The organism is Paraburkholderia sp. RL18-101-BIB-B, from assembly GCF_046026985.1.
Classification (GTDB): domain Bacteria; phylum Pseudomonadota; class Gammaproteobacteria; order Burkholderiales; family Burkholderiaceae; genus Paraburkholderia.
In genome coordinates, this window is the sequence record NZ_JARESV010000005.1 from 57,672 (window position 1) to 115,342 (window position 57,671).

The 57,671-nt window shown below is 60.2% G+C and carries 52 protein-coding genes, 2 pseudogenes and 1 riboswitch (2 of these 55 cut by a window edge); of the genes and pseudogenes, 16 read left to right on the forward strand and 38 right to left on the reverse strand.

Translation table 11 applies throughout. The features are described from left to right. Positions 1–257: the final stretch of an efflux transporter outer membrane subunit gene (locus P0D73_RS10915; RefSeq protein ID WP_408178580.1), read on the forward strand. 1,270 nt of this gene lie to the left of the window's left edge; only the last 257 of its 1,527 coding nucleotides appear in the window; its start codon lies beyond the left edge, outside the window; the stop codon is at positions 255–257. A gap of 77 nt (positions 258–334) precedes the next feature. Here P0D73_RS10915 and speD read toward each other — a convergent pair whose 3' ends face one another. The 4 genes from speD to P0D73_RS10935 form a co-directional block, all read right to left on the reverse strand. Next, entirely contained in the window at positions 335–709 is a 375-nt protein-coding gene (gene speD, locus P0D73_RS10920; RefSeq protein ID WP_408178579.1) for an adenosylmethionine decarboxylase, read from the reverse strand. 157 nt (positions 710–866) lie between these two features. Further along, entirely contained in the window at positions 867–2,393 is a 1,527-nt protein-coding gene (locus tag P0D73_RS10925) for a DUF4178 domain-containing protein (protein ID WP_408178578.1), read from the reverse strand. A 9-nt stretch (positions 2,394–2,402) separates the two neighbouring features. Further along, positions 2,403–3,407, reverse strand: coding sequence for an SPFH domain-containing protein (locus P0D73_RS10930; RefSeq protein WP_408178577.1), 1,005 nt, complete (start codon positions 3,405–3,407; stop codon positions 2,403–2,405). Positions 3,408–3,471: 64 nt separating this feature from the next. Then, a complete protein-coding gene (locus tag P0D73_RS10935; protein ID WP_408178576.1) occupies positions 3,472–3,858 on the reverse strand; it encodes a DUF350 domain-containing protein in 387 nt (128 codons plus the stop codon). Between the two features lie 142 nt (positions 3,859–4,000). Here P0D73_RS10935 and P0D73_RS10940 point away from each other — a divergent pair, with 142 nt between their 5' ends. Further along, entirely contained in the window at positions 4,001–5,515 is a 1,515-nt protein-coding gene (locus tag P0D73_RS10940) for a polyamine aminopropyltransferase (RefSeq protein ID WP_408178622.1), read from the forward strand. Further along, positions 5,515–7,137, forward strand: a complete 1,623-nt coding sequence (locus P0D73_RS10945) for an NAD(P)-binding protein (protein WP_408178575.1) — start codon at positions 5,515–5,517, stop codon at positions 7,135–7,137. The genes P0D73_RS10940 and P0D73_RS10945 overlap by 1 nt, the downstream gene beginning before the upstream one ends. 234 nt (positions 7,138–7,371) lie before the next feature. Here P0D73_RS10945 and P0D73_RS10950 read toward each other — a convergent pair whose 3' ends face one another. The 6 genes from P0D73_RS10950 to xylA all read right to left on the reverse strand — a co-directional run bounded on the left by P0D73_RS10950 (position 7,372) and on the right by xylA (position 15,763). Continuing rightward, positions 7,372–7,833 carry a (2Fe-2S)-binding protein gene (locus P0D73_RS10950; RefSeq protein WP_132383888.1) on the reverse strand — a complete coding sequence of 154 codons (462 nt, stop codon included), beginning with the start codon at positions 7,831–7,833 and terminating at the stop codon, positions 7,372–7,374. A gap of 48 nt (positions 7,834–7,881) precedes the next feature. Further along, positions 7,882–10,152 (reverse strand): xanthine dehydrogenase family protein molybdopterin-binding subunit, encoded by a 2,271-nt coding sequence (locus P0D73_RS10955; protein ID WP_408178574.1) that lies wholly within the window; start codon positions 10,150–10,152, stop codon positions 7,882–7,884. Between the two features lie 253 nt (positions 10,153–10,405). Next, positions 10,406–11,605, reverse strand: coding sequence for a sugar ABC transporter permease (locus P0D73_RS10960; protein WP_132383886.1), 1,200 nt, complete (start codon positions 11,603–11,605; stop codon positions 10,406–10,408). Further along, positions 11,602–13,161 (reverse strand): D-xylose ABC transporter ATP-binding protein, encoded by a 1,560-nt coding sequence (gene xylG, locus P0D73_RS10965; RefSeq protein ID WP_408178573.1) that lies wholly within the window; start codon positions 13,159–13,161, stop codon positions 11,602–11,604. Before xylG ends, P0D73_RS10960 begins: the two co-directional genes overlap by 4 nt. Positions 13,162–13,240: 79 nt before the next feature. After that, on the reverse strand, positions 13,241–14,269 hold the full coding sequence (gene xylF, locus P0D73_RS10970) for a D-xylose ABC transporter substrate-binding protein (RefSeq protein ID WP_408178571.1): 1,029 nt from the start codon (positions 14,267–14,269) through the stop codon (positions 13,241–13,243). A gap of 171 nt (positions 14,270–14,440) precedes the next feature. Beyond that, a complete protein-coding gene (gene xylA / locus P0D73_RS10975) occupies positions 14,441–15,763 on the reverse strand; it encodes a xylose isomerase (protein WP_408178570.1) in 1,323 nt (440 codons plus the stop codon). A 271-nt stretch (positions 15,764–16,034) separates the two neighbouring features. Here xylA and P0D73_RS10980 point away from each other — a divergent pair, with 271 nt between their 5' ends. From P0D73_RS10980 to P0D73_RS10990, 3 genes are all read left to right on the forward strand, one after another. Then, positions 16,035–17,252: a XylR family transcriptional regulator gene (locus P0D73_RS10980; RefSeq protein ID WP_408178621.1), complete on the forward strand. Its 1,218-nt coding sequence runs from the start codon at positions 16,035–16,037 to the stop codon at positions 17,250–17,252. A gap of 33 nt (positions 17,253–17,285) precedes the next feature. Further along, positions 17,286–18,371, forward strand: a complete 1,086-nt coding sequence (locus P0D73_RS10985) for an aldose epimerase family protein (RefSeq protein WP_408178569.1) — start codon at positions 17,286–17,288, stop codon at positions 18,369–18,371. A gap of 170 nt (positions 18,372–18,541) precedes the next feature. Next, positions 18,542–18,844 (forward strand): DUF4148 domain-containing protein, encoded by a 303-nt coding sequence (locus P0D73_RS10990; protein ID WP_408178568.1) that lies wholly within the window; start codon positions 18,542–18,544, stop codon positions 18,842–18,844. A 563-nt stretch (positions 18,845–19,407) separates the two neighbouring features. Here the strand turns inward: P0D73_RS10990 and P0D73_RS10995 are convergent. Together P0D73_RS10995 and P0D73_RS11000 are read right to left on the reverse strand one after the other, a co-directional pair. Further along, complete coding sequence (locus P0D73_RS10995) at positions 19,408–20,187, reverse strand: bestrophin-like domain (protein WP_408178567.1); 780 nt, start codon at positions 20,185–20,187, stop codon at positions 19,408–19,410. A 362-nt stretch (positions 20,188–20,549) separates the two neighbouring features. Beyond that, positions 20,550–20,773, reverse strand: a pseudogene (locus tag P0D73_RS11000) (tyrosine-type recombinase/integrase); the annotation flags it as partial. Positions 20,774–20,974: 201 nt separating this feature from the next. Between P0D73_RS11000 and P0D73_RS11005 the strand changes: the two are divergent. Next, positions 20,975–22,654, forward strand: a complete 1,680-nt coding sequence (locus P0D73_RS11005; RefSeq protein ID WP_408178566.1) for an ABC-F family ATP-binding cassette domain-containing protein — start codon at positions 20,975–20,977, stop codon at positions 22,652–22,654. Between the two features lie 316 nt (positions 22,655–22,970). Here P0D73_RS11005 and P0D73_RS11010 read toward each other — a convergent pair whose 3' ends face one another. The 3 genes and pseudogenes from P0D73_RS11010 to P0D73_RS11020 form a co-directional block, all read right to left on the reverse strand. Next, positions 22,971–23,669, reverse strand: a complete 699-nt coding sequence (locus P0D73_RS11010; protein ID WP_408178565.1) for a hypothetical protein — start codon at positions 23,667–23,669, stop codon at positions 22,971–22,973. Between the two features lie 71 nt (positions 23,670–23,740). Then, the gene (locus tag P0D73_RS11015; RefSeq protein WP_408287109.1) at positions 23,741–24,043 is read right to left on the reverse strand and encodes a tetratricopeptide repeat protein; all 303 of its coding nucleotides are present in this window, start codon (positions 24,041–24,043) and stop codon (positions 23,741–23,743) included. Positions 24,044–24,140: 97 nt separating this feature from the next. Then, positions 24,141–24,419, reverse strand: a pseudogene (locus tag P0D73_RS11020) (transposase); the annotation flags it as partial. Between the two features lie 238 nt (positions 24,420–24,657). Between P0D73_RS11020 and P0D73_RS11025 the strand changes: the two are divergent. Further along, positions 24,658–25,761 carry an acyltransferase family protein gene (locus P0D73_RS11025; RefSeq protein WP_408178564.1) on the forward strand — a complete coding sequence of 368 codons (1,104 nt, stop codon included), beginning with the start codon at positions 24,658–24,660 and terminating at the stop codon, positions 25,759–25,761. Between the two features lie 130 nt (positions 25,762–25,891). On the opposite strand, the gene P0D73_RS11030 is transcribed toward P0D73_RS11025, so the two are convergent. The 9 genes from P0D73_RS11030 to P0D73_RS11070 form a co-directional block, all read right to left on the reverse strand. Beyond that, on the reverse strand, positions 25,892–27,466 hold the full coding sequence (locus tag P0D73_RS11030) for a glycosyltransferase family protein (RefSeq protein WP_408178563.1): 1,575 nt from the start codon (positions 27,464–27,466) through the stop codon (positions 25,892–25,894). Between the two features lie 4 nt (positions 27,467–27,470). Then, positions 27,471–27,908 carry a sugar 3,4-ketoisomerase gene (locus tag P0D73_RS11035; protein ID WP_408178562.1) on the reverse strand — a complete coding sequence of 146 codons (438 nt, stop codon included), beginning with the start codon at positions 27,906–27,908 and terminating at the stop codon, positions 27,471–27,473. A 4-nt stretch (positions 27,909–27,912) separates the two neighbouring features. Further along, the gene (locus P0D73_RS11040) at positions 27,913–28,266 is read right to left on the reverse strand and encodes a GtrA family protein (protein ID WP_132383866.1); all 354 of its coding nucleotides are present in this window, start codon (positions 28,264–28,266) and stop codon (positions 27,913–27,915) included. Between the two features lie 2 nt (positions 28,267–28,268). Beyond that, positions 28,269–29,177: a glycosyltransferase family 2 protein gene (locus tag P0D73_RS11045; RefSeq protein WP_408178561.1), complete on the reverse strand. Its 909-nt coding sequence runs from the start codon at positions 29,175–29,177 to the stop codon at positions 28,269–28,271. 25 nt (positions 29,178–29,202) lie between these two features. Then, positions 29,203–29,877: a GNAT family N-acetyltransferase gene (locus P0D73_RS11050; RefSeq protein ID WP_408178560.1), complete on the reverse strand. Its 675-nt coding sequence runs from the start codon at positions 29,875–29,877 to the stop codon at positions 29,203–29,205. Positions 29,878–30,149: 272 nt separating this feature from the next. Further along, positions 30,150–30,965, reverse strand: a complete 816-nt coding sequence (locus P0D73_RS11055) for a glycoside hydrolase family protein (RefSeq protein WP_408178559.1) — start codon at positions 30,963–30,965, stop codon at positions 30,150–30,152. A gap of 107 nt (positions 30,966–31,072) precedes the next feature. Beyond that, the gene (locus P0D73_RS11060) at positions 31,073–31,753 is read right to left on the reverse strand and encodes an acetyltransferase (protein ID WP_408178558.1); all 681 of its coding nucleotides are present in this window, start codon (positions 31,751–31,753) and stop codon (positions 31,073–31,075) included. A gap of 11 nt (positions 31,754–31,764) precedes the next feature. Beyond that, complete coding sequence (locus P0D73_RS11065; RefSeq protein WP_408178557.1) at positions 31,765–32,517, reverse strand: class I SAM-dependent methyltransferase; 753 nt, start codon at positions 32,515–32,517, stop codon at positions 31,765–31,767. Beyond that, positions 32,514–33,635 (reverse strand): DegT/DnrJ/EryC1/StrS family aminotransferase, encoded by a 1,122-nt coding sequence (locus P0D73_RS11070; protein WP_408178556.1) that lies wholly within the window; start codon positions 33,633–33,635, stop codon positions 32,514–32,516. The genes P0D73_RS11065 and P0D73_RS11070 overlap by 4 nt, the downstream gene beginning before the upstream one ends. Positions 33,636–33,916: 281 nt before the next feature. Here P0D73_RS11070 and P0D73_RS11075 point away from each other — a divergent pair, with 281 nt between their 5' ends. Next, the gene (locus P0D73_RS11075; RefSeq protein WP_408178555.1) at positions 33,917–34,063 is read left to right on the forward strand and encodes a hypothetical protein; all 147 of its coding nucleotides are present in this window, start codon (positions 33,917–33,919) and stop codon (positions 34,061–34,063) included. Here P0D73_RS11075 and P0D73_RS11080 read toward each other — a convergent pair. From P0D73_RS11080 to P0D73_RS11090, 3 genes are all read right to left on the reverse strand, one after another. Beyond that, positions 34,060–34,209, reverse strand: coding sequence for a hypothetical protein (locus P0D73_RS11080; RefSeq protein ID WP_181309363.1), 150 nt, complete (start codon positions 34,207–34,209; stop codon positions 34,060–34,062). The two genes, P0D73_RS11075 and P0D73_RS11080, sit on opposite strands and share 4 nt — an antisense overlap. A 163-nt stretch (positions 34,210–34,372) precedes the next feature. Continuing rightward, the gene (locus P0D73_RS11085) at positions 34,373–35,833 is read right to left on the reverse strand and encodes an amino acid permease (RefSeq protein ID WP_408178554.1); all 1,461 of its coding nucleotides are present in this window, start codon (positions 35,831–35,833) and stop codon (positions 34,373–34,375) included. A gap of 209 nt (positions 35,834–36,042) precedes the next feature. Continuing rightward, entirely contained in the window at positions 36,043–37,968 is a 1,926-nt protein-coding gene (locus tag P0D73_RS11090; protein ID WP_408178553.1) for a potassium transporter Kup, read from the reverse strand. Positions 37,969–38,364: 396 nt separating this feature from the next. Beyond that, positions 38,365–38,531: riboswitch (yybP-ykoY riboswitch) on the forward strand. Between the two features lie 9 nt (positions 38,532–38,540). Between P0D73_RS11090 and mntP the strand changes: the two genes are divergently transcribed. Together mntP and ppnP are read left to right on the forward strand one after the other, a co-directional pair. Further along, on the forward strand, positions 38,541–39,110 hold the full coding sequence (gene mntP / locus P0D73_RS11095) for a manganese efflux pump MntP (protein WP_408178552.1): 570 nt from the start codon (positions 38,541–38,543) through the stop codon (positions 39,108–39,110). A gap of 147 nt (positions 39,111–39,257) precedes the next feature. Beyond that, positions 39,258–39,578 carry a pyrimidine/purine nucleoside phosphorylase gene (ppnP, locus tag P0D73_RS11100; RefSeq protein ID WP_116122394.1) on the forward strand — a complete coding sequence of 107 codons (321 nt, stop codon included), beginning with the start codon at positions 39,258–39,260 and terminating at the stop codon, positions 39,576–39,578. A gap of 127 nt (positions 39,579–39,705) precedes the next feature. Here ppnP and P0D73_RS11105 read toward each other — a convergent pair whose 3' ends face one another. The 3 genes from P0D73_RS11105 to P0D73_RS11115 form a co-directional block, all read right to left on the reverse strand. Next, positions 39,706–40,077 (reverse strand): DUF6697 family protein, encoded by a 372-nt coding sequence (locus tag P0D73_RS11105; RefSeq protein ID WP_408178551.1) that lies wholly within the window; start codon positions 40,075–40,077, stop codon positions 39,706–39,708. Between the two features lie 436 nt (positions 40,078–40,513). Continuing rightward, the gene (locus tag P0D73_RS11110) at positions 40,514–43,621 is read right to left on the reverse strand and encodes a bifunctional diguanylate cyclase/phosphodiesterase (protein WP_408178550.1); all 3,108 of its coding nucleotides are present in this window, start codon (positions 43,619–43,621) and stop codon (positions 40,514–40,516) included. Beyond that, a complete protein-coding gene (locus P0D73_RS11115; protein ID WP_408178549.1) occupies positions 43,618–44,367 on the reverse strand; it encodes a substrate-binding periplasmic protein in 750 nt (249 codons plus the stop codon). Before P0D73_RS11115 ends, P0D73_RS11110 begins: the two co-directional genes overlap by 4 nt. A gap of 319 nt (positions 44,368–44,686) precedes the next feature. Here P0D73_RS11115 and P0D73_RS11120 point away from each other — a divergent pair, with 319 nt between their 5' ends. The 3 genes from P0D73_RS11120 to P0D73_RS11130 all read left to right on the forward strand — a co-directional run bounded on the left by P0D73_RS11120 (position 44,687) and on the right by P0D73_RS11130 (position 46,913). After that, positions 44,687–45,163 (forward strand): YybH family protein, encoded by a 477-nt coding sequence (locus P0D73_RS11120; protein ID WP_408431340.1) that lies wholly within the window; start codon positions 44,687–44,689, stop codon positions 45,161–45,163. A gap of 155 nt (positions 45,164–45,318) precedes the next feature. Then, complete coding sequence (locus tag P0D73_RS11125) at positions 45,319–46,377, forward strand: catalase family peroxidase (RefSeq protein ID WP_408178547.1); 1,059 nt, start codon at positions 45,319–45,321, stop codon at positions 46,375–46,377. Beyond that, the gene (locus tag P0D73_RS11130; RefSeq protein WP_408178546.1) at positions 46,374–46,913 is read left to right on the forward strand and encodes a cytochrome b; all 540 of its coding nucleotides are present in this window, start codon (positions 46,374–46,376) and stop codon (positions 46,911–46,913) included. Before P0D73_RS11125 ends, P0D73_RS11130 begins: the two co-directional genes overlap by 4 nt. Before the next feature lie 87 nt (positions 46,914–47,000). Here P0D73_RS11130 and P0D73_RS11135 read toward each other — a convergent pair whose 3' ends face one another. From P0D73_RS11135 to P0D73_RS11160, 6 genes are all read right to left on the reverse strand, one after another. Continuing rightward, on the reverse strand, positions 47,001–48,743 hold the full coding sequence (locus tag P0D73_RS11135; RefSeq protein ID WP_132383831.1) for an ABC transporter substrate-binding protein: 1,743 nt from the start codon (positions 48,741–48,743) through the stop codon (positions 47,001–47,003). A 108-nt stretch (positions 48,744–48,851) separates the two neighbouring features. After that, a complete protein-coding gene (locus P0D73_RS11140) occupies positions 48,852–49,133 on the reverse strand; it encodes a DUF2160 domain-containing protein (protein WP_132383829.1) in 282 nt (93 codons plus the stop codon). After that, complete coding sequence (locus tag P0D73_RS11145) at positions 49,133–49,942, reverse strand: carbohydrate ABC transporter permease (protein ID WP_132383827.1); 810 nt, start codon at positions 49,940–49,942, stop codon at positions 49,133–49,135. The genes P0D73_RS11140 and P0D73_RS11145 overlap by 1 nt, the downstream gene beginning before the upstream one ends. Then, on the reverse strand, positions 49,932–50,828 hold the full coding sequence (locus P0D73_RS11150) for a carbohydrate ABC transporter permease (protein ID WP_132383825.1): 897 nt from the start codon (positions 50,826–50,828) through the stop codon (positions 49,932–49,934). Before P0D73_RS11150 ends, P0D73_RS11145 begins: the two co-directional genes overlap by 11 nt. Continuing rightward, entirely contained in the window at positions 50,825–51,913 is a 1,089-nt protein-coding gene (locus tag P0D73_RS11155) for an ABC transporter ATP-binding protein (RefSeq protein ID WP_408431342.1), read from the reverse strand. The genes P0D73_RS11150 and P0D73_RS11155 overlap by 4 nt, the downstream gene beginning before the upstream one ends. Beyond that, entirely contained in the window at positions 51,900–53,006 is a 1,107-nt protein-coding gene (locus P0D73_RS11160; protein ID WP_408287088.1) for an ABC transporter ATP-binding protein, read from the reverse strand. The genes P0D73_RS11155 and P0D73_RS11160 overlap by 14 nt, the downstream gene beginning before the upstream one ends. Positions 53,007–53,366: 360 nt before the next feature. Between P0D73_RS11160 and P0D73_RS11165 the strand changes: the two genes are divergently transcribed. After that, the gene (locus P0D73_RS11165) at positions 53,367–55,265 is read left to right on the forward strand and encodes a S9 family peptidase (RefSeq protein ID WP_408287087.1); all 1,899 of its coding nucleotides are present in this window, start codon (positions 53,367–53,369) and stop codon (positions 55,263–55,265) included. 45 nt (positions 55,266–55,310) lie between these two features. Here the strand turns inward: P0D73_RS11165 and P0D73_RS11170 are convergent, their stop codons facing one another. Beyond that, positions 55,311–55,847, reverse strand: coding sequence for a MarR family winged helix-turn-helix transcriptional regulator (locus P0D73_RS11170; RefSeq protein ID WP_408287086.1), 537 nt, complete (start codon positions 55,845–55,847; stop codon positions 55,311–55,313). Between the two features lie 100 nt (positions 55,848–55,947). On the opposite strand from P0D73_RS11170, the gene P0D73_RS11175 reads away from it, so the two are divergent. Beyond that, positions 55,948–56,742, forward strand: coding sequence for an SDR family NAD(P)-dependent oxidoreductase (locus P0D73_RS11175; RefSeq protein ID WP_408287085.1), 795 nt, complete (start codon positions 55,948–55,950; stop codon positions 56,740–56,742). 98 nt (positions 56,743–56,840) lie between these two features. Here the strand turns inward: P0D73_RS11175 and P0D73_RS11180 are convergent, their stop codons facing one another. Continuing rightward, positions 56,841–57,671: the 3' portion of an alpha/beta fold hydrolase gene (locus P0D73_RS11180; protein ID WP_408431344.1), read on the reverse strand. It continues 129 nt past the right edge of the window; the window shows 831 of its 960 coding nt (coding positions 130–960); its start codon lies off the right edge, out of view; the stop codon is at positions 56,841–56,843.

Below are 57,671 nucleotides of genomic sequence, written 5' to 3' on the forward strand. Positions count from 1 at the left end.
ATGAAACGCACCGGCTGTATCGCGCGGGACGTGAGTCGTTTATTTCGGATCTGGATGCGACGCGCACGCTGACGTCGACGAAGTCACAGGCGGCGGCTGCGGATGGCCAGGTGGCGATCGATCAGGTCAATCTGTTCCTCGCGCTTGGCGGAGGGTGGGAAGTTGATCCGCAGAACGCGTCCGGCAGTTCGACGCCAGCGGCTGCGGTGCCGGTTAAGGCAACGCCGGTGCCGACGGCTGCAGCGAAAGCGCCTTAAAGCGGCTTTTCATTTGTGATTGTCTAACGCGGCCAGCCTATCAAGGTTCGCTTTAGACAATCCGCTTGCCGACCGATCTACCGCGGCGGCACCACTCCGCGCTCACACGTGCGCACATTCCGCGCTTCCGCCTTTAACTCCCGAGCGATCTGCGCGACCGCATCTTCAGCACGCGCCTTGCCGCACATAAAAATATCGAGCGCGGCGAAGCGATGCTCCGGCCACGTATGAATCGTGACGTGCGATTCCGCGAGCAGCACGACACCCGTCACACCATGCTCGCCGCCAAAGTGATGAAAGTGCGCGGAGAGTACCGTAGCGCCCGCAGCCTTAGCCGCGTTTAACAGAATCGCCTCGAGCGCTGCGGGATCCCGCAGCATGTCCGCCGCGATACCGCCGAGATCGGCCAACACATGCGTGCCATAGGCATCACGCGGCGCAGGCACGGACATGGCCGTCGCCGCCCTCACTTGTGCGACCCATACGACGAATAACCGCTGCGCGCGGACGTCCCGCCATAACCACCACCGCCGCTTCCGGTCATCGACGTGCAACTGAACATGACAATCACAACGAGCGCGTAAAGCACATATAAGATTTGCCTCACGCTCACCTCGACTCTTCGTGGAAGGCGCGCCAGATCCACTCCGGCGCCCACAAAGCCACCATGCCGACGATCGCCAGCACCGTCGAACCGTCGAATTCGAATAGCTTGCCGAAGTTGATGAAGACCATCGCGAAGGTAGCGATCCACGGCCAGGGACCGAAGCCGGCCGTCGTGATTCCTTCTCGCGCCGGTTTTGCTTCGCTGCTGGCGGATTTGGCCGCACGCCGGCGCGCTGTTTCCGCCGCCAGCGCCGGCACACCGAATCGTTCCGCAACCCTACTATTGCTCAACGGCTTGGCGCGCGACCAGACGATTTCATCGGCCGTCGTCTCGCGCGTCATCTTGAAGTCGCGCCACGTGAAATCGGTGATCGACGTCTTATCGCCCACTTGCACCCGCCAGTTGAATGCGCCGGCCACGTAAGCGACCACCGCGTCGTAGCGCTCGCGTTCGCGATAGGTCTTGCCGCCTTCGAGCACCTGGCCGTCTTTGCTAATCATCGGCCAGTTGTTCAGCACGTCCACACGTTCCCATCGGCCTTCGCCATGCACGAGCCACAGAAAGCCGCGTTCGAGGTTGTGCAGCAGATATTCTTCCCAACTCGATTCGCCGTCCGGCGTGCGGCAGCGCATGAGGCCGAGTGCCGTATATTTCGCGCCGTCGAAGGTCGCGCTCGCGCCGAGTTGCAGCGCCGTTTCGATCGACTCGACCTCACGCTTCTTCGAAAACAGCGTGACCTGTTCGGCGCTGCAATCGACGCCCGCATGACACGAGCCGCAGATCACATAGTTCGCCACACCGACCGGACATTCGAGCGACGCGCCGCAACTCGGGCACGTGAACACACCCAGTTCGCCACGATAACGGCCCTCCGACTCGCGAATCTCGGCTTCGTCACGCAAGCCCTGACAGGCGAGCGTGTCCAGTTCCACCGACGCACCCGCATAGACCACCGGCTTGCCCGACTGCTGTTCGGCGTCGGAGTAATCCAGTGTGATGAATTTGTCTTCGTAGCGGAAGTCGGCGACGCGCGCCTGCCAGCCGTCGCCCACGCGAAACGGCAACTCGCCCTCGCCGCCGACGCATTGCGCCGTGCGGATATCCGACGCGAGATAACGCCTGCCGCCGAAGTGAAAGCCGACGCCCGGGCGCAGCGAATCGAACTGCGGTGGCTCGTCGGCGCTGCCGTCGAGATTCTGTTGCGTGGTGACCGCGTATTGCCCTGAGGCATCGGAAAGCCAGCCGAACTTGCCGTCGTCGAAAGCGGCGTACCACTCGGTCCAGTAGCCCGCGTCGTAACGCAATTGAATGCGGCCGAGCAGCGTGAACACACGTGACTCATGGCGGCCCGTCACACCGAGTTGCAATGGCGAATAGTCCTCGAATACCGAGGCCATTTCGCCGATCCGTTCGACCGCCTCGCCGCGTTTGAGCAAGGTGCTGCGGCACGATCCGCACACGGCCATGACGGCCGCGGCGGAGCGGAATTCGAGCGGCGCGCCGCATTGAGGACACGAAGTACTGAACATCGAGTGCGTTTATTTTGTCAGCTTCGCGAGGATCTCGGCTTTCGCCTTCGCATAGTCGTCTTCGGTGACGAGGCCCTTGTCCAGCAGGGTCTTGAGTTGCTGCAGACGCTCGACGTAATCGTTCGAGGCCGGGGCTTGCGCAGGTGGCGTTTGAGCAGGTTGATTCAGCGCGCCCGTCATGGTTTGCGCGATCGCCGCGCCCGCTGCGATACCCGCGCCCACACCGGCCACGCCGCCGGGATTCTGCGCGGCGAGCGGGATCGATTGCGCGGCCTGGTACTGCGCGAACTTGTTCAGATCGCCGCTCACGCCCACGCTGATACGCGCGTCCAGTGCCTTTTGCAGCGCCTCCGGCAACGACACGCTCTGCACCGTGAACGAATCGAGCGCCACGCCGTAACGCGCGAACACCGGCGCGAGCGCCTGGCCGATCCGCTGCGAGAGCACTTCCTGATTTGCCGCCATATCCACGAACGCGACGTCCGCCGAACCGAACGCCACGCTCATAGCCGTGACGACGAGGTTGCGCAACTGCTGCTCGAGATCGTCGACGGTATAGACCGCGCGCGTTCCGCTGATCTCGCGATGAAGCGACGGCACATCCACCACGCGGTACGAATAGATCCCGAACGCCCGCACCTGCACGAGGCCGAATTCGCTATCGCGAATCGTGACCGGTTGCGGCGTACCCCAGCGCCGCCCGAGTTGCAGACGCGTGCTGAAGAAGTACACGTCGGACTTGAAGGGCGATTGGAACAGCTTGTCCCAATTGCGCAGACTGGTCAGCACCGGCAGCGTGCGCGTGGTCAACGTGTAGAGGCCGGGGCCGAACACATCGGCAATGCGCCCTTCGTTGACGAACAGCGCCATTTGCGATTCGCGCACCGTCAATTGCGCGCCGTACTGGATTTCCTGGTCTTCCATTGGATAACGCCAGGCCAATACGCCGTCGCTATCTTCCGTCCATTGCAGGACGTCGACAAATTGCTTGCGAATAAACGAACCGAAACTCATCATGTACTCCTCGCGCGAGGCGCCCGCTTATCAGGCATTAACGTGGAAATGTGTTAAACGCAAATCAGGTCAGACAGGCTGCGTTAATAATGCCGACCACCAGCGAAGCCGCGCCCATCAAACCGCCCATTGCCGTATTACGCGTTTCAATGCCGTCATTCATGCCGGGCAAAAGGCGTGTGAGCAATGCGTAAGTCGCGACCTGCACGACCATGGCGCCGATGGCCCAGATCAGCACCAACATCAGCGTGGAGTTATGCGCAATGCTCGAGGCGAGCGTCAGGCAGAAGCCGATCAGCGCGCCGGCAAAGGAAAGGAGCGCGGCAACGTTGCCTTCGCGGATCAGGGCCAGTTCGTCGAACGGTGTGACCTTGAGGTAAACTGCCGCGAATCCGAGGATCAGCACAAACGCCGACAGTAAATGAATCCCATAAGAAAAGGCATCACCCATTTATTCCCCCGGATTGTGTATGCCGAGCATGCCAACATGCATGCCGATTCTGCCGGCCATGATTATGCGGGCAGCGCCGTTCGAAGGCTCGCCGAAATCGCCGCCAGTATATCCACATCGGACCGGAGTGCCCAGCGCGATGATTAAACATAATCGCATGCTGATTCTCTCCGTACTGGTTCTGGCTTCATGCGGATTGGGTTATGAACTGATCAGCAGTACGCTGTCGAGCTATTTGCTCGGCGACTCGGTATTGCAATTCTCGTCGGTGATCGGCTGTTATCTGTTTGCGATGGGTGTCGGCTCGTGGCTCGCCAAGTTCATCGACGACGATGACGTGCTCGATCGCTTCGTCGATATCGAATTGCTGGTTGGGCTGATTGGCGGTTTGTCGGCGGCCATGCTGTTCGGCGTATTCGCGTGGCTGTCCACGCCGTTTCGCGCCGCGCTCTACGCGGTGGTGCTGGTGCTCGGCGCATTGATCGGCATGGAGATTCCGTTGGTGATGCGCGCCTTCCAGCAACGCCGCCAGGCGTTTCGCCATACCGTCAGCGACGTGTTGAGTTTCGACTATCTCGGTTCTCTCGCGGTCTCACTGTTGTTTCCGCTCGTACTCGCGCCGCGCCTCGGCCTGCTGCGTACCGGCTTTCTGTTCGGCATTCTCAATGCCTTGGTCGCGTTGTGGACCACGCACACGTTTCGCGCGGAAATCAGCAACGTGCCGGCCAAGCTGGCGCGCGCCGCGCTGGTGATCAGTCTGCTCGGCGCCGGTTTCGCGCTGTCCGAACGCCTCACGCATTGGGCCGAACACGGCCTCTACGGCGACGAGACGATCTTTTCCGAAACCACGCCTTATCAGCGCATCGTGCTCACGCAATGGCACGACGACATGCGTCTGTACCTGAACGGTAATCTGCAATTCTCTTCGCGCGACGAGCATCGTTATCACGAAGCGCTGATTCATCCCACGCTCGAAGCGTTGCCGTGGGCCAGGCACGTGCTGGTGCTCGGCGGCGGCGATGGCCTCGCGGTGCGTGAAATCCTCAAGCATCGCAACATCGAAACCGTCACGCTGGTCGATCTCGATCCGGCCATGACGCGGCTCTTTTCGAATTCCGCGCCGCTCGTCAAACTCAATCAAGGCTCGCTGAAAAACCCGCGCGTGCATGTGATCAACGACGACGCCGTGCGCTGGCTCGAATCCAACGCCGACGTGTTCGACGCGATCGTGGTGGACTTTCCCGATCCCACCAACTTCGGTTTGGGGCGCCTGTACTCGGTGCCGGTGTATCGCATGCTCGCACGGCATCTGTCGGAGAACGGCTATGCGGTGATTCAATCGACCTCGCCGTATTTCGCGCCGCACGCGTACTGGACCATTGTCGATACGCTGCGCGAAGCGGGCTTCAACACGTGGCCCTATCACTGCTATGTGCCCTCGTTTGGCGACTGGGGTTTCGTGATCGCCGGCAAACGCCGCGACTATACGATCCCGACGCATTACTCGGAGCCCATGCGCTGGCTCGACGCGCAAACCGCCGTCGAAATGTTTCACTTCCCCGCCGACATGCCCGCGTTACCGATGGCGCCGAACCAGTTGAACGACCAGCCGCTCGTCCGTCTTTTCGACGAGGACTGGAAGCACGTGCTCCGCTGATGGACCGCCGCACTTTTCTGCTGGCCGGCGCGGCGGCAACGCTCACCGGTTGCGGCCGCACCGGCTGGATCGAGACGACGCCGGTGGTGGACAGCCCCGGCATGCGCGAGGGCCACGCGTTGCGCGACCATCGCAGCTTGCCGCCGCCGTCCGGCACGATCGAAACCGGCATCGCGATTCTCGGCGCGGGCGCGGCGGGTTTGTCGTGCGCGTGGCAACTCGCGCGCGCGGGACACAAGAATTTCGTCCTACTTGCCGGGCCCGAATTCGGCGGCAATGCGGCGGGTGGTCAGTATGGCGATCTCGGTTATCCGAAGGGCGCGCACTATCTGCCCTTGCCGTCGATGGAATCGACGCACTTGCGCGACATGCTCGCCGACCTCGGCGTGATCGAGGCCGATCCGTTCACCGCGCGGCCCGTGTTCGATGAGCGCGTGCTGGTCCACGCGCCGGACGAACGCCTGCTGATCGACGGCCAATGGCAGGACGGACTCGTGCCGACGCTGGGCGTGAGTCACGCGGAACTCGCGCAGCAGCAGCGGTTTTTCGCCTATACCGATGCGTTGCGCACCGCCCTCGGCAATGACGGCCGCAAGGTGTTCTGCATTCCGCTGGCGCAGTCGTCGCAGGATCCGAATTGGCGTGCGCTGGACAAGCGCTCGTTCAAACAGTGGCTCGTCGACGAAGGCTACAGCGCGCCCTCGTTGCACTGGTATCTGAACTACGCCTGCCGCGACGATTTCGGCGCGGGCTATGAACGCGTCTCCGCGTGGGCCGGTTTGCATTACTTCTCGTCGCGTGGCGGCCATGCGCGCAATGCCGAAGATGGCGCGGTGCTGACTTGGCCCGACGGGCTGCACGGCATGGTGACCAAACTGAGCGCGTCGATCACAAGTCGCGTGGGCAAAGAACATACGTGGTCCCTGCCGGGCTTCGCCGCACGCGTCGATGAAAAAACCAGCGGCATTGAAGTGCTGTGCGTGCGCATCGACAAGCAGAACGTACCCAGCACGTTCGTACTGAAAGCGCGCCGCGTGGTGTGCGCGATGCCGCTTTTCGTCGCGCAACACGTGATACCGAATCTGGCCGCTAGCGGTTTCGAAGCGTCGCGCGATCTGCCACCGCGCGCGCCGTGGCTCGTCTCCAACTTCCTGATGGACGGCATGCCGCGCGAAGCGCAGGGTGTGCCGCTCGCGTGGGACAACGTCGTGTATCGCGGCGAAGGTCTCGGCTACGTGGTCTCGACGCATCAACTGATTCGTCTGTCGCCGCCGCAGCGCTCGGTGTTCTCGGCGTATCAGGCGCTCGACCTCAAGACGCCCGACGACACGCGCCGCTGGCTGGCCGCCGCGCATCCCGACGACCTGCGCACGCAGGCCGCGATCGAACTGGTGCCCGCCTACGGCCGCGATCTGTGGCGTCATGCCGCGGCCCTGGAAATCACCGTTCGCGGCCACGCCATGGCTACGCCGGATGTCGGCTTCCTGAGCCGTCCGGGGTTGCTCGCCTTGCGCGACCTGGACGGCCCGATCCTGTTCGCGCATGCCGATTTGTCCGGCATGTCGCTATTCGAGGAGGCGTCTTATTGGGGCGTGCTGGCGGCAAACCGTGTTTTGCGATGATGCCCACCGAGCTTACGAATTATTTTTATTAGCTTTCTTTTAGCTTTCATTTCGGGTTAAATACATATCACCAACTACTCAATACGGGGACATGTATGTCGCAATTCATGAAAAGCGCAGCCACGCTGGGCGGCTGCATCGGCATTTTTGCGGCGGTCGTCGCCGTGGTGGAATTGCTGGCAGGTTGAGCACGCGCGGCGGGCTCTTTCGATAACACGAAACACGTCGGCGGCATTACGCGGGGCGGCGCTTTGCCGCCGCCTGGTGGATTGCCGCACGTACCCGTGGATAGGTGCCGCAACGGCATACGATGTGCGACATCGCCGTGTCGATGTCGGCGTCGGTCGGTTTGGGATTGTGCTTGAGCAACGCGCAGGCCGCCATGAGTTGCGCGCTCTGGCAGTAGCCGCACTGCACCACGTCGAGATCGATCCACGCGGTCTTCAATGCCTGTGCTTCAGGACCCTGCAAGCCTTCGATGGTCGTGATCTTCTGCGTGTGCAGGCTCGACATGAGCGTTTGACAGGCAAAGCTCGGCTCGCCATCCACATGGATCGTGCACGCGCCGCAAATACCCAGGCCACAGCCGAACTTGGTGCCGGTCATACCGAGTTCGCAACGCAGCACCCACAGAAGCGGCATGTCGGGCTCGGCTTGTACCGCCACCGCCCGGCCGTTGATGTTCAGCGATCCCATCGGCTGTCTCCTTCGTCCTAGTCCCTAAGTTTTTGAATCCGGGGTGCTTCACGCGAGCTTCAACGGCAGCGAGCGCAAACGCTGGCCGGTTAGCTTGAACACCGCATTGGCCACCGCCGGCGCGACCGGCGGCACACCCGCTTCGCCCACGCCTTGCGGATGCATCTGGCTGGGCATGATGTCCGTGTCGATTACTGGGCAATCGTCGATCCGCACCACGGGAAAATCCGTAAAGTTTTTCTGCTGCACCTGGCCGTTGACGAGCGTGATCTCGTCCTGCAACGCGGTGGAGAGACCGAAGACGACCGCGCTCTCCATCTGCTGACGAATCAGATTCGGATTCACCGGCATGCCGCAATCGATCACGCAGACCACCCGATGCACGCGAATCTTATTACCAGGCCCGATCGACACTTCCGCGACCTGCGCGACCACGCTACCGAACGCCTCGTGCAACGCGACGCCACGCGCGCGCGGCGCGCCGTCGGCGGCACGCGTCAACGGACGTTCCCAGTCCGACAACGCCACGACGCGCTTTAACACCGCCAGATGCCGCGGATGCTGCTCGAGCAGCGCGGCGCGAAACGCAATCGGGTCTTTGCCGGTCGCTACGGCGAGTTCGTCGGTGAAGCCCTCGGTGAAGAACGCCTGATGCGAGTGGCCGACCGAGCGCCAGAACCCGACCGGCACCGGCAATTCGACGATCTTGTGCGCGACACGCGCGGCGGGCCATTCGTAGGGCTGATCGAACGCGCCTTCGCAGGTGGTCTTGTCGATGGGAAGGCGCGGGGCGCCGTAGTAGCGCGCGAGCGCTTCCGGCACGATCGCCTGACTCGCCGACGTGGCCTGCCACGCCACCAGCTTGCCGTCGTTGTCGAAACCGGCCTTCAGCCGCGACAGGCATGCCGGACGATAGAAGTCGTGCGTGAAATCCTGGGCCCGCGACCAGAGGGTCTGCACCGGACGGCCACCGCCCTCGCGCGCAATCGCCGCGGCCTGAGCGATGAAATCCAGCTCCAGACGACGTCCGAATGCGCCGCCGATCAGAAGCGTTTGCACGTCGACCTTGTCGACATCGAGGTCCAGCACTTTCGCCACATGATGCCGCGCGAGGCCGGGCATTTGCGTGGAGACCCAAACCGTGGCCGCGCCGTCCGCGACCTGCACGGTGCAGTTGAGCGGTTCGACCGCGCCATGCGCGAGATACGGCGCGCGATATTCGGCGCTGACGGTGCGCGCCGCCCGGCTCAACGCGGCATCGACGTCGCCCAGGTGGTAGTACGCGTGGCCGTCGCTGTCGTCGAGTGCTTGCGCAAGCCGGCGGTCCACGTCCGCGTTCGAGAGCTTCGCTGCCGGGCCGTCATGCCAGGTCACGTCGATGGCGGCAACCGCGTTTGTCGCGCGAAACGGGTTGTCGGCGATCACCGCGACACCGCCGGTACCGCCGCTGTACGGCGCGACGGCGAACGCCTTGATGAAGCCCGGCATTTTCCCGGCGGCCGTTGCGTCGAACTTTGCCACCGAACCGCCCAGTGTTGGACACATCTCGACGCTCGCGTAGAGCAGGCCGTCCGGCAGCACGTCAATGCCGAAACGCGCCGTGCCGTTGATCTTCGATGCCGCTTCGATACGGCGTAGCGGTTTGCCGATCAGCTTGAAGTCGGCGGGATCTTTCAGCGCCACCTTGCGCGGCAGCGCCTGCTGCGCGGCCATCGACGACAATTCGCCGAAGCTCGCCTTATGGCCCGACGGGTGCAGCACCTGACCGCCTTCAGCGCGGCATTCACCGGCCGGCACTTTCCATTGCGCGGCCGCTGCGCTGATCAGCATGGCGCGCGCCGAGGCGCCGGCTTCGCGCATCGGCGTCCATAGGTCGTTGATGCTCGATGAACCGCCCGTCATCATCGTGCCGGCTTCGCGCACCAGCTTGCGGGTCATCCAGACGGTGGTGCGCTTGACGGTGCTGTCGTCGTCGGGGCGAAACGGCAGGTCGTCGATGATGGCTTGGACGCTGTTGTAGATCTTGTCGATGGGCGAGTCTTCGACGCGCACCTGCGACCAGTCGGCGTCCAGTTCTTCGGCAAGCAGCATCGCAAGGCCGGTGTGGATGCCCTGCCCCATTTCCGCCTTGCACATCATGATCGTTACGCTGTTGTCGGCGGCGATCTTGACCCAGCCGTTCAGCGGCACCTGCGTGCCTTGCGCCGGCAGCGGCATGGAGGCGGTCAAACGCTGCCCCGGCGGCAGCACCGACCAGCCGACCAGCAACGCGCCGACAGCGCCGGCGCCGCCGAGCAGAAAGGTTCTGCGTTTCAACATGGCATGGTTCGATCAGCTTGCACGATGGCTGGGAAGCTGTGAAAGCGCGGGTCGGCGCCTGGCGTTGTTCCTCGGAATAGTAATAAGACGGGAGAGTGGATGTGGGACTTAAATGCGTGGGTTCAGGTCAAGAGGCGCGGGGCGGGGGGTGAGGAGGATGGCGGAGATTGAGGGAAGTCGTGGGGTGTTTCATTAAATGGGGTGGGGAATGGGATGCGCCGGCTCGCGCCGCCGCACCTCCCCTTCTTCAACCTCACCGCCGGTTCGACCCCGACACCACATCGATCCACACGGCCAGCACGAGAATGCTGCCCTTCACGATCATCTGCCAATAGGCGTCGACGTCGAGCATCGACATGCCGTTGTCGAGGCTGGCCATCACCAGTGCGCCGATCAGCGCGCCGTAGACCGTGCCGGAACCGCCGCGCATCGACGTCCCGCCGATGAAGCACGCGGCAATCGCATCGAGCTCGCCCATCGATCCCGCCGAAGGCGAACCCGCGGCCAGCCGCGCCGTATTGACGATGCCGCCGAACGCGCACATCAGCCCCATCAACGCGAAGATCGCCAGCTTCACTCGATTGGTGTTGACGCCCGAAAGCCGAGTCGCTTCGAGGTTCGAGCCGACCGCATAGATGCGTCGCCCGAACACGGTCTGCGTGGCGATCCACGTGAAAATACCCAGCAGCGCGAGCAGCAATAGGACCGGCACCGGAATGCCGCCGTAACGATCGAGCGTCGCAACGAAGCCGGCGAGAATCACACCCGCGCCGACCACCTTCACCACGTCCTGCCAGAACGGCACCACACGCAACTGATAGCGCTCGCGGTTGCGGCGCTGCCGTATCGTCAGAAACGCCAACAGCAGAAACAGCACCACCGCGAGCGTATCGCCCGCGAGCCGCGGCAAATAACCTTGGCCGACGAACACGAAACTGTCCGACACCGGCGCGATTGTCGAACCGCCTGTCACGCCGAGCAGAATGCCCCGATAGGCGAGCATGCCGCCGAGCCCGACAATGAACGAGGGCACGCGCCGATAGGTCGACCACCATCCGTTGAACATGCCGACCAGCACGCCGAGCAGCATGACGACCGGCAACGTGACGCCGATTGGCCAATGGCGGTTGACGTCGAGTATCGCCGCCACGCCGCCGAGCAAACCGAGCAACGACCCAACCGACAGGTCGATCTCGCCGGCGATGATCACGAACACCATGCCGCACGCGAGCATGCCGGTAATCGACATCTGCCGCAGCAGGTTCGACAGATTGCGCGGCGTGACGAACGCGCCGTGCGTGAGCACCGAAAAGAAAATCCAGATCGCGGCCACGGCGATCAGCAGCGCGAGAATCTTGTAGCGCGCGAACAGTTGCTGAATGCGCTGCGGACCGCCGAATGCGCCTCGCGGCACGGCTTCGTCGGCGCGTTGGGAAGTAACGTCGGGCGTCATGCGGCACTCGCTGCGGTTGGGTTCGGGGATCGCTGCACGGGACGGATCGCGGCGCTGAGAATGTCCTCCTGCGTGAGGCCGTCGTTGATGAAATCGCCTCGCAACTCGCCTTCACCGATCACCAGCACACGATCGCTGATGCCGAGCACTTCGGGTAATTCGGAGGACACCATCACGATCGACATGCCGCGCTGCGCCAGTTGAAAAATCAGCTTGTAGATTTCGTATTTCGCGCCGACGTCGACGCCGCGGGTGGGTTCGTCGAGAATCAGCACCTTCGGATTGGTCAGCAACATGCGGGTCAGCACGGCCTTTTGCTGATTGCCGCCGGACAGACTCGCGATCGACAACATGGGATGCGCGGCACGCACCGAAAGCCGCTTCATCTCCGTATGAATCGTATCGAGTTCGGCAGCGGAGTCGATTCGCCCACCCGATGCAAAGCGCTCCAGCACAGCCAGCGTGATGTTATGGCCGACGCTCAGCCCCGGCACGATGCCGTGCCGTTTGCGATCTTCCGGCACCATGCCGATGCCCGCGCGAATCGCATCGACGGGTGCGCGAATCTTGAGCGGCTTGCCATCCATCACCACGGTCGCCTCGCTCACGCCGGGATACGCGCCGAAGATCGCCTGCATCAACTCCGTGCGCCCCGCGCCGACCAGACCGGCCACGCCGAGAATCTCGCCATGCCGCAGCGCGAACGAAACATCGTTCACACGCTTGCGACGCGGATTGGTCACGTCGAAACAGGTAACGTGGCGCGCTTCGAAGATCACGTCGCCGATCGGATGCGGCTCGCGTGGAAACAGGTTCTTGATTTCGCGGCCCACCATCAGCGAAATGATGCGGTCGGTGGTGAGCGCGCGCATCGGCTCCGTTGCGACATGACGGCCGTCGCGAATCACGCTGATCGTGTCGCACACGGCCGCCACTTCATCGAGCTTGTGCGAGATGTACACGCAGGCCACGCCGCGCCGCTTCAGATCGCGCACGATGTCGAGCAGAATGCGGATCTCGGAGGAAGTCAGCGAAGACGACGGTTCATCGAGAATCAGCAGCTTGGCGCGCTTGTTCAGCGCCTTCGCGATCTCGATCAACTGCTGATGGCCGCCGCCATAGTTCATCACCGGCTGTGCGGCATTGATCCCGCTAATGCCGAGTTCGCGCAGCAGTTCGTCGGCGCGCTGGTACATCGCGGCGTAGTTCATGCGGCCGCCGGGCAGCGTGATTTCATTGCCGAGAAAGATGTTCTCCGCCACCGACAACTCCGGCACCAGCATCAACTCCTGGTGAATGATGATGATGCCGGCGCGTTCAGTGTCGCGCACACTGGCGGCTTTCAGCGGCTCACCTTCCCAGATGATTTCGCCGTCCCACGTGCCCCACGGATACACGCCGGAGAGCACTTTCATCAGCGTCGACTTACCCGCGCCGTTCTCGCCGCACAGGCCCACGCACTCGCCGGGCGCGACCGTGAGGTCGATGCCGTCGAGCGCCTTCACGCCGGAAAACGCCTTGACGATGCCGCGCATCGTCATAAGAGCTTGCGTCATTCGCTATGCCTCGCTGCAAGGCGCGCGACGGCGCCGATACGCATGACACGCATCGAGGTCCGCCGCGCACACGTTACGCTCATTGGCTCGCGAGCTGGGCCTGAGTATAGAAGCCGTCCTTGACGACTACATCGACATTGCTCTTGGTGAGCAACGTGGGTTGCAGGAGCACCGTGTCGACTTTCTTCTTGCCGTTGTCGTATTGCGAGTTATACGCGGGCTTCTCGCCCTTCGCCAACGCCACGGAGAGCTTGGCCGCTTCGCCGGCAATCAGTTTCAGCGGCTTGTATACCGTCATGGTCTGCGTGCCGGCAATCACACGCTTCACGGCCGCGAGGTCCGCGTCCTGGCCCGACACTGGCACCTTGCCCGCCATGTGTTGCGCGGCGAGCGCCTGGATCGCGCCACCCGCGGTGCCGTCGTTCGATGCGACGATCGCGTCGATCTTGTTGTTATTCGCCGTCAGCGCATCTTCGACAATGCGCAGCGCCGTGGAAGCGCTCCATTCCGGCACCCACTGCTGACCGACCACTTTGATGTCGCCCTTATCCATGGCGGGCTTCAGTATCTTGAGCTGGCCTTCGCGGAGCATCTTGGCGTTGTTGTCGGTCGGTGCGCCGCCGAGCAGGAAGTAGTTGCCCTTCGGCTGCGCGTTGTAGACGCCTTGCGCCTGCAATTCGCCGACCTTTTCGTTATCGAACGAGATGTACGCGTCTACATCGGCATCGAGAATCAGGCGGTCATATGAAACGACCTTGATGCCCGCTTTCTTCGCTTCGGCGACCACATTCCCGAGCGTCTTCGAATTGAACGGCACGATCACGATGACATCCACGCCGCGCGAGATCAGGTTTTCGATCTGCGAGATCTGCCGCTCTTCGCTCGCATCGGCGGATTGCACCGACACTTTCGCGCCGAGTTTTTCCGCTGCGGCGACGAAATAGTCGCGATCGCGCGACCACCGCTCGACGCGCAGATCGTCGATACAGAAGCCAATTTCCGGATGATCCTTGCTCGCATACGCGAGCGGCGCGGCAAGCGACAGGCTGGCGAGCACCGCTCCACACACGAGCGAACTCAATACGGTACGACGCGTTGCGAATTTCATCTCTGTCTCCTTCTTCTGATAGCCGGAATACCGGATTGGACGGTTTGCGCTGCGAGCCGCAAGACCGGACAAGCGACAACCCAAAGCTTCCTATTTCGCGCGGTCGGCGTGGCCGCGCGATTTTTTTAGTGGTGTGGCTACTTTCTGATGCGTTGCTTCTTGAGACGCGGATCAACGTCCGCTGTAAATCGCCTGATTCACGATGTTTTCCATCAACTCCTGATGGCCGCTCGCGTGCTGCGGGTTCAGACCGCGCGCCAGTGCATCCGCCGCCAGTGTGGAGAGCGAATAGTCGCCGGAAAGAATCTTGCGGCCGAACTCCGCTTCCCAGCCCGCGTAACGTTGACGTTTGAATTGATCGAGACGATCGTTTTCGATCAGCACCGCCGCGCGCTCGACGGCGAGCGCGAGGTTGTCGATCGCACCGATGTGGCCGTAGAACAGATCTTCCGGATCGACACTTTGGCGCCGCACTTTCGAATCGAAGTTCATGCCGCCGGTTGTAAAGCCGCCGTGTTTGAGGATTTCGTAGAAGGCGAGCGTCAGTTCTTCCACACTATTTGGGAATTGATCCGTATCCCAGCCGTTTTGCGGATCGCCGCGATTCGCATCGACGCTGCCGAAAATACCCAGCGCGTAAGCCGTGGCGATCTCGTGATGAAACGAGTGGCCCGCGAGCGTCGCATGATTGGCCTCGATGTTCACGCGAATCTCTTTGTCGAGCCCGTGTTGCAGTAAAAAGCCATGCACGGTCGCGACGTCGTAATCGTATTGATGCTTGGTCGGCTCCTGTGGCTTGGGTTCGATCAGCAGCGAGCCTTTGAAGCCGATCTTATGCGCATGGTCGACGACCATATGTAGAAAGCGGGCGAGTTGATCGCGTTCACGCGCGAGGTCGGTATTGAGCAAGGTGTCGTAACCTTCGCGTCCGCCCCACAGTACATAGTTATCGCCGCCGAGCCGTTGCGTCGCATCGAGCGCGTGGCGCACCTGGGTTGCCGCAAACGCGAACACTTCCGGATCGGGACTGGTCGCGGCACCGGCCGCATAACGGGGATGCGAGAACAGATTGGCCGTGCCCCACAGCAGCTTGATGCCCGTGCTCTCCTGCTTGCGCGCCAGATAGTCGGTGATGCGCAAGAAGTTTTCGCTGTACTCCTTCAGGCTCGACCCTTCGGGCGAGACGTCGGTATCGTGGAACGTGTAGTACGGCGTGCCGAGCTTCGAGAAGAATTCGAATGCGGAATCCGCTTTTTGTTGCGCCCGCTCCATCGCGTCGCCGGGTTGCTGCCAAGGACGCCGGAACGTTCCCTGCCCGAAAATATCCACGCCCGGCCAGACGAACGTGTGCCAGTAGCACACGGCAATGCGCAGATGTTCTTCGAGTGTCTTGCCGAGCACCTTCTTGCTTTTATCGTAGTGGCGGTACGCAAGCGGGTTATCCGATTGAGGGCCTTCGTAGCGGATCTCGGGAATGTGTTCGAAGTAAGACATCAGCGTCTCCAGTTTATGGTGCACCGCAACCCGTGCGACGTCGCCGCGCCGGTTGACAAGGTGACGCCATGCTGCCGCTTGCACGATGCATCGGCAATTGCGAAATTGCGCAGCGTGCTTGATGTTTCTTACCGCCCTCGATTTTGTTTCGCACCGGCGCGCGATTCGAGGCCTAGAATAACCAGACGCTTAAAACCGCTGCCGTTCAAATTAAGCATCCAACAGGAGACAAAGGCGTGACGGGTCATTGACCCGCACACCGCTCACCGCCATGACCCGTCCGCAAACACCACAGACGACCCATCGGATCGCGCTGCTGTTCAACGCGAACAAGGTCTACGACCGCGAGATCATCACCGGCATCGGCAACTACCTGCTGTCCACGCGCGTGGCGTGGGATCTGTTTCTCGAAGAAGACTTTCGCTGCCGGCTGACGGGTATAGAACGCTTCGACGGCGACGGCATCATCGCGGATTTCGACGATCCGGCTGTAGGCGAAGCGCTGCGCGATTGTCCTTTGCCGGTGGTCGCCGTGGGATCGTCGTTCGAAGATCCGGCGCATTATCCTCCGGATTTACCCTATATCGCCACCGACAACAGCAAGCTTGTTTCGCTCGCTTATACGCATCTGATCGGCGCGGGTCTCGAGCACTTCGCGTTGTACAGCCTGCCGCAAGCGCAGGAGAACCGCTGGGCCCAACAGCGCGAACTCGCGTTCGCTCATTTGCGCCGCGCGGACGGACATAGCGCGGAGCAGATCGACAGCGAGATGTATCGCGGCCTCTCGACCAGCGCGCCGTCATGGAACCAGGCGACCGAACAGCTCACTGCGTGGCTGCGGGATTTGCCGAAGCCGGTTGGTGTAATCGCAGTCACCGATGCGCGTGCGCGGCATCTGCTTCAGGCGTGTTTGATCGCCGGCATTCCTGTGCCCGAAGAAGTCGCGATCATTGGCATCGACAATGATCCGCTGACCCGCACGTTGACGCGTATTCCGCTTTCATCGGTGATTCAGGGTACTGAGGAAATGGGCCGCACCGCTGCTCACCTTTTGCATCAGATGCTGCATGGCGCGCGGTTTCCGGGGCGGCGCATTCTGGTGCCGCCGGTCGGTATCAACGTGCTCGAATCGACGAAGCACCAACCGCTGGCGAGTCCGTATGTGATGCGGGCGCGGCACTTCATTCGACAGTACGCGTGTCAAGGCATTCGCACCGAACAGGTTGCCGACTATGTGGGCGTGTCGCGCTCATCGCTCGAAGAGTACTTTCGGCGCGAACGGCAGTGCACCGTGCATCAGGAAATCCTGCGCCATAAACTCGATGTCGCAAAAGCACTGCTGGCGAAGCGCGATGCGTCGAGTGCGGAAGTGGCGATCCGTTGCGGCTTCACGTCGCCGCAATACATGTACGCGGTGTTTCGCCGTGAACTCGGCTGTACGCCGCGCGAATACCAGGAGCAGGCGAATTCGACGTCCGCGCCGGGCTGAGCATGCCTATTCTCTTTTCTTCTCACTGACGACATGATCAGCATCGCACAACTTTCTTCCGAGCCGTGGGGCACATTGCGCGGCGGCGATTCCGTCCGACTCTTCACGCTGCGCAACGCGCACGGTATGAAAGTCGCCATCAGCGATCTGGGCGCGACGCTGGTCTCGTGGCATGCACCGGATCGCGCCGGCGTGCTCGGCGATATCCTGCTCGGCCACGACACGCCCGCCGAATATGTGGCGGCCACCACTTACATGGGCGGCCTGATAGGCCGCTGGGCGAACCGGATTGCCGATGCGCGTTTCACGCTCGACGGCATCGAGTACACGCTCGACCGCAACGAAGGCGCGAACCTGCTGCATGGCGGCACGGTGGGGTTTCATCGCGCGCTGTGGGACGTGAGCGAGGACAACGGTGCGTTGCTCATGCGACTGGAGTCGCCCGAAGGCGATGCCGGTTTTCCGGGCAACGTGACCACGCAAGTGCGCTACTCGCTCGACGACGACGGCACGCTGACCATCGCCTATGAAGCGATCACCGACGCCGCGACGCCGCTCAATCTGACGAGCCATCCGTACTTCAATCTCACGGGCCGGCCGGGTGCCGACATTCGCGGCCACGTGTTGTCGATCGATGCGGACCGCTTCTTTGAGGTCGACGCCGCTATGATTCCGTCCAAGCTGGCGGAAGTGGCAGGCAATGCCTTCGATTTTCGGCGGAGCGCGCCGATCGGCGCGCGGCTCGACTGGCCACACGCGCAGTTGGCGACGGCCGGTGGCTTCGACCACTGCTACGTGCTGCGCGATGCCCCCGACGCCGGCACGAACGATGCCACCCCGCCGATGCGCCAGGTTGCCTGCGCCTACGATCCCGGCAGTGGACGCGAATTGACCGTCTCGACCGATCAACGCGGCTTACAGTTTTACAGCGGCAACTGGTTAAAGGGCGACTCAGGACGCGGCGGCATTGCGTATCAAGCGCACGCCGGTTTGTGCCTCGAAGCGGGGGGCTTTCCAAACCAGGTCAATATGGCTGAGCAGGACGAGGTGATCGTGCGGGCCGGCAGCACGTATCTGCAGGTGACCGCGTATCGAGTCGATGTTCGCCAAGGCGTGTAGCGCGATTCTTCATATATTACGGACCACATTACATCAGGCCGACTTATTGTTTGTAGCAACACTGAATTACCGTATCAGTGGTTTCCCCTAGACGACTACCTTCCTAGAATCCGTGGATGGTGCCAAAGATTGCTGCGGCGCCCCATAAAGTATTCTCGGAGGGAAGCATCATGAAATCGCTTATCAAAGCCGTGGCGCTAGTTGTGGTCTTCGCAGCGCCGGTGGCATCGTTCGCACAATCCGAGCAACCGGTCACGCGCGCCGAGGTCAAGGCGCAATTGAAGCAGATCGAACAGGCCGGCTATAACCCCGCGGTCGCAACCGACTCCACCTACCCCGCTGACATTCAGGCGGCCGAAGCTCGCGTCGCCGCACAGAACAATGCAGCGACGGGATATGGTCCATCCACCGCTGGCTCGTCGGAAACCGGCTCTGACGTTCCTGCCGGCAATCCGAATCTGCAAGGTCAGTAGTACGCACTCTGTTTTGGGCAATTCGATGCGAGCGCATGGTTCAGGCATGCGCTCGTATTCGTGCTTCGAATGCCTGGCCATGACAGCGCAATGTCAGAAAGTCCTTTGACGAAAATAATGGCTCGGCTGTCCTCGAGCGGCAGTTCGATGGTTCTCAGCATGCGTTCATGTGCATCGCGAGAACTTCTACTCAACGTCGCTTCGGGTTCTTATCCCGCTGCATGCGCAAAATATGCTGACACCGAACGTTGTTGCCCGGGCGCTTGACGGCGTGCCCCCGACGATTGATCTCGCCCTGGGATACAACAATGCGAATACAAATCCATTGCTCCTTCGGCTTTTATCTCGTGCCGACGAGTTGGTCGCAAACGTTCAAGACCAAAGCATCATCCGATACGCCGTCCAGGTAATGGGCTCGCGCTCGTTGCCCCTGCATGTTGTGCGGTAAGAGCCGTCGTCAACCATGCTCGCCTCGAGATCGAATGGCCGCTTTGCCGGACTGCGCCGCCGTCTGAATGTCAGAGTGGCACAAAACACGAGTGACCCTTCCTGGCCGACAACGCTCAGCGATCCTCAGGTATCACCTGCAACAGCGGTTCGGGCGTCAGCGCGATTTCTCCTGTAAAGGGCCGATCGTGGGAGAGGATGAGCAAAACGGTTGTGGCGAGTGCCGCCGAAAACAGACCGATTGCCACGGCGGATGTCAGCCGGTTGTCGCAATGAACGAACGCGATGGCGAACAGCAGGCACACCGCCAGAAAGGCCAAGCATAACCACTTGATACCATTCACTTCGCTGCGACTGATCAGGATACGTTCGCGACGCACTTCGAGAGCATGCTGCAGGGACGCCGCGACTTCGCGCTGCGCCGTCTGCTGTCCGGGCGTAACGACTGGTAGGGATAGCGTGAACTTCAGTGCGTTGTTCAGCGTGGGAGGACTAACGTTAAGTGTGACGGCTCCCTTCGCCACGAGCGGCCATTCAGTTGTCGCGGTGTACTGGATGTAGTCTCGGACCATCCTTCGCAGTTCGGTCTGGGCTTCATTTGGCAGAACGGCAGACATGACAACAACCGATCGCAACGCACTCGCTTCAGTGGCGACCGCGATATTGGCGCGCGCTGTATCGTTCCAGACCTGCGAGGCCGTGAAGACGATAAATAAGCCGAATATGATACCGAGTGGAGAAAGCAGACCGGGAGAAATTGCCTTGAATGATCGCCCATATCGACCGGCAGCAAGCCATCCGGTGACGACATGGATGGTCGCGCCCGCGAGAAATATCGCACCGAAAGTGACCAGTGCCATCAACCATAACGGCAGCTCGTGTACCCATGTACTCATGATTGTGGTTGCGCAATGCGCAGTCTGAACGGGATATTCCTGGTGGGTCGGGGAGTCCAAACCCCTCAACCAGACCACGAAGCTCCATCGGTAGTCTGTGCGCTCGACCACGTTGCGTCGTGATGGCCGAATTGCCGCTCCGGTCACGCTCTGGGTTGTCTTTAATTCTGCCGCTGGCAGATTGTCACCGATTTGCTTATGGCCGTCGAAGGGCAGCTTCTGGCCGATAGTACTCGCACGACATCAGGCGAGATAGCGGCCGGTTACGGCGCGCTAGATCTCGGTCTGCTCTGAGATCTCGAGTGCATCGTCGACCTCTATGCCAAGGTATCGCACGGTACTTTCCAGCTTGGAATGACCAACACCTGACTACCGTGCATGACATCGCGCACACGGAGATTGACGAGATCACAGCCGCGCAGCCTGCTATCATTGCGACGTTGAACAGCGCCAGATCGCGAACCGAATGGGCATTCTGGAGATGAATCCGGATTGTCCAGATTTCTTTCGGCTTCAGCGGTGGCTTTTGGCCGATTAACTTGCCTTTGTTCCAAGGCTCCCGAGTTTGCCTGGTTGCACGTCGGATGCGTGCTACAAGCCAGGAGCCGTCACTCACCGTTTGTTCGCTGGCCCAGCAGCCGGAACGCCCGGCGCGCCAGTGCCCGCCTCGCTTTGCGGCCGGTGGGCGCCGCAAAGAGCAAGCGGCTCTTCACTCGTGCGGCCAGAAAAGAGACAGCCCTGTGCGTCCGGTGGGCTATCATGCCTATCCTCTCCGAAGTAGCTCCTTATGATTTCCGTCCGTAATGTCACGCTGCGCCGTGGCGTCAATGTCGTACTCGACCGCGCGTCCGTCACCTTCACCCCTGGCGAAAAGATTGGCCTTGTCGGCCGCAATGGCGCCGGCAAGTCATCCTTCTTCGGCCTTCTCAACGGCACGCTGCACGAAGACGGCGGCGAGTTCTCGATTCCCGCCGCATGGAAGATGGGCCAGGTCGCGCAGGAGATGCCGGAGACCGAGCAGAGCGCGACCGACTTCGTAATCGAGGGTGACACCGTACTACTGGCCGCGCAGGCCGAAGTAGCCGCCGCTGAGGCCAGCGACGACGGCATGCGCATGGCGCACGCCTACATGGCCCTGCACGACGCCGGTGCACATGATGCCCCCGCACGTGCCCAAGCGCTGATCCTGGGCCTTGGCTTCAGTGCCGCGCAGCTTAGCCAGCCGGTCAACAGTTTCTCCGGCGGCTGGCGCATGCGACTGCAGCTGGCGCGCGCGCTCATGTGCCCGTCCGACTTGCTGTTGCTCGACGAGCCGACCAATCACCTGGACCTCGACGCGCTGGTCTGGCTGGAAGCGTGGCTCAAGCGCTATCCAGGAACCTTGGTAGTGATCAGCCACGATCGCGAATTCCTCGACGCGGTGACGCACGTGACGGTGCACGTCGACAACGCCAAGCTGGTGCGTTATGGCGGCAACTACAGCAAGTTCGAAGACATGCGCGCTGAGCAACTGGTGTTGCAGCAGGCCGCGATGGCCAGGCAGGTGGACAAGATCGCCCACCTGCAGAAATTCATCGACCGTTTCAAGGCCAAGGCCTCGAAGGCGAAGCAGGCGCAGAGCCGGGTCAAGGCGCTCGAACGCATGGAGAAGATCGCACCGGTGCTTGCCGACGCAGAGTTCAACTTCGAGTTCAAGGAGCCGCTCAACGTCCCGAACCCGCTGTTGTCGATGCTGGACGCGAGCTTCGGCTACGCGGCGCCGACCGGCGCACCACCGGGCACGCCGCCGACGGTCATCGTGCGGGGCATCAACCGATCCGTGCTGGCCGGGCAACGCATCGGCATTCTCGGTGCCAACGGCCAGGGCAAGTCCACTCTGGTGAAGACGGTGGCGCACGAACTGGCGCCGATTGCCGGCGAAATCAGCGAGGGCAAAGGCCTGAACATCGGCTACTTCGCACAGCAGGAACTCGACGTGCTGCGTCCCCTCGACACGCCGATGGAACACATGATCCGCCTTGCCAAGGACACGCCGGCGCACATGCGTGCGCCCGGCCAGAGTGGCACCGAACAATCGCTTCGCACTTTCCTCGGCACCTTCAACTTCAGTGGGGACATGGTCCATCAGGCGGTGAGCACGATGAGCGGCGGCGAAAAGGCGCGGCTCGTGCTGTGCATGATCGTGTGGCAGCGCCCCAACCTGCTGCTGCTCGACGAGCCTACCAACCACCTCGACCTGGCCACACGCGAAGCGCTAGGCATGGCACTCAACGAATTCGAAGGCACGGTGATGCTGGTCAGTCACGACCGGTCCCTGCTGCGCGCGGTATGCGACGAGTTCTGGCTCGTTACCAAAGGTGGCGTCGAGCCCTTCGACGGCGATCTGGACGATTACCAGCAGTTCCTGCGCGACGAAGCCCGTCGCATGCGCGAGCAGGCTGCCGGGGAGCAGAAGATCATCGCCTGAGTTAACCCCGTGGCAGTTCCAGTTTGGAAGCTGCCATAGCCCTCGCATCGAGTCGAAGGGCCGCTTAAGGTTGGGCGTGTGAGCTCACTGATGCAGGATGATGCCACCCGGTTGCTCGATGCCGCCATCGTCGGCAATCAGCCACATTGCTGACGTAGAACCCAGCCCGTCCCAATGACGGCCTAGGCCGATAACTTGTTCCTCGAATCAAGCGTCGACAACAGGCTCATGATCTGTGCGACTCCAGCCCCTGAGTCGCCACCTTCATAGCCGTTACGTCCTCTACGCCAACTTGTCGAAACGTGCTACTCCTATTTCAGCGATACCGAGCAACCAAAGCACGGTAGCGTACATCATCCCTCAAGCCGCTCAACTCCGGGGCGCTGTCGAGAAAAGCAAACCCTCGATAACCTGACTTGAACGCATCGCTAAGCCGACTAATGGCGGCATCGTAGTCCCCGTCGTGTGCTGCGGCGAACGCGAGCTTGGCCTGCGCGACCCCGCCTCCAGTCATGACTTTGTCCATGCTCACAGAAGGCGAAACCGTCGGCTCACCAACGCGATAACGCTGAGCAGCAGATATAACTTCAGGAGGTTCGGCGTTCACGTTTTTCGGTTCACTCCTCCTTACTTCCACGTCTGCCGACTGCTTACTCAATACCGGAGCTTGCGTCGCGGGGCCGAGCCCATTTGCCGAAGTCTCTGCAGCGTTAGTCGGTAACGCCGATGCGTGAACGTCCTCGACGACGCGACGATAGTATACGGGCCCAACAAGAGGTATCTTCAGATACATCCGGTCAGGGCCATCGAAGTAAAACGTAAATCCGACCCCGTACGACAAATCGATCGTCACAGCATCCTTCTTTCCCTCAATACCTTTGATCGGAAGGCTTGCCCCCGTATCGGGACTGACGATCTGTGCGTTCGACACTACGATATCAAGGCCAACCGGCAACTGCACGCTATCGAAAGCAACGCGTTCAGCATGCCAGTGGCCGATGATCGACGGCTCCACGGATTTCGAACATCCGCAGACAATCGCTAACGCCGCGCACAGCGCGGCGGCTCGCCGATAGCTAGAGATGTTCACGTCGTCGTACGATACTTTTTGATCAATGCCGTGAAGCGCGGGTCGTTCCGGATAGCGTCGAGATCGGGGTCCTTCTGCATCTCGTCGAAGTACGAGAACCCGTTCAGAAAACTGGCTTCCAGTTCCTTGAACGCGTCGTCTGTACGGCCCTGCTTCAGCCTCAGCACCGCCATGTTGTAGTAGACCAGCGACTGCTTCGGATCGCGAGCCGCGGCATCGCTCAGTTCTTTCTCGGCATCATCGAGCTTTCCCTGAGACATCTGTGCAATGGCGACCTTGACCATCTCCTTGGCCGCCACCTGGTTGCTGGCCGACTCGGCGCCCGACGCGTCTCCGTTCGAGAGCTTTGCATCACTATCTTTGCGTTGGGCAGTGATAGTCGCCCACGTCAGCGAGCCCCTGAGCGAAGGCCTGCAGGGCCTGCTGTGCGGCCTGCTCGCTCGCGGTATCGTAGATCTGGCGCAACGCCGTGGCGACAGCCTTGCGAACCTTGTAGCTGGCGTGCTCCAGACTGCTACGGATCAGGTGCACGATGCAGGTCTGCACGCTTGTGCGGGGATTAGCTGCGCCGATCGCCTCGGCCAGTCCCTTCAAGCCGTCGACCACGGCAATCAGGATGTCCTGGCATCCGCGCGTCTTCAGTTCGTTGAACACCTTGAACCAGAACTTCGCGCCCACCGCAAAACTGTCCTTGGTTGATGATCGCTAAGACGTGGGCTTGCCCCACAATAAAATTTGATGGTCCCGCCGACGCAGTCGCATCGCCCAGCAAACCAACTCTAACTCTAGTTTTCGGGTCTGGGAAATAAGGCTTGCCAGGCAATTGTCGTTCTGTCTCCGGGCGAATCGTTTCACGGAAAAGTGCGTCCGCCATCATTTTTGTTACCATTGCCGCTCAATCCGAACGAGCACCATGGCAAACGGCAACAAGACCTTCTATCTCCCCTGGATCGACGGCCTCAGGGCAGTCGCTGCTTTGTCAGTCGTCGTGCATCACAGCGATCTTCTGGCGGAGCCGTCGATCGCTGCGTTCAGGAATTTCCTCGGGTGGTTCGGGGTTGATCTGTTCCTTGTGCTAAGTGCGTTTCTTCTGTCACGCCTTCTGCTTATCGAACGAAAAACGACGGGCGACGTCAGCATCCTCAACTTCTATATTCGTCGGGCCTTGCGCATCTGGCCGCTCTATCTGTCATTCGTCACACTCGCACTGCTTTGGGGGCTGATTTGGGGCGATCAAGGCACTATGCAGCTGTTCGGCTGGTACGTGTCCCATCTGACCTTTACCCAGAACATCGAGGCGGCGTATCACGGATATACGCCGTTTCCGTTCTCGTCGCATTTGTGGACGATCGCGCTCGAAGAGCAGGCTTATTTGCTGATCCCCATCGCAACTGCAACGTACTTTTCGCGTGGTCACGTGCGAGGCTTGAAAATGGCGCTCGCTGCGGCGGCGGTAGGCTTTATGTTGATGCGTCTCGGTGTCGTGCTGATCGGTCGTAGTCATCCATTCGTATGGGTCTCACCGCTGAGAGCCGACACGTTTCTGTTCGGGATATTCATGGGCCTCGGCACTTCAGTCGGCGCATCGATGGATTTGCGGACGCGCAAGTCATTGCTTTCTGCTACTGCCGCTTTGCTGATACTCTCGGCGCTCGTATGGATGGGGCCGCCCGGTATCTCGCGAGTCTGCGAGGTAATTGGTTATCCCGTCATGGCGTTCGCGTGCTGTCTGATTGTCTACGCGGTCTCGATGTCATCGAAGCTGCGGGCAGCGTTCGGTTGCCGTCCTATGCGCCATCTGGGAAAGATCTCGTACGGGATCTATGTGTTCCACATTTTTGCGCTGACAGAGACCGCCAAAGTCCTGGATCAGCTTGAAGTGCATAACCGGTTCTCGAGATTCGCTGTCGCCGTCGTGGTCACGGTCTTGCTAGCGGACGCTTCGTATAGGCTTCTCGAGCGTCCTTTCCTGCTTTTGAAGAACCGTTTCACATCGGTACAGAGCCGCCCCGCCTGAAGTCGCAGGATAGACGCCCGCTTGCATATGCTGTGCTGACTCAGGCGAACGGGCGTCATGGTGGCATTGTGGGAGCTTAAGCTGCAACGCCAGGGTTCTCTTGCGTGCTCCCCTAGCCCATTCATTCGTGTCAACGCTGGCGCAAAAACAACTCTGCGCTGGAGTTTCCGTAATCTCGGGCAGTCGATGCGTCAACCCTGCCAGCGGGCCGATATTGCGGGAGCTCCCGGATCGCTTGCGTGACGGCCGAACTACCAGGCAAGTCTCTCTCGGTCGCGACGACCACATCGGCCGGGCAACTCTCGATGGCTCGTTTTACGGCCTTTTCGTCGAAGTGCAGCGTGACAGCCGTAACGGTCAGATTACTGACGCCGTAACACGGTGGGCGGAGACCGGTGAGGGGATACAGTATCAGCATCGCAGCGCTCGAACTCAGCGTGGCGTTGGCAGGAGCAACGCGTTTGATCTCATCGGCCAAGAGCAGATAGTTGCTATTCGGAATCGACTCGTCGGCCCAATATTTCCCGTGCGTCTCCTTGAGCGCGGGGTAGGTAAGTCCCCAAAAGATGCTGCGTTGAAAGTTGAGTTGAGGCCATACGAGCAGTAAGGAGACGCCAATGCACAAACAGCTACAAATGAGCTTTTGCGCCCGGCCAGCAAACTGGCAAGTGCTCCAACCCAAGCTCGTAATGCCGCACAGGCCGATCAGCGACCACGAGAAATGATAAGGAAAACCCAGTTTCGCGAGCGGTTCAACGAAGGGAATCAAGCTGACGGCGGCCCAAAAAACGAAAGGCTTCAGATATTCCGTTGTTCTTCCGCGAATCGACGCGATGACGATGCATGCTGTTGCCACCAAACTCATGACCAGCCCTGCGGCAGCAGCCTGCGCAGCGAGTTGCCCGCTCGACTTGAAGAGCTTCAATCGCAAATCGCCGAACGCTCCATAACCAGCGCCAGTGTCAACATAGCCGGCTATAAGGCTGGATACGCCGCCGGAGCCTCGAAGGGCGATTGCCAGGATAAGTATGAGTGATCCAGCCGCCAGCCCGCCTGCAACGTAGTGCTTCAGCCCGCGGGTGCCCCGCTCCACGAAGATGGTAACTGCCCCCAACACGGCGAAGAGAAGTAGCGTTTCCCGCAAAAGTACGCCGAGCGCGACGAGTACGCCCATGGCTAAGTACCTGGACGAACTGGCTTGCTGCTCGGACAAGAACAGGATCACCGCATAAAGCAACAGACACAGCGCTATGAAGAAGCTGTTCTTGAACCCATATTGAATGAATGCCGGGTGGTTCAGCAGCGCAAAAAACAGCGCGGTGATGAGCGCGCTCGCGGTCAGGCTTCCACTCAAACGTGCTGATATTCGCAGCATCAAGACGGCGGCCAGCGCGTCCGGAACGATATCGATCAGCCGAAAGGCAAAAATGGGATTGACGTTCAGCGAGTAGACGAAAGACGTCATTAACGGGTAGAGCATCAACATGCCGTCATTCGGAAGACGCAGGTCTTGCGATAATCGGTCATGAATAATCAGCGCGTAGTACCCGTAGATGCCTTCGTCCGTGGACGGATAGCCACCGACTACCGCCAGTCGCAGCACTACAACGACGAGCACGACGAACAAAGCGGCGGCGATTAGCCCTATGCGTTGGCTGTGTGCGCCTGACGTTGGTTCTGATCTCAATGTTACGCTGCGGTACATTCAGTCAATCCTGCTTTGACGCTAGATCTTTCATCAGGGCGAGATAGTCATCGTAGTCTCGGATATAGTCGGCTTCATTGTACATATCGGACGCAAGAATCAGCGCGACCGAGCCGGGATCGAAATTGACCTCTGCCGCCCAAATCAACGGGGGCACGTGCAGGCCCTTCCACGGCCGATTCAAATGGATGCGCGTGCGGTTCTTGCCGTCGTCGACCTCGACGTCGAAGCTGCCCGAGAGACAGATGATTAACTGATTCAGCGTATGGTGCGCATGCGCACCCCGGCTTTCTTCAGTGGGAACGTCGTATAAGTAGAAAACACGTTGGATCGCGAATGGCACATGTTTATCGCTTTCGATAAACGTAAGGTTGCCTCGTGGATCAGTGATCTTCGGCAGCTCGTAGAGCTTGCAGTCGGAAATGGCAGGCATAGTAGTCATGGACCTACTCACGGAAGATTGCGCGGGTGAGAATGAACATCGCGGGAACGGTCACACAAACGACGATGAGTGGCGCGACCTGCGTCGGAACGTGCAGCACATGTACGCAGAACCTCAATATACCTATTCCGATCGCATAGTTGATTAGATAAGCCAGCGGATATGACGCTGCGGTCCGTACGCTCAGATTCTTTTTGAATACCCATTTTGCGCTTAGCAGGTAACCCAACGCGATACCAGCCGCGTACGTGATTGTGTAGGCCCACGTGTAAGGAAGAAACTGCAGCAAAAGCAGGTAGAGGATGTAGGTGGCAAGCGTATTGATCACGCCCGAAACCAGGAATCGCTTGAACCTCATCTTTACCAGACCTGCTCGATGACCGTCTCCGGGCGCCGGTTCGTTTCTTCGAAAATCCGCCACAAGTACTCACCGATCAAGCCGAGCATGACAATCACGAGTCCCAGCATGAAAGAGATCAGAGAGACGATCGTCGCAAATCCAGGAACGGAAATGTTGTGAAGGAATGCGCCGATCACGACGACAAGCCCATAGACGAAACTGCACACCGAGATGACTGCGCCGACGCCCGAAATCACCCGGATTGGCGTGATTGAGAAACCCAGCATGATGTCGAGAAATGCTGAAAATTTCTTGGCAAACGTCCAACCGGACTTGCCGTGGCGACGTGCCGGGCGGTGATAGGTGATCACGCTCGGCTCGTAGCCCAGCCAATAAGCGAGGAGCGGCGTAAAAACTGATTTCGAACTGTTCAGAAGATGGGGCAATAGCGCCTTGTCCATCAGCGCCATGTCGTAACCGCCGTCGGGGTAGTCGCGAATGACGAGTGCCCGCAGCAATTTATAGTGAATACGCGAGAAGATCTTCGACACGACCGGATCATCTCGGGTTACGCGCTCGCAAATAACAAATTTGGAACCGGCCAGCCACCGGTCGACCATCTCATTGATCAGCCCAGGCGGGTCCTGCAGATCCGCAGCAACGACGATGAATGCGTCACCCGTCACGAAGCGGAAGCCCGTCTTCGAACAGTGAACCGCCCCGAAGTTGCGAGTCAGCTTGACGACAGTGGTGGCCGGCCGGGTGTTCTTGAACTCCAGCAGCAGTTCCAGGGAATTATCTTTTGAGCCGTCATCGACGAAGATAAGCTCAAGCAGAATATCGCGGGCGAGCAGGCCCTGTTCGAGCGCGACAAGCTGCGGGAATAGGTGCGGCAGGCTTCCGGCATTGAAGTACACCGGAACGATCAAGGATATTTTTTTCTGACTCACAATCTCAAATCGCCAATTCGTAATATTCGTGGGCTACACCGCCGCCGCCAAATTCGGACTTGAATCGGAACAGTCCGTCGTTCAGTACCTGGCCTGCTGATTCATTACTCGTTCCAAAGTCGAAATACCGTGCTCCACCAGCGCGGGCTTCTTCTATCGCGGCGCCAAACACCGCGTCGAGCGCGCTAACCTGATTGCCGCTCTCATTGGACGCGATGTATTGAGCGTGCCACACGTTCCTCGAGCAGAACAAAAGGACGCCCGCGATCACTTTTTCATCCATAACGGCACATCGAAGCTGGATCTCGTCGGGAAAGCGCGAGGCCAGCAGAGCGATTTCGTCGACCGTGTGAACCGGAACAGCCTCGTGGCGGCGCGCGAGCGTTTCGGTCAGAACCGCCCAGAATGCGGGCAGGTCATCGATAGCCGCGCGCAGCGTGACGGTCTTGCACGCCTTGCGCCTCGCACGCTTTCGACGCTCGCTCACGGGCCGCTGGTGCTGTAGATCGATCGTGCAGGACAAATCGCATCGAACGCGCTGCGCATCATGACGGAAAAGCGCATACACGTCGTCTTGCGAGGGAACCCGCGCGTAGATAAACGGGACCACTTTGTAGACCAGTTTGCGGATACCACGGTGGCGATAGTGATCCTTCAACGCGCCGATCGCGTCGATCATTCGTTGACCATGAAGCCATCCGGCGTGTGCAATGCCGCCGTATGTTGCGCCCGGATGACTCACGACGATGTCCGAATCGCCGGCCGCCTTCGCCGCTGGAAACAGACCCACCAAACGCCCCTCGTTCATTAGCAGGACGGAAGCGTCTTCGAAGCGTGCACCGTGATATGACAGAAAGCGTCGCGTGTGCAACAGCGTTGCATTGTCGCATTCGCGACACCAGTCATCCCATGCTTGTGCGTGTTCAGCGCTGTAGTCGACGATATTGATGTTCACTTGATCAGTTCCGCGACACCGAAGCCCGTCACGCCGAAATCGTTGCCGTTGTAAAAGCAGAAAGTCTTGTCGCCAGCATTGACCACCGCCGCGTATTCGACCGTCTCGTTGTCCCAGCCGGATGCGGAAACGTCCAGTCCCATCTGTTCGTCCAGCCGCGTCCAGTGCCGGCCATCGGGCGATTCGGCGTAGCCCATCCGATAACCCAGCGGCTGCTTCTTCCTCACGCTATAGAACATCTGGTAGCCATCATGCTTCTTGACAACGTAAGGCCGGCCGAACCCGTGTTCGACATCGCGATTCATTTCGAAGACGCGACTGCCCGCCTCGGGCCATATGACCCCATCCGCGGACTCCAGGTAATGGAGGTCGTAGACCGGCATGGCTTTTCCTTCCAGCGTCTCCCATTCGCTTCCTGCGACGTACCACATGCGGTAAACGCCGCCTTCGGCCATGACAAATGGGCCGCCACGAATATGCAGCTCATGTGGCGATCTTTCCAGAATCGGCGTAGCTCGAAGACGTTGGAACGTCTCGCCGCCATCGTGACTGATGGCAAGTCCAGTCAACAAGCGGTAGCGGATTTGATGGCAAATCTCAAAGCCGACGTAGTACATTGCCAACGTGCCGTCTGGAAGCGCGAGCACGCATGTCTGGAATACACCATTGTCGTCAAAGGCACCCGGTACGCCAACGTCGAGGACAGGGTCCGGCGATACGCGGAGCACGCGCGTTGGATCGCCGGCGTCAACGTCGACGAAGCCAATGCGGCCAATACCTTTTTCGTCACGCCCTTGCACGTAGATGCGCAATGTGCCGTCGTCCAGAAACAGCGGCGTCGGACACGATGCATGGGATCGGGCCCACCAAAGGTCACCGGTCGGGCACCAGACGACGCCCAGCTTTCTCCATTCCATTTTTAGTCCGCGCGTACTTTGAAGAAGCGGCGAGCGCTTACTCTTGCGGGTTCGCTTTTGACACCGCCGTAGAGCTTGTCAGGTTCCGTGTCACTCGAGATCGAAACGCCGGGTCCGATCCAATTGCTTTCGCCAATGTTGACGTTATTGCTGACCGTCGAGTTGACACCCATGAAGGTATGGCGCCCTATCGTACAAAACCCGGAAATCACGACTTGCGACGAGATGAAGCAGTGACTGTCCACCTTCGTATGATGCCCGATGTGATTGCCGCTCCAGAGCACGACATTGTCCTCAATACGGACAAACGGCTGGACGGTATTGTTCTCGAAGATAAAGCAATGTTCGCCGATCGACGCGTTTGGCCACACGAACGCTTTCGAACTGATATAGCTTGCGGGCTTGTAGCCTTTCGCCTTGCACGTTTCATAAAGGCGCGCACGCAGCCGGTTCAGTTGCGAATAGACAATTGCCGCATAGAAGTCGACCCGCTCGGGCGGATAAAGCTCTTCGAGCCGCTCCAGCGGCACCACCGGCAAATCGAACAGGCGGTCGCGCGTCATGAATTCCGATTCGACGGCGAAAGCGACCACGTTGTACTCCGAGTCGTGCGTGAAGTACTCGTACGCAACTTCGGCGAATGCACTGTCGCCAACGATAACCAGGTCTCGGGTCTTTTCCATTTGCGTCGCTTTTACGGTCGTTGGATCAAGATGTCTTCGCGGCGATTCGCCATGGGCAACGCTCGCCCTTGCGGCAGCACGTAGGCATCGAACCCAGCGGATCGCGCCCGCTCAAGAATCGAGAAGACGACGGAGTCATCGATCTGGTCATGCTCGATCTGATTGAAGCTTACGACCGGATCGTCGGCGGTGCGCATGAACTCCTTGTGGAAACGGACGCCCGTTTCGCTGGAGAAGAAACGTTTGCGCTTGGATACATTCGGTATGTCGCCAATCAACATCTGACCTCCCGGCGCCAACAAGGACAGCGAATCGTCGAGGAAACGGAAGAACGGTGCCTCCAGCACGATGTATTGCAGAACGCTATAGCAGAGAATGACATTTGCCGTCTCTCTGAGTCCGTCGATGACGCCAGGGCAATCGGGGTAGCGCGCTGCAACCTTCGTGATGAATGGCCGATCGTCCAGTTGCTGCAACATTTCCTCGCTATCCACCAAAGTGAGCAAATGGCCGTTCTTCTCGCAAAGACCTATCAGCATGCCCGGAAGATCGCTGCATCCAGGGCCGATGTCGAGCACGTTCTGTTTCGGAAGTTGCAGGTTGTCCAGTTTGCCGACGATGTCCGCGAAAATGTGACTCTCGAAACCTTGACGATAGTCGTCCGGAAATCCGATCCGCTCGTATTTCGACAACGAGTCGTCGCTCGCGAGCCGCCGGAAATCGTCGAAGCCGATCTGCGATGTGCGGTTCTTTGGTTGATTCATTGCGCGGACTCACGTGCGAAATAAGCACAAACGGATTCGATGACACGATCCACCTGCGCCTCGGTCATTCCCGGGAAGCACGGCAACGTGACGATCTCGGCCGCGCTCTGTTCCGTCACCGGCAAATGTTGACGGGGTGAAGCGGACCGGCTTGTGTAAGCGGTCTGCCAATGATCGGGAATCGGATAATGCACTTCCGTTGCGATCTGCTGTTCGCCAAGATACGCGCGAAACGAATCACGGTCGCGCACGCGAATGACGTAGAGATGGGCAACGTAATCCGCATCCACGGATGAAGCGATCCTGGCCGGTAGATCTTTGAAGGCGGCGTTGTATCGCCGCGCCACGGCTTTACGTTGCGAATTCCAGTCGTTCAGGTGCGGCAACTTCTCGCGCAGGATCGCCGCCTGCACTTCGTCCATACGGCTATTTCGGCCGCCCGCCAGCTCTACACTGTATTTGGCGTTCCAGCCGTACTGACGCAGCATCTTCAGCTTCTCTGCGATCGCCGGGTCCGAACATACGGCTGCACCGCCGTCACCTAGTGCGCCCAGGTTCTTGGTCGGATAAAAACTGAAACAGCCAATTGCGCCAAAGCTTCCCGCAATACGCCCCGCGCGCATTGCGCCATGAGCTTGCGCACAATCTTCGATGACAGGAACGCCGGCTTGTGCGGCAATCGCTACGAGTTCTTCGATAGCTGCGAGTTGTCCGTACAGATGCGTAACGAGAATCGCCTTGGGCTTCTCGCGCGAAAGCAGGTCGCGAAGGGCGGCCGGCGACATGTTCAGCGACGAAGCATCGACGTCGACGTAAAGGGCGCGCGCTCCAATCGCATTGACCGCCGTGCTGCCGTAAAAACCCGCGTTTGCCACGAGCGCCACGGAATCGTTGGACGTTACATCTAGAGCCCGCAACGCGAGTTCCAGCGAGTCGGTTCCATTAGCAAGTGCAACGCAGGTATCGACGCCGATATACGCGGCGAACTCCCGCTCGAAGTTTGTCACTTCATTGCCGAGGATGAACCAGTGACTGTTCGCCACGCGGTTGAACGCACCAGCCAAATCGATGCCGCGATTCGAGGCTTCAATGGAAAACAGAGGGACCTTGCCGGCCATAGCGCGCGTACCTCCGCAATGTGATTTACGCCATCACACGCGAGCGGTGCGATGACTTTGATTAAGTTGTTACCGTGTGAAGTGTGCCCGAATCAGATCCGAGAAGGTGACGACGGCAAACGCCTATCATAACTCATGGCGAATGTCGATGTCACGTTTGAAAGGTATTGGGCAGACGCTGGGGAGACGGGTCGTGAGCTTAGATTTCGATGTCACGCGACAGCGAGATAGGATGCGCCGCGCGATCACGATCCAACCCCGAGTCGGACGGCGGATGGAAATTGCTGCGCGGCACTCAGCGCGACGGCAAGCAAGGCCGCAGCATATCAGATACTGACAAGGGGACGATCGCCCGAATCAACCGCGAGCAACTTATCAAGTGCCGGCAGAACGCGGCAAGCTTTGATGCGGAAAAAAACTCCTTCTAACTCCTCTCGCGCTCATCGGGCATATGCCGCCGCATAAAAACGTCGATGCCATCCACGCGCGACGAGGCAAACGCCCTAACCACCACGACACCAACGATACCCAAAACAACCACCACGGCCGGAATCTCGAACAAGGTCATATCCACGACAAACCTCCTCATAAACCAGGAGTAGCCACGTCGTACTGCATCGTCGCGGCTACCACTCACACTCCCAGTCTACGAAGGCGGACCTCAGCCACCAAACGAGCATTTTTCATCGATATGTGAGAAATATTTGCAGTAGCGCCGCCCCGGCGCCACCGCCTTCTCAGTGCCGCTCAGGAAAGCGCAACTTCGAATGATTGCGACCATAAGAAATATAAATGGTCATCCCGATCACAAGCCACACGACAAGCCGCACCCACGTGACGAGCGGCAGCCCGGCCATCAGCAACAGACAAAACAGGATCCCCAGAACCGGCACGATCGGTACACCGGGAACCCGGAACGGGCGTGTAGCATCAGAGTCACTGCGCCGCAAATAGATCACCGCGCCGCACACAAGAATGAACGCGAACAAAGTGCCGATGCTAACCATCTCCCCCAACACGCTGATCGGAGTGAGCGCCGCCACGATCGCGACGACCGTGCCAATCAGAATCTGACTCAGATGAGGCGTCTGAAGACGCGGATGAACTCGTGCAAAAAGAGGCGGTAGCAAGCCGTCCGTCGACATCGTGAAGAAGATGCGGCTCTGCCCGTACAGCAGCACAAGGATCACAGTGGTCAGTCCTGTCAGCGCACCGATCTTGATCAGAATCGAGAACCAGTTCAGGCCAATCGCATCCACGCCCTTGGCGATCGGATCAGGAACATTCAGTTCAGCGTACGGTACGAGTCCAGTGAGAACACCCGCGACGAGGATGTACAAAATGGTGCAGATGATCAGCGACCCCAGAATGCCGATCGGCATGTCCCGTTGCGGTTTTTTCGCTTCCTGTGCGGCAGTGGAGACCGCATCGAATCCGATGAACGCGAAGAACACCACGGCCGAGCCACGCAGAATCCCGCTCATGCCGAAGTTACCGAACTCGCCAGTATTCGCGGGAATAAACGGATGCCAGTTCGCCGGCTTGATGAAAAACACGCCGAGCGCGATAAAGGCCACCACCACGGTCAGCTTGACCGCCACCATGACGTTGTTGAGCCGTGCTGATTCCTTCGTACCGAGCACGAGCATGGTGGTGAGAATGGCGATGATCACGATCGCGGGCAAATTGATGATGCCTGTCGCGGTGGTGCCATCGGGTAGCTTGATGATGGTGCCGGGTGCGGTGGCTAGATCGGGCGGGATATTGATCCCCACATTATGCAGCAAGCTCACGATATAACCGGACCACCCGACCGCGACAGTGGCGGCTCCCATCGCGTATTCGAGGATCAAGTCCCAGCCGATGATCCACGCAAAAATTTCACCCAGCGTGGCATACGTGTAGGTGTAACTGCTGCCGCATACGGGCAACATCGCTGCCAGCTCCGAATAGCAGAGGCCGACGAACGCGCACGCAATGCCACCGAGTACGAATGACAGGATGATGCTCGGGCCGGCGAATTGCGCCGCGGCGGTGCCGGTCAGAACGAAGATGCCGGCGCCGATGATCGCGCCAATGCCCATCGCCGTGATGCTGGTTGCGCCGAGTGTTTTCGATAGTGCGTGGCCTTCTTCCGCGTCGGCGCTTCCTACAATATCGGCGACGGATTTTCGTGCCATGTAGCTCGTATCAGCCATGATGAGTCGTCCCGTTCAAATGGTGTTGGGCACGAGCCGACTCGGTTTGCTTCGGCTCGCGGAGCACGACAAAAACATCTGTTACTGAAGACTAGCGGGTAAAGAAAAGAGAAATAGCAAATTCAGTGTATTCCGAATTAAAAGTAAAGTGAATATTTGATTCTCTCGCGCCTGCGGACGAGGCTTTTGTTCGCGTTCTTATGCATTCCTCAAATCTCCACGCGTGCCCCCAACTCAATCACTCGATTAGCCGGCAGCTTCAGATAAGCCGCAACGTTACCCACGTTATGCAACATGACTGAGAACAAACGCTCTCGCCACATCGCCATGCCGCTATCACGAGTGGGCACCAAGGTCGCACGGCTAAGGAAGTAGGAAGTCTCCGCCGGCTCGAATGTCAAACCTTGCGACTTACAAATTTCAAGCGCGCGCGGCAAGTCGACCTCGTCCATGAAACCATACGTGATCGTGACCTGGTAGCAATCCGAATCTAGCGGGTGCACACTCACGCGCTCACTCGTAGGCACCCACGGTATCTCCTCATTGTTCACGGTCACGAAAACGACACGTTTGTGCAGCACGCGGTTATGCATCAAATTGTTGATCAACGAATGCGGCACGCCATCAGGATCGGGCGATAGAAAGATTGCCGTGCCACCGCATCGCATCGGCGAGTCCTTCAACAACGTGGCCAGATAGGGCTTGAGCGGCATCGTCCCGGCCCTCACGCGCGCTTCGGCGCGCATCATCTCCCAGCCTCGTCCCCAGGTCGCCATGATCGTGTAGATGATCAGCCCGACGAGGAGCGGGAACCAGCCGCCCTGCATGAGCTTCAGCAGATTCGCGGAGAAGAACGCCGCGTCGATCACGAAGAAGAAACCGGTCGCAAACACGCATAGCAGCCAGTTGTAATGCCACGCGTAGCGAATGACGAAGAACGTCAGGATCGTCGTAATCAGCATCGTGCCGGTGACAGCGATACCGTACGCGGAGCCGAGCGCCGTGGATGAACCGAAGCCGAGCACAGCCGCCACGACGGCGGCCAATAACGTCCAGTTGATGCCTGGCACGTAGATTTGCCCCATTTCCCTTTCCGACGTGTAGACGACATTCATGCGCGGCAGAAAGCCGAGTTGCATCGCCTGCTTCGTCATCGAATACGTGCCGGAGATAACGGCTTGCGACGCGATTACGGTCGCGATCGTCGAAAGCACGATCATCGGATACAGCGCCCATTGCGGAAACAGTTTGTAGAACGGATTTTGCAGCGCGCCCGGATCGGCAAGCAGCAACGCGCCCTGCCCCAGATAGTTCAACGCAAGCGCGGGAAACACGAGGCCGAACCACGTCAGCCGGATCGGCCTCGCGCCGAAATGTCCCATGTCCGCATAGAGCGCTTCCGCGCCGGTCAAGGACAGAACGACCGCACCCAAAGCAACGAACGCCAGCCACCGATGATGCAGGCAAAACGCCAGCCCCGCGAGCGGATTGAGCGCGACGAGAATCGCGGGCGCGCGCATCAAGTTGATGACGCCCACCACGGCAAGCACGATGAACCAGAGCACCATCACCGGTCCGAACACGATGCCGATACCGGCTGTGCCGCGCTTCTGCATCAGGAACAATGTGACCAGCGCAACCAGCGTCACGGGAATCACACAGGTCTTGAGAAACGGTGCGGCGACCTGAAGACCTTCGACCGCGCTCAACACCGAGATCGCCGGCGTGATCACACTGTCGCCGTAAAAGAGTGCTGCACCCATGATGCCGACACCCAGCAACATATGGCGCAAGCGCGGCCGCGTGGCAACCGACGACGCGGCCAGCGCCAGCAGCGCCATGATCCCACCTTCGCCGTGATTGTTCGCGCGCAGAATCAACGTGACGTATTTGAGCGAGACGACGACGATCAGCGACCAGACGATCAGCGAGACAATGCCGACCACGTTCAGCGCGTTGAGCGACAGTCCGTTGACTGGATCGAACACCGTCTGCAGCGTATAGAGTGGACTGGTGCCGATATCGCCATACACCACACCCAATGCTGCAAGCGCGAGTGCGGGCATCGCCGGCCGCTGATGCCCGCGCCCGCCGGAATGGCCCGCATCGGGCGCGGCGGATACTGACTGGCTCATGTCTCGCTCCAGTTTCGCGTTCTCGCGGTGCAACAATTGGCATAGGCCGATGCACGTGCGGAACCGATTCATGCTTTTGTCAGGCCTCGTTTTTTTCGAGGAGTCGCCTGCGTCCCCCACGCAACAGTCAGCGCCGTCGAAGCAACTTCCGTACGAGGAACGGGCGTCCCGTTGCCCTATCGCCGGACGCGCACTCGTATTGTTCTGATGTTTTGCGTACCTGCCTTCCGCGAACGTGACCTGTCTCTTTTCCTGAAGGACGGTGTGCCACTAATTCAACATATACCATCGGCCGATTGCCACGCTACTGATACATGAAGTGGCGACAGATTTATTTCGTCTCCACATACGCGAGGTGCGATTCGCATTACATAAAGCTTTCGATGTGATATGCTCGCCCCTGTCTTTGGGGAGTAGCCGGCTTCTACCCAGAAGCGCCTGCGTCAACATTCTCGGTCGCGCAGACCGTGGTGCAGGTAGCCCTTTGGTTGGCAAGACCATCGACACACCTCGCGACCGGTCGGGCGCGGAGGTGTGTCGCGGTTTTCCGCCCGACCTCGAGCCCTCCTCTCATGAATCCTGTCGCAACGCTGTTCCTTGCTTTCGCCATGTCCACCGACGCCTTTGCGGCCGCAATCGGCAAAGGCGCCACGCTCAAACGTCCTCACTGGCGTGAGGCTGTCAGGACGGGACTCATCTTCGGCGTCATCGAAGCGCTGACACCCCTGGTCGGATGGTTCCTCGGCAAAGCTGCAGCGCAATACGTTTCCGCATGGGATCACTGGATCGCGTTTGCGCTGTTGTTGGTCCTCGGCGCCCGCATGGTTTTCAATAGCTTTGCCGCCAAGGAAATCGAGGCGGCGAAGCCGTCGACGCATTCGTTCTGGTTGCTGGCGCTGACCGGCTTCGCCACGAGTATCGATGCCATGGCGGTCGGTGCGGGCCTCGCCTTCGTGGACGTCAACATCTATTCCACTGCCGCCGCGATCGGGCTCGCCACCATGACAATGGTCACGATCGGTGTGATGCTTGGCCGTGTCATCGGGCATGTGGCCGGCAGGCGTGCGGAGTTGGCGGGTGGCGTCGTGCTGATCGGTATTGGCAGCACTATCCTGGCTGAGCATCTGAAGATCATCGGCTAGACGGTGGTTGACGGCCGCCGGCTGCTCTCCACCTCTTGCGGCGCAATCGACGACTGGCGCGCGCGCCGCCTGTATCATGGCGGGCTTGCGTCCGACCTGAAGTCCGCGCAAACGCATCCACCCACGACAACCCAGAGGAAGATTGGCATGACGGCCGCAACGCAATTCGATCAGGTTTCCATTGTTAAACGAGCCAACGTCTACTTCGACGGCAAGTGTGTCTCGCACACCGTTCTCTTTGCCGACGGTACGCGCAAAACGCTTGGCGTGATCCTGCCCGGCGCGCTCAACTTCGGCACTGATGCGCCGGAACTCATGGAAGTGCAGGCCGGCCAATGCCGCATCCGCCTCGAAGGCAGTGACGAGTGGAAGACGTATGGTGCGGGCGAGTCGTTTTCGGTGCCCGGGAAAAGCCGCTTCGATATCGACGTGATCGAAACACTCGACTACGTCTGCAGCTATCTGTAAAACGTGTCGCGTCGTACGACGTTGGTACGGCGCGCGCATTCAAGCGTGTGATTGATGATCGCCGGTTGGGCATGAGCCACAACCCAACCGACGAAGAGACGATTCCGAATCGAAGTTTCCGTTGAGATCAACGGCGCTTCATCTTGATCACGCGCGAAATCTGACCAAGCGTAAAGCCCGTGTTCTGCACGTACTTGGCGTAGTCGATCGGAGCAGTAAACGATTCCTCGGTGACGTAATCGCCCATGTAACGGAATCGATCAGTCGCTGTTCGGACAAAAACAGGCAGTGGGTCGGTCTGTCGCGCGAGCGTTCGGCCTGCCGCTCGTGCAGCGGCGCTGCCATCGCAGACGATCACATCCGGTGCATACGGGTTGAGATCCTGACGCAATCGCGCAGCGACGACCTTGCCGCCCTTCACGGGCAAGAATGCCTGTTTGCATCCTCCCGTCACCCGATGAATATCTTCCCGAGAATACTCTTTTCCAATATCAAACATGATTTTTCTCCCAAGAATGACGCCTGGCTTTAAAGCAGTGGCATCAAGCGGAGCGATGATATCGGCCTGTACCTAAATCCCTTGTATAAAGCATGAGCTTCTTGATAAAGAAGGCATGCTGGTTGAGCGAAACAGCGAGACATGCGCCACAGATTGACCTGGCTGCATCCGGGACTCGTCGCGCGTTTCGATACGCCGTATTAACAGCATTCACCCTGCGGTTATATACGTTCGTTATACGGTTGATGACAGAATCTCGAGGTGACACCGAGCGAGGTTTCGTAGACGGTTGCCGCAAGCGCTTGTAGGAAGACGCCGAGGTATGTAGAGGGCGAAAACCGCACGAAGTGTATGGATCGCCCAGACGCCGAGGCTATGTTTCTACGAGCGCTTGCGTCAACGTTGCGCTACTGATGACGCGTCATTTATCTCTCACTCACTCCGCCACGCACTGACGCGTCTCGACGCTGCTCAACATCGCTTCAAAACCCTCGATGGGAATCGGGCGGCAGAAATAATAGCCCTGATACGCGTAGCATCCCGCTGCCGCGAGGAAATCCCGCTGAGCCTCCGTTTCGACTCCTTCGGCGATCACGCCCAAACCGAGGCTGCGCGCCAGTGCCACGATGGTCCTGGCAATCACAGCGTCGTTGGGATCGACGAGCACGTCTCGCACGAATGAGCGGTCGATTTTCAACTGGTCCAACGGCAGGCGCTTCAAATAGGACAGCGACGAATAGCCGATGCCAAAGTCGTCCAGTGCGAAGACAATGCCTTTCGCTTTCAGCGCGCCCATCTTCTCGATGATGTCCTGCACGTTGTCGACCAACACGCTTTCCGTCAGTTCCAGTTTCAACCTGTCGGGCCGCGCGCCGGTTCGAGCGATGATCGTCAATACGTTGTCCACGAAGTCAGCTTCGCGGAACTGCTGGGCGCTGACGTTGACCGCAATCGTGAGATGCGCCATATCCGGCCGCGCAGCCCATTGCGCCAGTTGCGCGCAGGCAGCCTCCAGCACCCAGCTTCCCAGCGCAAGGATCAATCCGGTTTCTTCGGCCAGCGGAATGAACTCGGCAGGCGGCACGACACCGCGCTGCGGATGCTGCCAGCGCACCAGCGCTTCCGCGCCGGTTACACGAGTACCGACGACCTGCGCCTGATAATGGAGCAGAAACTGATTGTCCTCGATTGCATTGCGCAACCCCGCTTCCAGCGCGGCGCGCTGCACCACGACGGTCTGCATGTCCGGATCGAAGAAACGCACGGCATTGCGTCCTCTTTCCTTGGACTTGTACATCGCGAGGTCGGCCTGCTTGAGAAGCTCGTCGATCGACGCTTGATGCCCTCTGAACACGGTGGCGCCGATGCTCGCGCTAGTGCGGTATTCGATTTTGCCAAGGTGATAGGGACTACCCAGAACGGCGAGAATTCTTTCGCCCACGGCCTCCGTCTGGTTGGCCGCTTCCTGCCGGTTCTTGTGCAGGTTGCCGAGCACCACCACGAACTCGTCGCCGCCCACTCTGGCCACCGTGTCGCTCTCAAGCACGCTGTCCGCCAGACGCTGCGCGACTTGCTGCAGCAGCAGATCGCCTTTGTCGTGACCCAAGGTATCGTTCAACGTCTTGAAGTGATCCAGGTCGATGAACAGCAAGGCGCCACACGCTTCGTTCCGCGCGCTGGCCGTGATTGCCTGCCTCAGGCGATCCAGCAACAGGGTGCGATTGGGCAACCGGGTCAGTGCATCGAAGAAGGCCAATTCCTTGATTCGCTCTTCCGCGATCTTGCGTTCGGTAATGTCGTGATGCGTGCCGACATAGTGACTGACGATTCCGTCGTCGCTCATCACGGCGGAGATCGTGAGCCATTTCGGATACACCTCGCCGTTCTTGCGGCGATCCCAGATTTCCCCTTGCCACCCACCGGCGCGATGAATCGCTTCCCACATCTCCTGAAAGAATGCGGCGTCATGGCGGCCGGAGCGCAGCACGCGCGGTGTCTGGCCCACGATTTCCTCGGCCGTATAGCCGGTGCATTCGGTGAAAGCCGAGTTCACGCGCAGAATGGTGGCGCTCGCGTCGGTGATCATCATCGGCTCCATCGAGTCGAAGGCGACAGCGGCAATTCGCAGTTCAGCCTCGACCTGTTTGCGCTCGGTAATGTCGCGGCCGCTCGTGCGAAAGCCGATGAACTTGCCCTTGGAATCGGTAATCGGAACCCAGGACGCGGACAGCCACATGAGCGAGCCGTCCTTGCGAACGCAGCGAAACTCGAGGTCGTCGCCGCGCAAGCCTTGTAGTGCCTTCTGAAACTCGGGTGCAACGCGGGGAATGTCCTCGGGACAAATCACGGTGCCGGCAAAGTCCGGCATTGTCATGCACTCGTCGACGGTATATCCGATGTACGCCTCCACCGCCGAATTGATCCAGCGCGGCTTGCCGTCGGGTCCCCACCAGATTTCCCAGTTGACCGTACAGTCGGCAATCGCGCGGAATTTCTCTTCGTTCTCGCGCAATTCTTTTGTCATTGCCGAGGCAAGCCGCATCGCGCGGCCGCGGCCGGTCATCATCAGCCAGGTGAGCAGCGCCAGCAACAGGCTGAGGCCTGTGCCGGTGCTGGCAATCGGGAGCGCGGCGTTGCGGCCGAAGCGAGCCTTGAAGTCGTCCTGGGCGCTCATCGACAGTGTCCAGTCATGTCCGCCGACAACCAGATATTCGTTGGCCGACATATCCGCAGCCAGATGATGACCGGGCGCCTCAGGCGTTTTGTGCAACAGCGCGGCGGCCGACGTTTCGACGCCATCGTATATAGCGATCGTGAGGCCGGGCGGTTGCTCGCCGTACAGGCTGGCAATGACATCGTGCATGCGGAACGAGGCATAGACCCAGCCGACCAGGTGCGCGCGGCGCTGGGCGACGCTATCTTGCGGCTGGCCTCGTGCGTAGATCGGCAGGTACATGATGAATCCGGGGCGAGCGTTGCCGGCGTCCACCGACAGACGGACTTTCCCGGAAAGGGTCGCCATGCCGGAATCGCGCGCCTGTTCCATGGCGCGCCGCCGCACAGGGTCGGCCCATGCATCGAAACCGGGCGCCGCCCGATTGATGCCGACGGACGGCTCGCGCTGGATGATGGGCGCGTAGTTCTCGCGCGAGCCTTTGGGCTCGATCGCGTAGTCGGGCAACCCTTGCCGGCGGAGAGCCGCAATATGCTCGACCTTCTGCGTCGCCGGTACCCACGCGACGATGCCGATGGCCTGGATACCAGAGAAGTTGGCGTCGAGATTGAGCGTGCCGACGTAGTCGCGGAACTGATCGCGGTCGATCTCTCCACTAGCGGCGAACAGGCTTTGCACGCCGCGTAGCAGGAGTTCATACGTGCCCATGCGCTGCTCGATCCGGCTGACCGCATCGCCCATGGAATAGTTGAACTGGGATAAGAGTTCATGACGGGCGGCTTCCCGCTCATGGTCCCAAAGCATCCACGTCACGCTGAGCGCCGCGGACAGGACCAATAGCGGAAGCAGGACGAGGCGCGCCCAGTTCACGGCTGCGTCTTGAAATCGACCATCGAATCGGCGAGGTCAGGTTTGAAATATTTCTCGAAGATGCGCCGAACCGTGCCGTCCGCGCGCATCTCATTCACCAGGGCGCGCCACTTTTCGCGCTCGGCCGGCGGCAGTGCCTTCTTCGACATGATGAGGCCGTGACGAACGGCGGGGTCGTCGAATTCCACGATGGTGGTCACGTCGCGGATTTTCTTTTCATCGATCGCAGGGTAATCGAAAGGCTCGATGATCATGCCTTGAATGCGCCGGAGAATGAGCGCCTGATACAGCGGATCCAGACCGCCGGCCTGGCTGACGCGGTTTTCGGCCGACAACTTGTCGACCAGACGGTTGGCCGACTCACTGTAGCGGAAGCTGCGGATCACGCCGAGCTGAAACTGGTCGTTGTGCTCGAAATCGGATAAACGATGGATTCCAGCGTCCTTGCGCACCAACAGATAGTACTTGTTGCTGAAGTACCAGGCGAAATCCGCGTACTCATTGCGCTCGTCGTTGGCAATGCCCGACAGGCTGAAATCCAGTCCGCCGGATTCAATCAGCTTCCAGATCCGGGCCCGCGACATCAGGCTGACTCTGATCTGGCAACCGCTGCGGCGGATCAACTCGTCAGCGAAGTCTTTGTCGATCCCGGTGTCCGTGTCGACGGAATAGAGCAGACCGTGATCGTGTAAAGCTAGCGTAAACGAACGCGAACATTCGGGACCCGCGGCCATAGCGCTACCCATGCAGCTTAGCGCCAGTAGCAAACCCCCGAGGCAATGTCGAATCACAGTGTCTCCGTCGTACGAAGATGACTTGAGTACCACATTCAATTTTCCCAGCAATGACGCCGGCGACGCGATCCTGCTATTGGGTCACTTTGAATGCGGCTAATTAGATGCCATTTTTTTTGCGGACTGGCCAGCATACACCTGTCCGGCCGGGACAGCGGAACATTCAAACCGTAGGCGCTCTTCTCGCAATATCGGCAATGCGCTGCTGTTCTTGAGGGGATGGTTGTTATTTTTTGAGTGGAAGCGGATTCTGTCGGTTTGGAGAATTCCGATGATCAGACGGCTGCTTACGATTACCGCGGTATTAGCGGGCGTTGTCATGGCGACTCCGGCTCGCGCTGACGCAGGTTCCGACAAGGCCGCCATCACGGACCGGCTGCGAGGCTGGGCAGAGGCATTCAACGCCCGCAATGCAGCGGGCGTCTGCGATGTGTTCGCGCCTGACCTGGTTTCAACAGTCCCTGAAGTGCTCGATGGTAACCGGGATACGCTCTGCACGAAGCTCGCCGCGCTGCTGGCGAAGCCCGAGTTGACTCTTCACTACGATAGCCCGGACATCCGCGAGATCATCGTTTCCGGGGATATCGCCGTAGTGCGGCTGTTCTGGACGCTGACAGCACGCAAGGGTGCTGAGCAAAGCGTGACGCACGAGGCAGGGATGGATATTTTTAAGCGGCAACCGGATGGCAGGTGGTCCATCGCGCGGTTCATGTCGTTCAGCACGACGCCGAATAGTGTTCTTCGGTGAGCGTTCGGTTGATGCACGCGCCAACCTGGTGCCGACCGAACCCCGCCCTCCGCCCTCCGCCCTCCGCCCACCAAGCACACTCCACCAACCAATGGCACTATTGCCCCCACCCTGCTAGATTTCTACTCAGCCGAATCATTGATCGGGAGAGTTCGATGGCCGACAGACCGACTTCCAACGCCTCCACATTCCGTTCGCTAGTCCTGATTGCAATCGTCGTGATCGCGCTGGTCGCGGCCTTCGCCTTTACGGCCGGCTGGCTCTCGCCGGGGCGCCTGACGCCGGCGAAGATCGTCAACGGTCTGGCGCCGCCGGGCGGCGCAGCGCTCGGCTTCCGGCGCAATCACGCCAAGGGCATCTGCTTTACTGGCAGCTTCGAATCGAATGGCGGAGCTGCGGCCCTGTCCAAGGCGCCGATGTTCGCGCCTGGCTCGTACCCGGTCACGGGACGTTTCAACCTCGCTACGGCGGATCCCAAAGCGCCGGACGCCACGGTCCGGGTGCGGGGCCTCAGCCTGCGCATCGTCGCGCCGAATGGAAGCGAATGGCGCACGGCGATGATCGACGCTCCCTTCTTCCCGGTCGCCACGCCGCAGGCGTTCTACAGTCTGCTTCAGGCCTCGGCCAACGAGAGCGATCCGAACGCCATGAAGAATTTTATCGCCGCACACCCGGAGTTCGGCACGTTTGTCGGGTGGGCCGGCAGCGCGCCGTGGACGGCCTCGTACGCGCAGGACCGGTACAACAGCCTCAATAGCTTCATCTTCACCAATGCCGCGGGAGAAGACCAGGCCGTGCGCTGGTCCTTCGTGCCCACCGCGCAGCCCGAGGCGGTATCGCCTGACCAGTTGAAGACGAAAGGCGCCGACTTCCTCGCCGCGGATATCACGCAGCGGGTGCAAAGCGCGCCGCAACGCTGGACTTTGGTCGTCACCGTCGCCAATCCCGGCGACCCGACCGCTGACCCCAGCAAAGCCTGGCCGGAAGATCGGCGCAAGGTAGACGCGGGGACGCTGGTGGTCAACGCCATCGAGCCCGAGGCCAACGGGCCGTGTCGCGATCTCAACTTCGATCCCACCGTCCTGCCGTCGGGCATGCACGTCTCGGACGATCCGTTTCCGGCCGCGCGCTCAGCCGCCTATTCCGTATCGTTCAACCGGCGGACCGCCGAGGATAAGGACTATCCGCGCCATCCGGGAGGAGCCACGCCATGAGCCCGATTCACGATCGCTTCACACCGCTGCAACGCGCGCTTCACTGGCTCATGGCGATTTGCATTCTGGCGATGCTGTTCATCGGCGTCGGGATGGTGTCCACTGTTCGCCCGGATTATCTTTCTCTGGTGTCCATCCACAAGCCGCTGGGCATCGTGATTCTCGTGCTGGCGCTGATTCGGCTGGTGGTGAGGTTAACTCGGGGCGCCCCGCCGCTGCCAGCGTCGATGCCGGAACCGATGAAACTCGCCGCGCGCCTGTCCCACCTCGCGTTCTACTTACTGATGATCGGGCTTCCGCTGATCGGCTGGGGCATGCTGTCGGCCGCGGATTATCCGGTCGTGGTGTTCGGAATGCATTTGCCGTCCATCCTGCCGCATAGCAACGGTTTGCACACGCTGCTGTGGAACGCGCATAGGACGCTCGCGCTGTGCTTCTTCGCGCTGATCGTGCTGCACCTGGCGGCGGCGCTTCTGCATGCGCTAGTGAGACGTGACGGTGTGTTCGAAGCGATGGCGCCCTGGTCGAAACGGTGAGATGTACGCCTCCAAAGATTGAAACGATGCGGGCGACCTGAACAGGCCGCCCGCATCAAACCCTCTCGTGTTACCGCATCGCCACCTTTACCGCACCTTCCCCTGTTTCCACGCAGTCAGCAGTTGGTCGTACTTGACTGTCTCGCCTTTCGGCTTCTCGTTCGCCAGCTTCTTCCACGGTGCGTGCTGATCCGACAGCCATTTCGCCGGATCGCTTTCCGGATTCAACTCCGGCGCGCAAACCTTCATCCCCGCGCGCTGCAAACGGGCCAGCACCTGGTCCATTTCCTTCGCCAGATTGTCCATTGCGGCTTGCGGCGTCTTTTCGCCGGCGACGGCCGTCGCGACGTTCTTCCACCACAGTTGTGCCATCTTCGGATAATCGGGCACATTGTTGCCGGTCGGCGTCCAGGCGACGCGCGCCGGACTTCTATAGAACTCGATCAGTCCGCCGTACTTGTCCGCGTTCTTCGTAAAGTAGTCGCTATGAATATCGGAATCGCGGATGAACGTGAGACCGGTAATCGACTTCTTCAGCGAGACGGTTTTGGACGTGACGAACTGCGCGTATAACCACGCGGCGGCACGCTGGTTCGGCGGCGTCGACTTGAAGAAGGTCCACGAACCGACGTCCTGGTAGCCGTTCTGCATGCCGTCCTTCCAGTACGGACCGTGCGGCGATGGCGCCATCCGCCACTTCGGCGTGCCGTCCGCGTTGGTCACGTTGCCGGGTTTCAGCATCGAAGCGGTAAATGCGCTGTACCAGAAGATCTGCTGGGCGATCTTGCCTTGCGCCGGTACCGGTCCCGCTTCGTTGAACGTCATCCCCGAGGCTTCGGGCGGCGCGAACTTCTTCAGCCAGTCGATGTATTTGGTGGTCGCGAACACCGCGGCTGGACTATTCGTGCCGCCGCCGCGCGAGACCGACGCGCCCACCGCATGGCAGCCGTCCGGCGTGACACGCACGCCCCATTCGTCGACCGGCATGCCGTTCGGAATGCCCTTGTCGGCTTCGCCCGCCATCGACAGCCACGCATCGGTAAAGCGCCATCCCAACGACGGGTCTTTCTTGCCGTAGTCCATGTGCCCATAGACTTTTTCGCCGTCAATGTTCTTGACGTCGTTCGTGAAGAATTCGGCAATGTCCTCATACGCGGACCAGTTCACCGGCACGCCGAGATCGTATCCGTACTTCGCCTTGAACTTGTCCTGCAGATCCTTGCGCGCGAACCAGTCGGCGCGGAACCAATAAAGATTGGCGAACTGCTGGTCGGGCAACTGATAGAGCTTCTTGTCCGGCGCGGTCGTGAAACTGGTGCCGATAAAGTCCTTGATGTCGAGACCGGGGTTCGTGTACTGCTTGCCTTCGCCGGCCATATAGTCGGACAGCGGCATGATCACGCCATAGCGGTAATGCGTGCCGATCAGATCGGAATCGGAAATCCAGCCGTCGTAAATGCTCTGACCGGATTGCATCGAGGTCTGCAGTTTTTCGACGACGTCGCCTTCCTGGATGATGTCGTGCTTGACGGAAATGCCGGTGATTTCGGTGAACGCTTTGGCGAGCGTTTTCGATTCATACATGTGCGTGTCGAGTGTTTCGGACACCACGTGCACCTCTTTGACGCCAGCCGATTTCAGCGTCGCAGCGGTGTCGATGAACCACTTCATCTCGTCCATCTGCTGCTGCTTCGACAGCGTGCTCGGCTGGAACTCGCTGTCGACCCACTTCTGCGCTTCGGGCGTGCCGGCGATCGCTGCGTGGCTCGTCAAGCCAGTCGCGACGACCCCTGCCACGGCGAGCGTGACGATTCGTCTCCTCTGTTGCATGGCTTTCTCCTGTGTCTCCGCACCCCTTGGATCAACTGCCGAGGTCCGCCCGGGGCATCAACGGAACCGGTCTGTCCAGATACGCAAACCTTCAGGACGCAACGCTGTTCATCCTTTCCACATAACGATCAGCAGCACGAGCATCGATGCCGCGAAACCGGGCCACGCGCTCGCGCGTTCCGCGCTGATGCCGATCCACGCGAGATTGATGTACGCCGCAATCAGCAGTCCGATAAAGAGCCGGTCGCCACGCGTGGTGCCGATCGGCAGAAAGCCTTTGCGTTCGACCGTGGGCGAGCGGATTTCCCACACAGTCATACCCGCCAGCATCACCACGACGCAGCCGAAAAAGACCGCCACTTCCGGTGTCCAATACATCCACGTCAGCATCAGACTCTCCCCATCGCAAAGCCCTTCGCGATGTAGTTCCGCACGAAATAGATGACGAGCGCGCCGGGCACGATGGTCAGCACGCCCGCCGCCGACAGCACGCCCCAATCCATCCCCGCCGCCGATACCGTGCGCGTCATCACGGCGGCAATCGGCTTGGCGTTGACGGTGGTGAGCGTACGCGCGAGCAGGAGTTCGACCCAGCTGAACATGAAGCAGAAGAACGCGGTCACGCCCACTCCCGACTTGATCAGCGGCAGGAAAATCTTGATGAAGAAGGCCGGGAACGTATAGCCGTCGATGTAGGCGGTTTCGTCGATTTCGCGCGGCACGCCCGACATGAAACCTTCGAGAATCCACACCGCGAGCGGCACGTTGAACAGCATGTGCGCGAGCGCGACCGCGATATACGTGTCCATCAAACCCACGCTCGAATACAGCTGGAAGAACGGCAGCAGGAACACCGCGGGCGGCGTCATCCGGTTGGTGAGCAGCCAGAAGAACATGTGCTTGTCGCCGAGAAACCGATAGCGCGAGAACGCGTACGCGGCGGGCAACGCGACCAGCACCGACATCACCGTGTTCATCAGCACGTAGATGATCGAGTTGATATAGCCCCAGTACCAGGACGAATCGGTGAAGATGACCTTGTAGTTATCGAGCGTCACGTGATGCGGCCAGATCGCAAACGCCGACATCGTCTCTTCGTTCGTGCGCAGCGAGATCGACAGCATCCAGTAGAGCGGAATCAGCGCGAACAGGATGTACACCGTCAGCACGACGACGCGCATCCAGCGGTTATTGCGCATAGTCGTCTCCCGTGGTTGCCGGGCCGCCTTTACCCACGCGCTCCATCCAGTTATAGAGAATGAAACACAACAACAGGATGATCAGGAAGTAGATCAGCGAAAACGCCGCCGCCGGGCCGAGGTCGAATTGGCCGACCGCTTTTTGCGTCAGGTACTGCGACAGGAACGTGGTCGAATCGCCTGGGCCGCCGCCCGTCAGCACGAACGGCTCGGTATAGATCATGAAGCTGTCCATGAAGCGCAGCAGCACGGCGATCATCAACACGCCGCGCATCTTCGGCAGCTCGATATAGCGGAATACGGCGAAGCGGCTTGCGCCGTCGATTTCGGCGGCCTGATAGAACGCGTCTGGAATCGCGCGCAAGCCTGCATAACAGAGCAGCGCGACGAGCGGTGTCCAATGCCAGATGTCCATTACGAGCACCGTGATCCACGCGGCGCCCGGACTGGCCGTGTAGTTATATTCGATGCCCGCGTGATTGAGGGCATAACCGAGTAGACCGATATCCGGCCGCCCGAAAATCTGCCAGATCGTGCCGACCACATTCCACGGAATCAGCAGCGGCATGGCCAGCACGACCAGCGACGCCGACGCGCGCCAGCCGGATGCGGGCATCGCCAGTGCAAGGCCGACGCCGAGCGGGATCTCGAACAGCAGCACGCAGGCGGAGAAGATAATCTGCCGTCCGAGTGCGCCGCGCAGGTCGTCGTCGTTGATGATTGCGCGAAACCATTCGGTGCCGACGAACACATGCTGCGTCGGGCTGATGATGTCCTGCACCGAATAGTTGACCACCGTCATGAGCGGCAAGATGGCGGAAAACGCGACGCAGATGAACACCGGTACGACCAGCAGCCAAGCCTTCTGGTTGACGGGCTTGTTCATCGCGCGATCCTTTCATCGTTGCTGAAGAACACGGTTTCCGCTGTGGCGAGCTTCAACCAGACCGCTCCTTCCTCGACGCGTAGTTGCGGTTCGACCTTGGCCCTGAAGACGTGGCCATCGCATTGCGCGGTGACCAGTTGGTAATTGCCGAGTTGCTGTACACGCAGCAGGTGTGCTTTCACCGCACCGGGTTCACCATCGCTCACCACACGCACGAACTCCGGGCGAATGCCGAGCGTCAGCGTGCCGTTGGCGTGCTTCAGCGTTTCGAGCGTGGGCGGGTCGAGTCGCAAGTGCTGCGTGCCGATCTTGATGCCGTCGGCGTTCAGCTCGATCGGGCAGAGATTCATCCCCGGACTGCCGATGAAGTAGCCGACGAACGCATGATCGGGTCGCAAAAACAACGCACCCGGATCACCCTTCTGCACAACGCGGCCGTTCGTCATCACCACGACTTCATCCGCGAAGGTCAGCGCCTCGACCTGATCGTGCGTCACGTAGATCAGCGTCAGCTTCAGTTGCTGATGAATCTTCTTCAACTGGCGACGGAGGATCCACTTCATATGCGGATCGATGACGGTCAGCGGTTCATCAAACAGGATCGCGGCGACGTCCTTGCGCACGAGGCCGCGTCCCAGCGAGATTTTCTGCTTCGCATCCGCCGACAGATTGTTCGCCTTGCGCGGCAATTCACGCGTCATGTCGAGAATTTCCGCAACTTCGTGAACGCGCTGTTTCACGTCGCGTGCCGACATTTTCCGGTTGCGCAGCGGGAACGCGAGGTTGTCGAACACGCTCATCGTGTCGTAGATCACCGGGAACTGGAACACTTGCGCGATGTTGCGCTCGCGCGGGCTCTTCGCTGTGATGTCGCTTCCGTCGAACAACACCTTCCCTTCCGACGGCGTCACGAGCCCGGATACGATGTTCAACAGCGTGGACTTGCCGCAACCCGACGGCCCGAGCAACGCATACGCGCCGCCGTCTTCCCAGACCATGCTCATCGGTTGCAACGCGTAGTCGTCGAGCGTGGCGGGGTTGGGGGCGTAAGCGTGCGCGAGATTCTGGAACTCAATGCGCGCCATGAGCGGCCTCCGGGCCAGACACCAGCGTCGTGTCCGCGCCGAACACAAACAGTTCGTCGGGGTCGATGTACACGTCGAGTTCCGTACCGAGATCGATCTGATGCACCCCTTGCAGTTGCGCGACCAGATCGATGCCGCCTTGCCGAGTGTGCAGATGCAGGTAGGTTTCAGAGCCGCTCAATTCGGCCAGTTCGAGCCGGCATGGCACGGCAACGGAGCGCTGCGTCCGAGGCGCGAGTCGCAGATGGCCGGGCCGCACGCCGATGCGGAACGTTTCGTTCGCGCTGACAGCGCGCGCGCTGGCCCGACCGAGCGGCACGTCGATGCCGATCGGCAGGCGCGCGGTGCCCTCGGGGGTGAGATCGCTGGCGAGCATGTTCATCGGCGGGTCGTTGAAGACGGCCGCGACGTCGATATTGGCGGGCGCGTTGTACACATCGAGCGTCGGGCCGTGCTGCAGCACGCGCCCCTTGTCGACGATCGCCGTGTAGCCGCCGAGCAGCAGCGCTTCGAGCGGTTCGGTCGTCGCGTAGACGACGGTGGTTTTGCCGTCCGCGAACAACGTCGCCAGTTCGACGCGCAATTCCTCGCGCAGCTTGTAGTCGAGATTGACGAGCGGTTCGTCCAGCAACACCAGCGACGAGCGCTTGACCAGCGCCCGCGCCAGCGCGCAACGCTGCTGCTGGCCGCCGGACAGTTCGCCCGGGCGCCGTTGCAGCAGGTGATCGATATGGAGTTTGGCGGCGACTTCGTGGACGCGCCTTTTGACTTCGTCGGCGGCCGTCTTTTGCAGCTTCAGCGGCGACGCGATGTTGTCGAACACCGTCATGGCCGGATAGTTGATGAACTGCTGATAGACCATTGCGAGGTTGCGCTGCCTGACGCTGACGCCGGTCACGTCGTTGCCGTCGGCCAACACCCGGCCCGAAGCCGGGCGGTCGAGTCCGGCCATCACGCGCATCAGGGTGGTCTTGCCTGCTTGCGTCGGTCCAAGCAACACGTTGATCGCGCCGGGGACAAGCCGCAGATCGACGCCGTACAGGTGCGTCTGAGCGCCCGAAACGACTGTCACCCGCTCCAGTTCCAAGACCAAATCGCTCTCCTTTGTTCTAGTGCGTCTCCGGTGCTGCGGGTGCCTTTTTGTACGTCTTGGGGCGAACGGCAAAGCGCGCCCCTTTTTCTGAAAGGAAATCAAAACAACAGATTCGATGTTCCTTTTTGTTCGTTTACGTTTAAATCGGTGTTAACCATACAATCGGTCGACAATGAAGTTCTCTGGCGTTTACCGTATCGAGAACGATTGCTTTCGTTGAATATTTTATTTCACACCAATCGTAATCTGGGTGTCAGCGTAACAGAATGGCAATCAGTCTGACGGATTGCCTGCTTGCGCCGCGCGAATAAGACGCAGGTTTGATGCGCATGGTCAAATGGGGCTTTTGGGGAGAAATGCATGAGTGCCGTCAACGATCAGGAAGCTGGTGACCGGACCGTCAAGCTCTATTCAGTACGCGACTTTTTCCGCAGGCCCGAGAAACACCAGTTCACGATTTCGCCGGACGGCCGACATCTCTCGTTTCTGACTCGGCACGCGGGCCGTCAGAACATCTTCGTTCAGGAAATCGGCCTCGATGGCTCGCCGCTTGGGGATGCGCAGGCGCTGACCAACGAATCCGAACGCGACGTGCCGGGGCACGCCTGGAAAGGCAACGACCGCATTCTGTTCGTCAAGGACTTTGGCGGCGACGAAAACTTTCACGTGCTGTCGGTGCCGATCCACGGCGGCGAGCCGGTCGACCTGACCCCGTTCGACGGCGTCAAAGCGAGCATCGTCGACGATCTCAGGGACGATGACCGCCATATCCTGATTCAGATGAACCGGCGCGATCCGCAGGTGTTCGACGTGTTCCGCGTCGACGTCGTCACCGGCGCGTTCACCCCGATCGCTGAAAACCCCGGCAACATCATGGGTTGGATGACCGATCACGCCGGGTGCCTGCGCGTCGCGACCGCCTCCGACGGCGTCAACACGACCCTGCTCTATCGCGATACCGAGACCGAACCGTTCCGCCCGATCCTGACGACGAACTTTCGCGAAACGGTGTCGCCGCTGTTCTTCACCTTCGACGATCAGCGTTTGTACGTGCTCTCCAATCGAGGCCGGGACAGGACGGCCATCTTCGAGTTCGACCCGCAAACCGCGCAGGAAGGCGAACTGCTGTTCGAAACCGAACACGTGGATGTGAGCGGACTGGCTTATTCAAAACACCGGCGCGTGTTGACGGCCGCGTGGTATGTCGATGACCGCATGCATCGGCACTTCTTCGACGAATGGGCTCGCTCGATCCACGAGGACCTGGGTCGTCAGTTGCCCGGTCAGGAAATCGCGGTCACGAGCATCACACGCGACGAGTCGCGCGCGATCGTGCACGCTTCGAGCGACCTTTCGCCGGGCTCGATCTGGACATACGACATCGCCAGCCGTCATCTTTCCAGGCTCACTGAGCTCATGCCCTGGCTCGACACCGCGGACATGGCGCGCATGGAACCGATCCGCTTCGTCGCGCGCGACGGTCTGCAGATCAACGGATATTTGACATTGCCGGCAGGCATCGAACTCGGGCAAAAGCCGAAAAGCCCGCTCCCATTGATCGTCAATCCGCACGGCGGACCTTGGGCGCGCGATTCGTGGGGCTTCAACTCCGAAGCGCAATTGCTCGCCAATCGCGGGTATGCGGTCTTGCAGCTGAACTTCCGCGGCTCGACGGGCTATGGACGCACGTTCTGGGAGGCGAGCTTCGGTCAATGGGGCAAGTCGATGCAAAACGACATCGACGACGGTATCGACTGGCTCGTCGCGCAAGGTCTGGCCGACCCCGCGCGCGTGGGCATCTATGGCGCGAGCTACGGCGGCTATGCCGTGCTCGCCGGCGTCGCATTCACACCCGATCGCTATGCGGCTGCCGTCGACTATGTCGGCGTCTCGAATCTGTTCACGCTACTCGAATCGTTGCCACCGTATTGGAAGCCGATGCTCGACATGATGTACGAGATGATCGGCAACCCGCAAACCGAAACGGGCAAGCAGGCGCTGCACGATGCATCGCCGCTATTCTTTGTGGAGCGAATCGTGACGCCGCTATTCGTCGCGCAAGGTGCGAACGATCCGCGAGTCAAACAAGCCGAAAGCGACCAGATCGTGCACGCGCTGCGCGAGCGTGGGATCGACGTCAAGTACATGCTCAAAGACAACGAAGGGCACGGCTTCCGAAACGAAGAGAATCAGTTCGAGTTCTACGAAGCCATGGAAGCCTTCCTCGCGCAGCACTTGGGCGGCCGCTCGGCGGCGTAGCGCCGAAGGATCAGCACCGGCCGGTAGTCGACACCGGCCGGGAAGCTATTCCCCGTGATAGGACGCGAGAAACTCGTCGGACGCCACCTCGTCCGCGAGCGCCCGCAGCGTTGCGGCCGAGTCGCGGCCCAGCACGTCTTCCACGCGATTATTCGCTTCAGCCCACAGCACCAATGCCTCCGAGAGGCGCTTCTTGCCAAGGCGGGTAAGCACGCCGTGCTTTGTCCGCCTGTCTTCGGCGTCCTGACGCAATTCCACCAGTCCATCCCGCACCAGCGGCCTTAGCGCATGCGTTAGAGCCGAAATCTGGATGGCCAGCCGAGCCGCCAGGTCCTGCAAGGTCGGTCCCTGTTCACTGCCGCTGGCGGAGAAGCGTTCAATTTCCGCTATCAGGCCGATCTGGGTGGCTTTGAGGTCGAGCGGCGCCAGCGCCTCGTCATATAACTGGCCCAGTCTGCGCGCGGCGCGCCGCAACGCCGTGTTCGTGCACGCGAGTTCGCCGAGGATATCCCGCTCATCAGTAGCTGGCCGATCCAGATCGTCTGGGTTCGCCAGTGAATCAATTTTCTTTCCCATACGCATAGGATGGTTGAGTACTGCACTGTTGACAAGAGGGCGACGTCCGGTTATATACTTGAGCCCTCAATCATTATAGTTGAGTACCAAACTAATGGAGTCACACATGACCAGTTCACGGAAAGTTGCTGTTGTCACCGGAGCGTCGTCCGGTATTGGTGCTGTCTACGCCGACCGCCTTGCCGCTCGCGGCTATGATCTCGTCCTTGTCGCACGGCGCGCCGATCGCCTGGAAGCGCTCGCTGCGAAGGTATCCGCAGCGCACGGTGCCAAGGTCGAGTCAATTGTTGCGGACCTGACGAATGACGCTGATCTGGCGCGGGTCGAGAAAGTTCTCGCCACCGATCCGGCCGTGCGCGTTCTGATCAACAACGCAGGTCTCGCGCGACTGCGGCCGGTCGGGCAATCCTCCGCGGAGGACACGCGCTCGCAGATCGCGCTCAACATCACGGCCCTCACCCGGCTGACGCAGGCCGCCGTGCCGGCATTCGTGTCGCGAAACGAGGGCGTCATCGTCAATATCGCTTCCGTGCTGGCGATCCACTCAATGCCCGTCAGCGCCGTCTATAGCGGTACCAAAGCGTTCGTTCTGCAATACAGCCGTGGACTCCAGCAGGAACTCGCGGAGACTGGCGTGAAGGTGCAGCTCGTCCTTCCGGCATCGACCGCAACCGAAATCTGGGACGAATCCGGCATCCCACTTTCGGCGCTGCAGAAAGAGTCAGTGATGACGACAGAGAACCTGGTCGATGCGGCTTTGTCCGGATTCGATCAGGGCGAAACCGTCACGTGGCCATCAGTGGCCGACGCGAGCCTGTGGGATACCTACGACACTGCGCGCTCGGCATTGTTTGCCGCAACGCAGGTCGGCAAGCCGGCCCCGCGCTACAGAATCGGTTGATTGTCTTCGAGAGCGCAAGGGGCTTCTGACCAGTGTCTTTCGCCGCAGCTGCGAGGGCGCTGGCCAACCCGGCAGCAATTCTCTGGGACCATGCCGATTTACAGTCCTCTCAAGAACGCAACTAGCAGGTCATTCACTTCGGCCGACCGTTCGCGCTGAATCCAGTGGCCCGCTCCATCGAGAATATGGGAACCACGCAATCCGGGCAGCACGCGCGTCAGATTCTCGATGCGAGCCTGCGAGCCCGGAAACTTGAGAACATCGTCTCTCGCGCCCGCCACGAACATCGAAGGCTGCCGGATCACGGCCCCTCGCCATGCGGCCATCAGTTCCGACGAGCGTCGAATGCCGCGGTACCAGTTCAGTCCGCCTCTAAAGCCGGTGCGCGCGAACTCGCCCGCTACGTATGCGATCTCTTCGCTGGTCAGCCAGCCTGGCAGCGTCTGGGGGTCAACCGTGCTGTCGAGAAAACCTGCACCGGGCGCCAGTATCCCTGCCACAACGCGCTCGGGTCCATCGCCCGACATGCTGAACGTGATCCGTCGAATCGCGGCTTCGGGGTCGGCCTCGAACTCGCTCTCGGCCACACCGGGCGTCTGAAAATACTGCATATAGAATGTTCGTATTCCTTGACGATCCAGTGCACTGAGCAAATCCTCCGGCGCAGGCGGATAAAACGGCACGCTCATGCCGACAACGGCACGGAACAGATCCGGCCGCATCATCGCCGCGTTCCAGGCCACCGGCGCACCCCAATCATGGCCGACGATCACCGCCTCGCTCTCACCCAACACGTTGACGAGTTCGACCATGTCGCCGACGAGATGCAGCATGGTGTACGAGTCCGCATCCGGCGGCGCATCGGTCCCGCCATAGCCGCGCATATCCGGCGCGACGGCACGGAACCCCGCGGCGGAAAGCGCCGCCAA

What these genes read in the sequence shown, in the direction of transcription:
- P0D73_RS11085 (WP_408178554.1), bottom strand. Translation starts at nt 35,833, where the DNA reads ATGGCTGATACGAGCTACATGGCACGAAAATCCGTCGCCGATATTGTA.
- P0D73_RS10980 (WP_408178621.1), top strand. Translation starts at nt 16,035, where the DNA reads ATGACCCGTCCGCAAACACCACAGACGACCCATCGGATCGCGCTGCTG.
- P0D73_RS10960 (WP_132383886.1), bottom strand. Translation starts at nt 11,605, where the DNA reads ATGACGCCCGACGTTACTTCCCAACGCGCCGACGAAGCCGTGCCGCGA.
- P0D73_RS11145 (WP_132383827.1), bottom strand. Translation starts at nt 49,942, where the DNA reads ATGCGCAATAACCGCTGGATGCGCGTCGTCGTGCTGACGGTGTACATC.
- P0D73_RS11125 (WP_408178547.1), top strand. Translation starts at nt 45,319, where the DNA reads ATGGCCGACAGACCGACTTCCAACGCCTCCACATTCCGTTCGCTAGTC.
- P0D73_RS11005 (WP_408178566.1), top strand. Translation starts at nt 20,975, where the DNA reads ATGATTTCCGTCCGTAATGTCACGCTGCGCCGTGGCGTCAATGTCGTA.
- P0D73_RS11165 (WP_408287087.1), top strand. Translation starts at nt 53,367, where the DNA reads ATGAGTGCCGTCAACGATCAGGAAGCTGGTGACCGGACCGTCAAGCTC.
- P0D73_RS11155 (WP_408431342.1), bottom strand. Translation starts at nt 51,913, where the DNA reads ATGGCGCGCATTGAGTTCCAGAATCTCGCGCACGCTTACGCCCCCAAC.
- P0D73_RS11070 (WP_408178556.1), bottom strand. Translation starts at nt 33,635, where the DNA reads ATGGCCGGCAAGGTCCCTCTGTTTTCCATTGAAGCCTCGAATCGCGGC.
- P0D73_RS10955 (WP_408178574.1), bottom strand. Translation starts at nt 10,152, where the DNA reads ATGTTGAAACGCAGAACCTTTCTGCTCGGCGGCGCCGGCGCTGTCGGC.
- P0D73_RS11060 (WP_408178558.1), bottom strand. Translation starts at nt 31,753, where the DNA reads ATGGAAAAGACCCGAGACCTGGTTATCGTTGGCGACAGTGCATTCGCC.
- P0D73_RS10935 (WP_408178576.1), bottom strand. Translation starts at nt 3,858, where the DNA reads ATGGGTGATGCCTTTTCTTATGGGATTCATTTACTGTCGGCGTTTGTG.
- mntP (WP_408178552.1), top strand. Translation starts at nt 38,541, where the DNA reads ATGAATCCTGTCGCAACGCTGTTCCTTGCTTTCGCCATGTCCACCGAC.
- P0D73_RS11140 (WP_132383829.1), bottom strand. Translation starts at nt 49,133, where the DNA reads ATGCTGACGTGGATGTATTGGACACCGGAAGTGGCGGTCTTTTTCGGC.
- P0D73_RS10990 (WP_408178568.1), top strand. Translation starts at nt 18,542, where the DNA reads ATGAAATCGCTTATCAAAGCCGTGGCGCTAGTTGTGGTCTTCGCAGCG.
- P0D73_RS11050 (WP_408178560.1), bottom strand. Translation starts at nt 29,877, where the DNA reads ATGATCGACGCGATCGGCGCGTTGAAGGATCACTATCGCCACCGTGGT.
- P0D73_RS10925 (WP_408178578.1), bottom strand. Translation starts at nt 2,393, where the DNA reads ATGTTCAGTACTTCGTGTCCTCAATGCGGCGCGCCGCTCGAATTCCGC.
- P0D73_RS11030 (WP_408178563.1), bottom strand. Translation starts at nt 27,466, where the DNA reads ATGTACCGCAGCGTAACATTGAGATCAGAACCAACGTCAGGCGCACAC.
- P0D73_RS11090 (WP_408178553.1), bottom strand. Translation starts at nt 37,968, where the DNA reads ATGAGCCAGTCAGTATCCGCCGCGCCCGATGCGGGCCATTCCGGCGGG.
- P0D73_RS11105 (WP_408178551.1), bottom strand. Translation starts at nt 40,077, where the DNA reads ATGTTTGATATTGGAAAAGAGTATTCTCGGGAAGATATTCATCGGGTG.
- P0D73_RS11025 (WP_408178564.1), top strand. Translation starts at nt 24,658, where the DNA reads ATGGCAAACGGCAACAAGACCTTCTATCTCCCCTGGATCGACGGCCTC.
- P0D73_RS10950 (WP_132383888.1), bottom strand. Translation starts at nt 7,833, where the DNA reads ATGGGATCGCTGAACATCAACGGCCGGGCGGTGGCGGTACAAGCCGAG.
- P0D73_RS11170 (WP_408287086.1), bottom strand. Translation starts at nt 55,847, where the DNA reads ATGCGTATGGGAAAGAAAATTGATTCACTGGCGAACCCAGACGATCTG.
- P0D73_RS11120 (WP_408431340.1), top strand. Translation starts at nt 44,687, where the DNA reads ATGATCAGACGGCTGCTTACGATTACCGCGGTATTAGCGGGCGTTGTC.
- P0D73_RS11130 (WP_408178546.1), top strand. Translation starts at nt 46,374, where the DNA reads ATGAGCCCGATTCACGATCGCTTCACACCGCTGCAACGCGCGCTTCAC.
- ppnP (WP_116122394.1), top strand. Translation starts at nt 39,258, where the DNA reads ATGACGGCCGCAACGCAATTCGATCAGGTTTCCATTGTTAAACGAGCC.
- P0D73_RS11115 (WP_408178549.1), bottom strand. Translation starts at nt 44,367, where the DNA reads ATGGGTAGCGCTATGGCCGCGGGTCCCGAATGTTCGCGTTCGTTTACG.
- P0D73_RS11150 (WP_132383825.1), bottom strand. Translation starts at nt 50,828, where the DNA reads ATGAACAAGCCCGTCAACCAGAAGGCTTGGCTGCTGGTCGTACCGGTG.
- P0D73_RS11040 (WP_132383866.1), bottom strand. Translation starts at nt 28,266, where the DNA reads ATGAGGTTCAAGCGATTCCTGGTTTCGGGCGTGATCAATACGCTTGCC.
- P0D73_RS11135 (WP_132383831.1), bottom strand. Translation starts at nt 48,743, where the DNA reads ATGCAACAGAGGAGACGAATCGTCACGCTCGCCGTGGCAGGGGTCGTC.
- xylF (WP_408178571.1), bottom strand. Translation starts at nt 14,269, where the DNA reads ATGAAATTCGCAACGCGTCGTACCGTATTGAGTTCGCTCGTGTGTGGA.
- P0D73_RS11035 (WP_408178562.1), bottom strand. Translation starts at nt 27,908, where the DNA reads ATGACTACTATGCCTGCCATTTCCGACTGCAAGCTCTACGAGCTGCCG.
- P0D73_RS11065 (WP_408178557.1), bottom strand. Translation starts at nt 32,517, where the DNA reads ATGAATCAACCAAAGAACCGCACATCGCAGATCGGCTTCGACGATTTC.
- xylA (WP_408178570.1), bottom strand. Translation starts at nt 15,763, where the DNA reads ATGTCTTACTTCGAACACATTCCCGAGATCCGCTACGAAGGCCCTCAA.
- speD (WP_408178579.1), bottom strand. Translation starts at nt 709, where the DNA reads ATGTCCGTGCCTGCGCCGCGTGATGCCTATGGCACGCATGTGTTGGCC.
- P0D73_RS10930 (WP_408178577.1), bottom strand. Translation starts at nt 3,407, where the DNA reads ATGAGTTTCGGTTCGTTTATTCGCAAGCAATTTGTCGACGTCCTGCAA.
- P0D73_RS10945 (WP_408178575.1), top strand. Translation starts at nt 5,515, where the DNA reads ATGGACCGCCGCACTTTTCTGCTGGCCGGCGCGGCGGCAACGCTCACC.
- P0D73_RS11175 (WP_408287085.1), top strand. Translation starts at nt 55,948, where the DNA reads ATGACCAGTTCACGGAAAGTTGCTGTTGTCACCGGAGCGTCGTCCGGT.
- xylG (WP_408178573.1), bottom strand. Translation starts at nt 13,161, where the DNA reads ATGACGCAAGCTCTTATGACGATGCGCGGCATCGTCAAGGCGTTTTCC.
- P0D73_RS10985 (WP_408178569.1), top strand. Translation starts at nt 17,286, where the DNA reads ATGATCAGCATCGCACAACTTTCTTCCGAGCCGTGGGGCACATTGCGC.
- P0D73_RS10995 (WP_408178567.1), bottom strand. Translation starts at nt 20,187, where the DNA reads ATGAGTACATGGGTACACGAGCTGCCGTTATGGTTGATGGCACTGGTC.